Here is a 45,031-nt window from a genome sequence, read left to right on the forward strand (position 1 = left end):
TGCACGCCACCCTCAACACCACCGACGCCAAAGGCGTCCGGCACACCGCGCTGTCCAGCGGCCCGTGGGCCTGGGTGCTGCACACCGGCACTTTCGCCTTCTCCGAAAACGCGAAGTACTTCTCGAAGCGTCCGCTCACCGCGGCGGAGAAAGAGGATTACTACCGCGAAGCCCTGCAGCTGATGCGTAACTTCTCGGTACCGCCCAAGGAACTGCCGGCGACCTACGCCGATTTCGAGAAGTTCTTCGCCGACCAGGTCGAGAACCATCTGGAGGCCACCCAGACCGCGAAGGACTACCTGAAGGTCATCCGGACGATCGCCCCGCCCGCCCAGCTGCCGGGGGCGCTGCACCCGGTGTGGCGGGTGCTGACCGGTCCGTTCGGGCGGATGCAGTACTTCGTCACAGTAGGCACCACACCGGAAACGGCCCGCCGCAAACTCGGTCTCACCTGGAGCGAATCCGACGAACGCAAACTACGGATCCTCGGCTGGTTCCTCGCCCGGCTGGTGCCGCTGTTGCCGGAGCGGCTGCGGTACTTCCCCATCGCCTACGAGGCCCGCAGGCTCGAACGCGACAAGGCGCGGCTGCGCAAGGTCATCGACGTGCGGCCGCTCTGAAGCCAGGGGTGACGACGGCCCCGGATCCCACGGATCCGGGGCTGTTCTTCGTGCCGATACACTGCGCCGGAACGAGGAGGAGCTGATCATGACCGGGACGATTTCGATTCCCAGCTACGAGCAGGTGGTGACGCTGCCCCGCGAACTGGGCCCGCTCACGGTCCCGGAGGCATACCGCGACGAGAACGACCATATGAACGTCACGCACTATTTCGCGTTGTGCGTCTCGGCCGCGACCGGAGTCTTCGAACGGGCCGGGATCACCGACGAATACCGTGCCACCCGGGGTGCCGGGTTCTTCACCGGTGAACACCACATCCGGTACTACTCCGAAAACCGGATCGGCGAACAGATTTCGGTCCACATACGCGGAGTCGACCGTTCGGACAAGGTCGTACACGCCATGGCACTACTGGTCAACGACAGCACCCGGCGGCTCAGTTGCACCCTCGAGCTCATCGCTGTCCACGTCGATCTGCGCAGCCGTACGGCCGCGGCGTTCGCCGCCGATACCGCGGCCGCACTCGACCGGGAACTGGCGCCCACCGCGGTGGACTGGCCGGCCCCGGTCTGTGGCGCCATGCGAGTCCGGCGCTAACGCCGGCTCTGCCCGCCGCCCGGGGCGGTATCGGGTAGCCCGGCACCGGCCTCCGGCCGGACCGTCACCGCCTCGTGCCCGCGGGGCCGGGCAGTGCTGACGAACAGCACCGGCTGGCCCGCGTGCAGGGTGCGATAGCCGTCGGTCTCTATGCACCGATACTCGACGAACACCTGATCGGTTCCGTCGTCGGGTTTGATGTAGCCGAAGCCCTTCTCCGAGTCGAACCAGAAGACCCGCCCGCGTCTCCAGTCCGATCCGTCGATCCCGGCCCCGCTGAAATCCATAGCAGGCATTACCAGGTCTTCTCCCTCGTCTGTGCAGGGTCGACACCACCAAAGCTACGCCCCGGCACCGCGAACGTCACGACCGCTGTCGGGTTCCGGCCCGGACACTACTGTCTTTCCGGTGACCGAATCCTGTTTTCTCTCTCGTACCCGCGCCGGTTACGACGCGATCGCCACCGCCTACGCCGAGCATGCGGCCGGTGAAATGGACAGGCGATTCTGGGATCGAGCGGTACTCACCGCGTTCGCCGAGTCGGTCGGTGATTCGGGTCCGGTCGCCGATATCGGATGCGGCCCGGGCCGGATCGCCGCTCATCTGGCGGCGCAAGGGATCCGGGTGCACGGAATTGACCTGTCCCCGGCGATGGTGGAACTGGCGCGGAACACCTATCCGGAGATCGATTTCGAGGTGGGATCCATGACCGCGCTCGATATCCCCGACGGCTCGCGGGCCGGTGTGGTGGCCTGGTATTCCCTCATCCACATCCCGGCGACCGAACGCGGCGGTGTGCTCGCCGAGTTCCGGCGGGTACTGCGTCCCGGCGGCAAACTGCTGCTGGCCTTCCAGTCGGGTACCGGCATCCTGCATCTGGACGAGGGCTACGGGCATGCCATATCGCTGGACTTCCACCGCATCTCGACCGACGAGCTCGCCGACGCCCTCGCGGCGGCGGGTTTCACCGTCGAGTTGCGGCTCGACCGCAGCGCCGAGACCGGGGAGCGGACCACGCAGGCCTACATGATGGCGACCCGCTCGAGTTGATAGGACCCGCTTTTCTATCCAAACGATGCTCCACAACATCATTTCGATAGACATCAGATTGATCATTTCACCCCGGAAAGCCCACCGACTACGTCTTCGTGCGCTACATCGAAACGATATTTGACGGCATCATTTCGATAGACCACCCTGGTCAGGTGGTGATCAAGAAGAACCCGCTCGGCCCCACAGGCGATACTGTGCGCGCGAACGTCCTGCGGTATCGCAATCGGATGAACCTCGGCTATGCCGATCTGGCCCGCCGGCTCGAGGCCATCGGGCGGCCGATCCCGGTACTCGGCCTGTCCCGGATCGAACGGGGTGAGCGCCGGGTGGACGTGGACGATCTGATCGCACTGGCGGTCGCGCTCGGCGTCTCACCGACCAGTTTGCTGCTCCCGGATACCTCCACGGCCGACGAGTCCGTGGCAGCCACCGGAATCGACGGCACGGCAGCCGATCTGCTCGGCTGGCTCCGCCTGTACACGCCGTCGGCACATATCGGTAGGCCGTCCGGCGAGCGCTTCGTCCGAGACGCCATCAGGTTCATCGCCGAGGCCCGGCCGCGCTGGGATATCGAGAGCCTGACCCTGGAACAGCTTCCGGGCGTGGACCATATGGAGTACGCCGCCGAGATCGCCGAGAAGGCGCGGCTGGCGAATCCGGCAGCGCAGCCCGGCCCCCGCGGGTAGCGGGGGGCCGGGCCCGGCCGAGACCCTATGCGGAGGCGCCGCCACGCATCATCTCGAAAACGGGCACCGGACGTCCGGCCTGCTCACTCGCGCTCCGCGCCCGGCGCCACAATCCCTGTGCCGCACGGGAAAGGGTGGCGTCCACACCGACCTCGGTACTGGCATCGATGATGTGCTGCGCTCCCGCGTCCATCATCGCGAACGCAGCGAGATCACCCCAGCCACCGGCCTTCGCCGCCGCGGCGTACTCGGTCATGAAGAACGGGTACGCCTCGCTGGACCGCACGGCGTACGGCAGGAACTGGTCGATATCGACACCGGAGCGGTCGATCACGGCGAGCGCCTGGTCGAAGGCGAGCATCCACGGATGGAAGACAGTGAGCAGCGCCTGATAGAAGACCTGCGCCAGACCGTCGTCCACCCCGAGGTACTCCTGCGGACTCAGCGGCCGGAGCAGTTCGGCATGCGCGTCGAAGACCTCCCGTGGTCCGCTGTAGAACACATACGAGGCCGGGTGCGCGATATTGTCGCCCGCGGACATGAAACCGCCGGAAAGGAATTCGGCGCCCTGTTCACGCACCCACGCGGCGCCCTTCCGCGCATTGTCCGGGGAGTCGGAGGACAGATTGGCGATCACCTTGCCGGACAGGCTGCCGGCCGCCGGGCCGAGTACGTCGTACATCGCCGCGTAGTGGGTCAGGCTGAGCACGGTCACCTCGTTGGCTTCCAGCGCTTCGGCCACGGTCGCGGCACGTTTCGCGCCCTCGGCCACCATCTCCTCGGCCTTGTCGCCGCTGCGATTCCAGACGGTGACCTCGATACCGGCGGCGAGGAATGCCCGTACCATCGCCCGGCCCATCGGCCCCAGCCCGATAACACTGACGGACCGGATCTTCTCCTGAGACATTCGATGTCCTTCTCGGTTGTGGTTCAGCTGGTTGCGGCGCCGATACCGATGCTGGTCACGCGGGTAGAGTCACACAAGAACGCACCTGCGGATGTGGTTGCTTACCGCCAGGTCCGTAACGAGGTCAGGAGGAGAAGGTGACCGACGTGAGTGATGCGGATCACCAGGTGTGCGGCATGTCGCTGGCCATCGATGTGGTCGGCGGCAAGTGGAAACTGCACCTGATGTGGGTCCTGGGCGCGAGCCCGCAGCGGTTCGGCCAGATCCGCCGGGCGTTGACGGGGGTGAGCGAGAAAGTGCTGACCGAGAATCTGCGCCAACTCGAAGCCGGCGGCGTGGTCCGGCGGGAGGTGTACGCGGAGGTGCCGCCGCGGGTCGAATACTCGCTGACCCCGCTCGGAGAGGAACTCGCAGAGGCGCTGCGCCCGCTCGAGGAATGGGGCGACAGGCACCGCGGCCATCTGGCCGCAGTCGCCTGCTGATCGCCGGAAGTGGAGCCTAGGGGAATCGAACCCCTAACCCCTGCCTTGCAAAGGCAGTGCTCTGCCAATTGAGCTAAGGCCCCGGGCAGCCATGCGGCCTGAGCCGCGAGTCGCCTGCGAAACACTAGCGTTCCGGCACGTACACCGTCAAACAAGGATACCCGGGGGCGCCGATCAGCGCCGCAGGGCGCCGGTCGCCTCGAACTCCGCTTCCCGGCCCTGCATCTGCTCGCGATACCAGTTCTCCCGGTGCCAGAGCATGATCCGCTCGTGCACCCGGCCGAGCGGCGGCACGCGGCGGAGGAATTCCACGGCGGTGACCAGCGGAATTCTGGCGATGGGGATGAGCACCCACGGGAATGCCGCCGGCATCCGGTAGCGGCGCCGGGTGGTGGGCAGCATGTAAAGGGCCGCGTACGCCGAGTTGATCCGATAGTTGTAGTGCGCCCGCAGCCGGGCCGGGCCCCGCTGCTCCGGACGGGGGGCGAAGGCCGCGGGATAGGACTCGATGAGTTCGGCGCCCTGCGCACCGGAGTCGTACGCCCGGGCGACCATCGTCATCGCCATCACCCGTAGCGTGTCGGCCACGGTCTCCGGGTGCCACGTCAGCCGGACACCCAGGAGGTAGCCCATGTACTTCTGGAAATGCAGGAGCGCCCGGAACTCCGCGGGGGTCGTCTGGTAGCCCAGCGCCCAGAGTCCCAGGCCCGGGATCGTGCTGCCGGCGATCAGCGTCAGCAACTGGTAGGTCTGACTGATCGGCAGCCCCCACCGCTCGATCTCCCATTCCGGATGTCGCTGCACGCCCGCACGCACCGAGACATGCATGATCCGTACCTTCAGGGCGGTGGCCCGCCCCGGCGAGCCCGGACTCAGCAGCGCTCCGGGCCGGGAGACGTCCATCCAGAACCGGCAGGTCTCCAGGAAGCGGCGCAGCGCGCTGTCCCCGGCGTAGCCACCGGCCAGCGAAAGCGGTGTCGCGACCGCGGATTCGGTGTACATCTCCAATGTCTCCGCACCCGCGAAGCCGAACAGCATGGTGCCCCAGCGCCGCCAGACCGCGGCGCCGCGTTCGACCAGCTCCGGACGAACCCAATCGGGGACCGTCTCGAACTCGTCGAACAGCTCGCGCATGGCGGCAGGGGCGTCGGGAACCGCGCCGATACCGTCGCGCAGCGCGGTGTCCAGCAGGGAGCGGCCGTGCTCCCGGCCGGCCTCCCCGCGCATCACCTCCGCGACGAACCGTTCCGCGACCGGGTCGCCGGTGAACATATCCGCGCACAACGCCCGCGCCTGCTCGTCGGTCGGAAACAGCGCCGAACCGGTCACCGTCCGGAAGACCCGTTCGACCCGCCTGACCGCGGGAGTGTCCCGCACCTGCCAGTAGCGGAAGGCCGCCGGGCATTGCGCGTCCGTTGCGTCCCCGGCCGGTGTCGCCGCTGGTATCGACATCGCTGATCTCCTCCTCACCGGGGCCGCCCGAGACCTGGTGGCGGACCCGCGACGGGGGCGCGTGGCCCAACCCATACTGAATCGTATGGAAAGACTGTACTTGACAGTACGGAAATCGCCGGAGAATTCCGCACACACGGCGGAGACACGGGCCACGCGCACGGCCGGCGATCTGTCGTGATGGGCGAATACGTCGAGGCCGTCGGCCGCCTCCCCTACCATCGGAGTATGAGACTCAGCGCTGACCTGTCGAACCGATGACGGCGGGTCCGTCCACGGCTTCGCACCCCGATCCCGCCGACGACCGGACGGCGCCACCACGACCCCGATCGAAAAAGGCTCGCGCCCAACAATCCCGGCGCCGGCGCACCGCTCGGCTGTCCTACGACGACTGGGTCGACGGCGCGCTCGAGCTACTGTCCCGCGAAGGCATCGCGGCGATCAGGATCCCGCGGCTGTGCCAGGAACTCGGCGTGACCAAGGGCAGCTTCTACTGGCATTTCGACGATATCGAACAGCTCATGGCGGCAATGGCAGACCGCTGGAGCGCGGTACAGAGCGAGAAGATCCGGGAGCTGGGCGGGTTCGCGGAGATCCCGGTGGAGGAACGGATCGAGAAGATGGCCGCCATGCTCGTGGACCACCGGCACTGGATCGTCGAGACCACGGTGCGGGAATGGTCGCGCAGCAACCCCAAGGTGGCCGATGCGGTACGCACCCTCGACCAGCGGGTGTTCGAGACGGTCCACCGGACGATGCTGGACCTGGGATTCGACGAGAACCAGGCCGGCATCCGGGCGGGCGCGATGGTCTACATCGGACTCGGCCTGATCCACGGCCGGGACAATCTGCCGACGCCGACCACCGAACAGGTGTACTCGGTCATCGAACTGCTGGCCCGGCCGTGATCGCATCCGACCCGGTGGTCACCGGGTCCGGTGGCAACGACCGAGAACGTCGCCCGGGACGGGGTCAGCGTGTGGTGACCTCGTGCCACAGGTCGGCGTCGTCACGCTGGCGCAGCTTGCTGATACCGATGAGAACCGCAGCGACAAGACCGATGGTGAGAACGTATTTCATGCTCTCGAGCCTAGTCCTGTGACACCGGAACAGCTCAATTCCGGACCGGACGGTATCCAGGGGTGGCCCGGAAACGAATCAGCCCTCGAACCGTGAAGGGTTCGAGGGCTTGGTTCTCGTACAAGTGTGGGTCTAGGAGGACTTGAACCTCCGACCTCTTCGTTATCAGCGAAGCGCTCTAACCGCCTGAGCTATAGACCCGCGGGGTTCACCCAACTTCAGTTTCTCACGAGAACTGTAGTTCGACGACCGAGAACAGAGACTACAGGAAACCGTGATTTCAACCAAAACCGCTGGTCAGAGCATTGGCGTCGAAGCTCGACCGATATACGGAACGGCCGGCGCCCAGGTGTGAGCGCCGGCCGTTCCAGGTATGCACGAATTCAGTCCGGGTCGGCCAGCGTGACCTGGATACCGCCGACCATATCGCAGCACTGGTTGTAGATGAACGTGCCGACCGTGGCCAGCGCGGTGAACAGGACGACATTGATGAGCCCGATCACCCCGGCGTAGCCGAAGACCGTACCCGCGTCGATCAGCCCCACCGATCCGCTGTCCGGGGACACCATATCGGTGAAGGTGCTGTTGAGCCGCTCCCAGACGCCCATACCCGCCAGCACCATGTACAGCAGCGCCACGGCGATCATCCACACGAAGAACATGGCCACACTGATCACCAGGGTGATCTTCAGCGTGGACCACGGATCGATCCGGCGCACCTGGACGGTGGCACGCAACGGTTCTCCGCCGAGCACCGCCTGCGGCAGCCCGCGCGGCGCCGCCGGTGCGGGCTGGGCCGCGACCGGCGGTGTATACGGGTTGTGCGGTTGACTGGGCGGCTGTTCCGGGGGTAGCGGGTGCCGGATCTCGGAAAGATCCGGCATATCCTTCACCAGCTCCGGACGCGCGATACTGCGCGTCGGCCCGTCCAGGCCAACGGATTTGGCCATGGCCGCTTCCTTACGTGCCGCCTTGGCCGCCAGGTCGCTGGTGGTGCGGGCATTGGTGACCCCGCCCTGCAAACCCCCGCCGCCCTGCAGACCGCCGCCCTGGAGGCCCACCGACCGCTGGGCGCCGCCCACCGGCATATGGCCGGGCCGTGAGAGGTTCGACTGCGGTTCCCGCTGCGGCAGCTGCGACCAGCCCTCCTGGTACCGGTTCGCCTCGGGGCCGTTGCCGGCCTGCTGATTACCCGCGCCGCCCTGCTGATCGCCCGGCCCGCCACCGGCCTGCGGGCCGGAATTCCGGTCCGCCGGGGCGTTGCGCGAGTCGGACGCGAATTCGCCTTGCTGCTCCTGCTTTTCGGGCTGCGGGCCGGCGGCGGGCGAACCGCCGGACGGGTTACCGCCCGGCTGCCCGCCTGCCTGTTCGTGGTCCGCGGCCTCGCCCGGCCGCTGAGTCGGGCGCGGCGAAATCGGGGACGGGGTGACCCGCTCGGTCACGCCGTTCGTCTGCTGCCGCTCGTCGCTCGGCTGTTTCGGAGTGGTCAATGGGAATCCTCGGATCCGTTCTTTGCCGCCGATATGGGATTACTGCTCGGGAGAACCGCCGCCGTCGATCTGCTCGGGCTCGTCGGCGTTACGTGCGATCGCAAGCAAGGTATCGCCCTCGGCGAGGTTCATCAATCGCACGCCCTTGGTCTGCCTACCGGCCTTGCGCACCTGCCGGGCGGCAGTACGGATAACGCCTCCACTGGAGGTGATGGCATACAACTCGTCGTCGTCGTCGACGATTAGTGCTCCCACCAGGGTGCCACGCCGGGTGTCGTACTGGATCGTCAATACACCTTTTCCGCCACGTCCCTGCGCGGTGTACTCCTCGATAGCGGTCCGCTTGGCATAGCCGCCCGAGGTCGCCACCAGCAGGTATGTCCCGTCGCGGACCACGTTCAACGACAGTAGGGCATCCTCGGCGTTGAACCGCATACCCTGCACCCCGGAGGTTGCGCGTCCCATCGGGCGCAGCGCCTCGTCGGTGGCCGAGAAGCGGATCGACTGCCCCTGCGCCGAGACCAGCAGCAGGTCGTCCTCGGCCGAACACAGTACGGCGCCGACCAATTCGTCGTTGTCGCGCAGGTTCACCGCCACGATCCCGCCGCTGCGGTTGGAGTCGAAGTCGACCAGGCGCGACTTCTTGACCAGGCCCTTCTGCGTGGCCAGCACCAGGTAGGCGGCGTCCTCGTAGGACTTGATCCGGATGACCTGGGCGATCTTCTCGTCCGGCTGGAAGGCCAGCAGATTCGCCACGTGCTGCCCGCGCGCGGTGCGGTTGGCCTCCGGCAATTCGTATGCCTTGGCCCGGTACACGCGGCCCTTGTTGGTGAAGAACAACAACCAGTCGTGGGTGGAGGTCACGAAGAAGTGCCGGACGATATCGTCCTGCTTCAGGCCCGCGCCCTGCACACCCTTGCCGCCGCGCTTCTGGCTGCGGTACAGATCGGTCTTGGTGCGCTTGGCGTACCCGGTCTCGGTGATGGTGACCACCACATCCTCGCGGGCGATCAGATCCTCGTCGGCCACATCGCCGTCGGCGGAGATGATCTGGGTCCGCCGCTCGTCGCCGTAGCGCTCCACGATCTCGGCGAGTTCGTCCTTGACGATCGCGCGCTGCCGTTCCGGCTTCTCCAGAATGTCCTTCAGATCGGCGATCTCGGCCTCGAGCTTGGCCAGCTCGTCGACGATCTTCTGCCGCTCCAGCGCCGAGAGGCGCCGCAACTGCATATCCAGGATCGCGGTGGCCTGGGTCTCGTCGATATCGAGCAGTTGCATCAGGCCGGTCCGCGCGGTCTCGGTATTGGCCGACCGGCGGATCAACGCGATGACCTCGTCCAGCTGATCCAGCGCCTTGACCAGGCCGCGCAGGATATGGGCCCGTTCCTCGGCCTTGCGGAGCAGGTAGCGGGTACGCCGGACGATGACTTCCAGCTGATGGTTCACATACAGCCGGATCATCTGATCCAGCCGCAGGGTGCGCGGGACACCCTCGACGATGGAGAGCATGTTCGCGCCGAAGCTGGTCTGCAACTGGGTGTGCTTGTACAGGTTGTTCAGCACGACCTTGGCGATCGCGTCCCGCTTGACGGTGACCACGATGCGCAGGCCCACCCGGTCCGAGGACTCGTCGTGGATATCGGCGACACCGGCGATCCGGCCGTCCTTGACCTGTTCGGCGATCGCGTTGATGAAGTTGTCGGTGTTGACCTGGTACGGCAGACCGGTGATCACGATCGTGGTGCGGCCGCGGGAATCCTCTTCGATCTCCACCACACCGCGCATCCGGATGGACCCGCGTCCGGTGGTGTAGGCATCGTGGATCCCCTGGGTGCCGACGATCAGGCCGGCGGTCGGGAAGTCCGGACCCTTCACCCGTTCCATACAGGCCGTGAGGGTGGCTTCCTCGTCGGCGTCGTGGTTGTCGAGCACCCAGTAGATGGCCTGGGCGAGCTCGGTCAGGTTGTGCGGCGGGATATTGGTCGCCATGCCGACCGCGATACCGTTGCTGCCGTTCATCAGCATATTCGGTACGCGGCTGGGCAGGACGACCGGTTCCTGGGTCTTGCCGTCGTAGTTCGGGATGAAATCGACCGTGTCGTGGTCGATTTCGCGCAGCAATTCCATCGCCAGCGGCGTGAGCCGGCATTCGGTGTACCGCATGGCGGCAGCACCGTCGTTACCACGGCTACCGAAGTTGCCCTGGCCGTCGACCAGCGGATACCGCATGGCCCAGGGTTGGGCCATACGGACCAAGGTGTCGTAGATGGCCGAGTCGCCGTGCGGGTGGTAGTTGCCCATGGTGTCGGCCACCGGCCGCGCGGACTTCACATAGCTGCGATCGGGCCGGTAGCCGTTGTCGTGCATCGCGTACAGGATCCGGCGGTGCACCGGCTTGAGGCCGTCGCGGACCTCGGGGAGCGCGCGGCCCACGATCACGCTCATCGCGTAATCGATATAGCTGCTCTGCATCTCCTGCTGGATATCGACCGGCTCGATCCGGTCGCCCGCGCTCTCCGGCGGCAGGGTGGTGTCGGTCATGCAATCTCCTAGGTACTGACGGGATACGGCTGGTCACCGCGCGCGTGGGCGCCGCGGGCGGACCGCCCTATACGTCGAGGAAGCGGACGTCCTTGGCATTACGGGTGATGAAGCTGCGGCGCGCCGCCACGTCCTCGCCCATCAGGACACTGAACAGTTCGTCCGCGGCGGCCGCGTCGTCCAGCGTCACTTGACGGAGCACCCGGACCGAGGGGTCCATAGTGGTCTCCCACAGTTCCTTGGGGTTCATCTCGCCGAGACCCTTGTACCGCTGGATACCGTCGTCCTTGTTGATCTTCTTACCGGCCGCCAGACCGGCTTCGAGCAGACCGTCGCGCTCCCGATCGGAGTAGGCGAACTCGGGATCGACCCGATGCCACTTCAGCTTGTACAGGGGCGGCTGCGCCAGGAACACGTGACCGTGCTCGATGAGCGGCCGCATGAAGCGGAACAGCAGCGTCAGCAGCAACGTCGAGATGTGCTGGCCGTCGACATCGGCGTCGGCCATCAGCACGATCTTGTGGTACCGGAGTTTGGCGATATCGAACTCGTCGTGGATACCGGTGCCGAAAGCGGTGATGATCGACTGGACCTCGGCATTCTTGAGGACCTTGTCGATACGTGCCTTCTCGACGTTGATGATCTTTCCGCGCAGCGGCAGGATCGCCTGGTACATGGAGTCCCGGCCGGATTTGGCCGAGCCGCCGGCGGAGTCGCCCTCGACGATGTAGATCTCGGATTTGCTCGGGTCCTTGGACCGGCAGTCGGCCAGCTTGCCCGGTAGGCCACCGATATCGGTCGCGCTCTTGCGCCGGACCAGCTCACGGGCCTTCCGCGCCGCGACCCGGGCCTGCGCCGAGGACACCGCCTTGTTGACGATGGTCTTGGCATCCGCCGGATTGGCCTCGAACCAGTGCGCCAGATGCTCGTTGCAGGCACGCTGCACGAAAGACTTCACCTCGGTATTACCGAGTTTGGTCTTGGTCTGGCCCTCGAACTGCGGTTCGCTGACCTTCACACTGACGATGGCGGCCAGACCCTCACGGATATCGTCGCCGGTGAGGTTTCCGTCCTTCTCCTTGAGGAGCTTCTTCTCCTTGGCGTACCGGTTGACCACCGTGGTCAGCGCGGCGCGGAAGCCCTCCTCATGGGTGCCGCCCTCATGGGTGTTGATGGTGTTGGCGAAGGTGTGCACCGACTCGGAGTAACCGGAGTTCCACTGCATCGCCACCTCGAGCTCGTGCCCGGTGCCCTTACCGTTGAACGAGACCACCGAGTTGTGGATCGGCTGCTTGGTCCGGTTGATGTGCCGGACGAAATCTTCCAGACCGCCCGGGTAGTGGTAGGTGCGGGTCTTCACCTTGGGCTCGGCCGCGGGCTTCTCGCCGTTGTCGTCGTGCTTGGGCGCCTCCGCGGTTTCGCTGACCACTTCGTCGGTGATCTCGATATCACTGACGCGCTCGTCGGTGAGGACGATGGTCAGGCCCTTGTTCAGGAAGGCCATCTCCTGCAGACGCCGCGATACGGTCTCGAAGTTGTAGGTGGTGGTCTCGAAGACCGCGGGATCGGCCCAGAACCGGATGGTGGTTCCGGTGGCCTTGGTCGGCTCGCCCTGGACCAGCTGCCCCGGGACCGCGTCCTTGTAGGTCTGGCTCCAGTGGTAACCGTCGGTGTCCACCTCGGCTTCGAGCCGGCTGGACAGCGCGTTGACCACGGAGATACCGACACCGTGCAGACCGCCGGACACGGCGTAGGAATCGGAGTCGAACTTGCCGCCGGCGTGCAGCTGGGTCATGACGACCTCGATGGTCGGGATGCCCTGGGCGTGCATGGCGACGGGAATACCACGGCCGTCGTCGACGACCTGGACACCGCCGTCGGCGAGGAGAGTGACCTCGACCCTGGTGGCGTGGCCGGCCATCGCCTCGTCGACGGAGTTGTCCACGACCTCCCAGATCAGGTGGTGCAAACCGCGCTCACCCGTGGAGCCGATGTACATGCCCGGGCGCATCCGCACCGCCTCGAGGCCTTCCAGGACCTTGATGGAGGAGGCACCGTAGTCCTGCTTTTCCGATGCGCTCGAGCCTGATGCTTTGGAGTCTTTGGCAGCCACTGGTCGGTAGCTCTCCTTACTTGCTGATCCCCGGGACGGCGGTGGGACAGCGCACGTGGGCCCGGGACCGATCAGAGGGCTGCACGCAACGCGCCGAGGGTATCGCCGCTGATTTACACTTCCATCCTACTTCGCGGCCCAACTTACAGTGCACCTGCGACACCCCTGACGGCTTCCTGGGTGAGAGAAATCGGACCGGCACGGGTCCCCTCGCGGTCCGGCCGTTTCGAAGCACCAGATTCGGCCTGAGAGTTCACTGAGGCCCGGGGCGCCGAACGCGAGGTCGCGTTCCACGTGAAACGGGTTCTAACCGTAGGTATCGCGGGGTCCGCGGCCCCGGACATGACGTTGTCCTTTGCGCCAGCTCGGCGCCGTCGGTCCGGAGATCCGCAGTGAACGCACCACCCCGGGCCCCACCGCCGCGCTGATCTTCGCGAGCAACTGTGCCTGCAGCAGACGTAACTGCGTGGCCCAGGCGGTGGACTCGGCCGCGACACTCAATACACCGTTCTCGAGAGAGACCGGTTTCGCATGAGCGGCTATATCCTCCCCGACCACCCCCGACCAGTGCCCGAACACTGTGCCCTCGGCGACTTTGGTGGACCAGCCGCGGCTGCGCGCGATCGAGGTGGCGAGTTTGGACAGCGGTTGCGGATCGCGGTCGTCGGGACGGGGACCGGACCACCCGCTGCGGCGGCGGGCGCCGGAACGGAGACCGCGGCGCGGGGAGGAGCGTCCCTGGCCGACGGATTTACCGCTGGCGCGCGCCGCCGCCCGAGCCTCCTCCAGCGCCCGGCGGGCCAGGTCGACCCCGCGCAGCTCCGGTTCTGTCGGAGGCGTTGTGCCACCGGGCGTTCCGGGCTGGTCGGTCATCGCTGCTCCCACTCACCGGTGCGAGTTATCCCCAGGTTCGACCGGTTTTCCTCAGGCTGTGCACATCCGGGAATCCCTGCTCGACACCACGCCGACAGGATCGGCACAAAGGTCGCTCCATCGGGAAAATCCGCAGCTCAGGGCTGGTATTTCGAGTGCCGGTGCCGGTTGTCACCGAATGGACCGGGCAGCCGTCCGAGGTGCGGGGCGACGACCTGGTCGAATAAGTTATCCACAGGCTGTGGATAACTGGATTCCGATACCGGACGGGGGGATAACGGCCCGGTGTACCGGCTCACTCTACGAACGGCCCGGCGCGCATGCAAGACGGCGGCGGGCGCGTGTCCGTCACCCCGGCGAATCACCGGCGACCGCCGCGGGCGGGTCACCACCGGCGACCGGGCGCTCCGTCGCGAAACCGGATATCCGATGTTCCGGATCACCGGTGGTCGTCACCCGCAACGTCGCGCCGATCAGCTCGGCGGGCACGTCTTCGGGGACGGCCGCGGTGATCAGCACCTGCTCGGCGGCCGCTGCCACGGTGGCCAGTGCGGTGCGGCGACGCCGGTCGAGTTCGGCGAAGACATCGTCGAGCAACAGGACCGGTTCGGCCCCGTCCGCTCGGAGCAGTTCGAACGCCGCGAGCCGCAGCGCCAGCGCGAACGACCAGGACTCCCCGTGGCTGGCGAAACCCTTGGCCGGGGTTTCGCCGAGCATCAACTCCAGCTCGTCCCGATGCGGACCGACCAGGCAGACGCCTCGTTCGAGCTCCTTGGCCCGCGCGGTGGCGAGTTCACACAGCAGGATCTCCTCCAGCAGGGCCGGGTCACCGGGCTCGGGCGAGCGGCCGGGATCGAGCAGCTCGGCCGGCAGGGCGCCGCTGCGGTACCCGATCGCCGCCGGCCGTGACTCCGGCGCGAGAGCCGCGTACGCGCGGGCCAGATGTGGATGGAGTTCGTGGACCAAGCGCAACCGCTCCGCGAGCAGGACCGACGCATGAGCCGCCAGGTGCCCGTCCCAGACGTCCAGCGTGCCGAGATCCGCCCGCGCGGACCGGCCCGCGGTTTTCAACAGGGCCGAACGCTGCCGCAGCACCCGGTCGTAATCGGCGCGGACGCCGGCCAGGCCGGGGCGCCGCGCGGTGCACAACTCGTCGAGGAAACGACGACGCTCCCCCGGGTCGCCCCGAACCAGCGCCAGATCCTCGGGAGCGAACAATACGGTGTGCAGAATGCCGAGGATCTCCCGCGGCCGGCGCACCGGGGACCGGTTGATCTGTGCCCGGTTGGCCGCGCCGCGGTTGAGTTCGACATCGATCCGCAATTCGCGGCCGAGATGCACTACGTTCGCGCCGATCCGGGCGCGTTCGGCGCCGGCCCGGACGAGTGGTGCGTCGGTGGAGACCCGGTGCGACCCCAGCGTGGACAGGTAGCCCAGCGCTTCGAGTAGGTTGGTCTTGCCGTTACCGTTCGCCCCCAGGAAAACTGTAGGTCCTGTGGATAACTCGATCTCGGCTTGCTCCCAGGATCGGAAATCACGCAAGGTCAGCGCACGGATATGCACCTGTTCACACCATCCGGGGAAAGACAGCCCAGTTATCCACAACTGTGGATAACTGGGGAGAGCGCAGGTCGCGGCGCTGGTTTGCGGAGGTATCGCTACCGACCGCCACCGCAGGCACGGTACACCGACACCGGCGGTACCGGGTGGAGGTGCGCCGGTTCGTCGTTACCGAACCCACGCGCGCTCAGCCCGGAAGCCGGACCGGCATCAACAGGTAGATGTAGTCGCTCTCCACCGCCGGATACGCACCGGAATCGAGCGGCTCGGGTTCCTCCTCGCCGGCGGGCAGCAGCACAGCCGGGCGGCTGGGAGTGGTGAACCCGAAGGTGACGCGCTCGGAACGCAGTGCGGACAAGCCATCGATCAGGTAGCCGGGGTTGAAGGCGATGGTCAGCGGTTCGCCCCGGAAATCGGCGGTGAGCCATTCCTCGGCCCGGCCGGCGTCGTCACCACCCGCCGACAACAGCAGGCCTTCACCGGAGAATTCCAGCCGTACCTGGGCACCGCGCTCGGCCACGAGCGCGACACGCTTGATCGCCTCGGTGAGCGAGGCGACCTCCAGCGTCGCGATCGAGGTGTGCTCCTTGGGGAGCAACTGGCGGAACTTGGGGAATTCGGCATCCAGCAGCCGGGTGGTGGTCCGCCGACCACCGTTGACGATGCCCAGGAGCCCGTCGGCGCCCGCTCCGGACCCCAGCGACAGCTGCACGGGCCGATCGGAGGCACCCAGCGTCTTGGCGGCCTCGGACAGGGTGCGGGCGGGAATGAGGACCGCGGTCTCGATATCGGTGCGTACGGGCTGCCACTGGATGTGCCGCACCGCGAGCCGGAACCGGTCGGTCGCCGCCAGGACCACCTGCGGCCCCTCGATCTCGACCCGGATACCGGTCAGCATGGGCAGCGTGTCGTCGCGGCCGGCCGCGACGGCCACCTGGCCGACCGCCTCACCGAACACCTCGACCGCCAGTTCCCCGCTCGACTGCGGCACCTCCGGCAGTTGGGGATAGTCCTCCACCGGCATGGTCGGCAGCGAGAACTTGGCGCTGCCGCACTGGATCAGCACGCGGGTGCCGTCGACGGAAACGTCCACCGGCTTGTTGGACAGCGCCTTGGTGATGTCGGCCAGCAATTTGCCCGAGACCAGGACGCGCCCGGGACCGGCGACCTCGGCGGCGACCCGCATCTGCGCGGAGACCTCGTAGTCGAACCCGGAGACGGTCAGGCCGTCCTCGTCCGCGACCAGCAGGACTCCGCCGAGTACCGGGACCGGAGGGCGGGACGGCAGACTGCGCGCCACCCAGGCGACCGACTCCGCGAAATCCTCACGCGCGACCCGAAACTTCATGCCTGCAAGGTCCATCGCCCGAGGTGTCCTCTCCCGTTCAGTGTGGATCGACGGCTGTGCTGCCCCCGTGTATCCCGCTGCGCCGACTCCGCCACCGGCGCGGCGGTCGATGCGGCGGCCGGAAATCCGGACCGGCCGCCCCAGGAGTCTGGCACAAGCGGCCGACATCAGACCGTACCCCGTTTCGAGCTACGCGGTCGGCTGCCCCTCCGAGTGGAGGATACGTCCTCCGGCGGTGCCCCGGCCAGGCCGGGCGGGCAGATCGAGTCGTATCGCCACTGCCTGGGCCGATCAGCTGTGTACAGCTGTGGATGAACCAGCGGACGCGACCACTGTGGATCATCCGGGCGTCGGGTGGCCGATATTCGCGCGCTCCCGTGGTGTGGCCGTATCCACAGTCGTCCCACGGTAGCGGTGTGGACAACTCCGCAACCGGTTCCCCTGTGCGGCGGCCGGAACTCGACTTCACTCGCAGCGCGTCGGCTGCTCTTCCCATCGATGTGACAAGGAGGTCGCGTACGCAGCGGCCGCCCGATGGGCGATCGCTCGTGAGTACGAGGTTCCGGCTCTTCGGATGGCGGTGTGTGGTTGGGGACCGGATCGCCGGGCGAACGCCGGCGGGCGGAGCTGGGAGCGCCGCAGTGGGCAGGGAACGATCCCGGCTCGTCGGGCTCTGCACAGATCGAGAGATCTGTGCGTCAGTGGGTAGCCGCTCGTGGATGCGATCGCTGCGCTCCCCTGCGCCTCCCTCGCTGTCCTTGTCTTCTTCCGGCTCTGTGCGGCGGTGCGGTCCGCTCGAGACTTGTCCACACAACCTGTTTTGAAGAGAAATTTTCTAGATGAAGAACAGGAGTAGTAATAGGCCCTGTGGAAACTGTGGATTCCGCTGGTTTCCCCAGGTCACCCCGCGTGTCTGGTTGTGGATGGCCAGGGGATAACTCGAGGATGAATCGAGGGCGGCTGTGGACAGGTTTTGTTGTCCACACTGCGTCCACAGTCCGTCCCCAACTTGGTCCCCAGATTCCGGCCAGTTGTGCACACTGTGTATGGATCCGTGGACAACCTGTGGATTCCTCGAGGATTCCTCGAGGAATCCACAGGTTGTCCCCAGCCCTCTGACCGGAACGTCGCTGTTCAGTAGCTGTGGACGAAATCGCCTGTGGAAACTGTGGATAAACAGCATGTGGACAAGTTGCCCCCAACACCCCTCCGATCCTGTGGATGGGCCGGTGGACAACCTGGGGAATCCACAGGTGTGGATATCACAAACTTCCAGTTCAGAGCCTCCACAGGCTGTTAGCGACACACCTGTGGATGCTTCCGACACGCCGACGTCCGTAGGATCCGGGTAAGGCTGCGGGAGAACGGGTGATTCGTCCGGTCCGCCAAGCGGATTGCGACGGAACAACTTCCGGTTCCGGCCCGCGACCGGAAGCCCCGGTCCGGGTGAGTGGCCGCCGCAAGGGCGTGGTGGAACCTCCGCACGGCGTTCGCGACCTGATCGGCGGATGGCCTGACAGTCCTGATTCCCCGGCTCGCCCGCGCGGACCTACGGGTGGTCGACAGTCCGGCCACCCGGGTGCGGTCGCCCGCACGGGGCCAACGGACCGGCAACGAATGTCCTGAATGTGGGCGCCCTCGATCCGGAAGGGGCGATAACCGGAAATCGCGCGCAACAGGGCCAGGGCCACCCACATGGAGCGGTAACGGCCGCTCAGGCGACGCGGGTAGCGATTCCCGGATAGCTCAGCACGAGGCCCGATGCGTCGTAGATCAACCGGCAGGCGAAATCGAATGCGGGCGCGGAGTACTCGTAGCATTGCCGGCCGCCGTCGTCGGCGGCGCGCCGATACTCCTGTTCCAACCGTTCGACGGAGAGATCGGTCGCGCGGACGTAGACCGCGGGCGCCGCGGCCCGGCCACCCACGGGTAGCACGAGGCGGTGCACGGGCAGCATATTGGTCATCGCCGACGATTCCAGGTCCACGTCGCGGCAGCCGTCCAGCTTCGGCGCCGCCGTACCGTCGATCAGCCACCGTCCGGCACCGTCCGACTCGATCAGCACCGTATGCCAGCCGATCGGCGACCGGGTGGTGATGTGCGCGGCGCGGGTCGCCCAGCCCGAATCCACCGTGATCTCGTAGCGCACGAACCAGGCCTGATCGTCCTCGACGGCGGTGGTGCAGCCGTCCATGCGATAACCGTCGTCATCCTGCCGCAGGTGGACGACCTCGAAGCCCGACCGGGCGTCCCGATGCGACCACGCCGCGGTTGCCGGCAGTTCGGCGAACGACATCCCTGCCCCTCTCCCGAACCCATCGGCTGCACGCGGTTCGGCTCTACGCTCGAGTCACGGGTCGACCCGGCTCTCCGCATGGGCGGCTGGCCCGTCGACTGCCGGCGCGCCAGTGCTGCCGCCCACGCGAATCGGTCACCATCCGACCGGGCGAAGATATCCCCGATCGAACTTTGCGAGAACCACTTCCGGCAGCGACGTGTACGCGCCGATCAGCGGGAGCGCTGTTTGATCCGCGCGGTGAGTTCCTGGACCTGGTCGTACACCCGGCGGCGCTCCGACATCTCCTTGCGGACTTTCTTCTCCGCGTACATGACCGTCGTATGGTCGCGCCCGAACGCCTGACCGATCTTGGGCAGCGACAGATCGGTGAGTTCCCGGCAGAGATACATTGCGATCTGCCGGGCCTGGGCGAGTGGCCGGGCCTTACCCGGGCCGGTGAGCTCGTCCATCGAGGTATTGAAGTACTCGGCCGTGACGCCCATGATCGTGGACGCGGTGATCTCCACATCCTGTGATTCGGGCATCAGATCGCGCAGCACCACCTCGGCCACCGATTGATCCAGCGGTTGCCCGTTCAACGACGCGAAAGCGGTCACCCGGATCAGCGCGCCCTCGAGCTCGCGGATATTGCGTTCCACCCGGCTGGCGATGAGTTCCAGGACATCGTGCGGCACATCGAGGCGGTCCATGCGCGCCTTCTTGCGCAGAATGGCGATCCGCGTTTCCAGTTCGGGCGGCTGCACATCGGTGATCAGACCCCACTCGAAGCGGGTGCGCAGCCGCTCCTCCAGCGTGGCCAGCTGTTTGGGCGGCCGGTCCGAGGACACCACGATCTGCTTGTTCGCGTTGTGCAGGGTATTGAAGGTGTGGAAGAACTCCTCCTGGATCCCCTCTTTACCCTCGATGAACTGGATATCGTCGACCAGCAGGATGTCGGTCTCGCGGTAGCGGCGTTTGAACGCCACTTTCCGGTCGTCCCGCAGGCTGTTGATGAAGTCGTTGGTGAATTCCTCGGTGGAGACGTATTTGACCCGCATCCCGGGGAAGAGCCGCTGGGCGTAGTGGCCGGCGGCATGCAGCAGATGAGTTTTGCCGAGCCCCGAGGCACCCCAGACGAACAGCGGGTTGTAGGCGCGGGCCGGGGCCTCGGCGATGGCGACGGCCGCGGCGTGCGCGAAGCGGTTGGACGCGCCGATGACGAACGTTTCGAAGGTGTACTTCGCGTTCAGGCTGGCCGACGGTTTCGCCGTATCCCCGGCGCCCGAGGATTTCGCGAAGAAGGTGGGCCAGGAATCCCGGACGTTCACCACCTTCTCGTCCTCGAGGTGCACGTCGGGTTCCGGATCGACGCCCGGGTCGCGGACACTTTCGCGCAAACTGTCGCGATCGGTATCGCGGACCTCGTCCCGCGGTGCGAGATCACCGGGGGCGAGGTCGGGCGCGAACAGGGTTTCCTGCGTGGGGCGGGCGGCACGGCGTGACGGCAGGATCGGATCCAGGTCGGGCCCGCCGTCCCGGACCGATGGCGCACCGCGCTCCCGGCCGTTGGTCACCGGGTCGGCGATATCGCCGCGGCTGCCTGCGTAGGGGTCGAGGTACTCCGCGGGCGGATACTCCCGGTCCCGCTCGTATCCGGTGTCCCGCGGGTATTCCGTGGACGGTGTGTATTCGCGCGGGTAGGACCGTGGCGCCGGGTAGGGATCCCGTATCGGGTCCTCGGTGCCGCGGGGTAGCGCCGGATCGGAAGGAAAGCTTCCGCCGTGCGGTACTTCGGGCAGGGTGGGCCGGCGCGGCGCCTCCCCGGGCAGCGGATCGGTCGTGCGCGGCAGTGTGGGATTGCGGGGCAGTTCGCCGGTCAGCGGCAGCTCGGCCTCATGGGAGAAGCCCCGGCCGGGAAAACGCGGCTCGCCGGGGACCTCCGTGCGGTGCGGGAATCCGGGCTCCGGCTGGTATCCGCGACCCGAGTACTCGACTCCCTCGGGGTCACGCAGGGCCTCGTCCGGCCACGAGGCCTCGGCCGGTCCGGTCGCGGGGAAAGAGGGCGGGGCGGGGCGGGAACGGCCGTTGCCGAAATGGTCGGGCCGGGCGGCCGGCTCCGGCCGGCTGGTCATCCGGGCGTGCCGGGCGGGACCGTTGTCGGCGCCGGTGGGCAGAGGCGCGGCTATCCGAACCCCGAGACCTTCCACCTGCGGCCCGAGCCGGCGGCCGAGCGACCGGAGAATCGGTTCACGCAGGTCACGTTCGATGGCTTCCTGAGCGAGCGAGGAGGGGACCGAGAGCAGCGCGAAGCCCTGGACGACCATCAACGGTTTGACCAGCTTGAGCCACGCCTGCTGAGCTCGGGTCACCGCGCCGATGGCGCCGTCGGGCGAACCGGTGGTCAACTCCGCGACCACCTCCGGCCACACGGTGGCCAGTACGTTCTGCTCGTCGTCCATCCAGTGTCCTCCCCGGGAGTCGGTTGCTCGGCGCAGACGTCCGGGGCTCGCGGTGCGTCCACTGTACTGGTTCGTCCCAGTGACACCGCATACGTCCGCACCACCGATCTGCCGTATCCCGTGGATACGGGCCCGGGGACGCTGCCCGGAATCCCCGAACTTCCGGCTGCGGCGTGGCACCTTCGGCCCTACGAATATGCCATTCACAGGGTATTTCCACACAATTATCCACAGGTGGGGACAATCTCGGCGGACTACCACCCGCGGTCCCGCGCTGTGCGCGGGTCGGCGGTGAGCGCCCCACCTGCACCCCTGTGCTTTCCCCACGATCGCATGGTGATCATCACCACCGCGGACCGGGTGGCCGGATCGCCGGGTGCCCGCGTGGAGCGCCACGACGGGGGCGAGTTTGACCCGGTAGAACTGGATAAGTACCCTCGTACAGTCACCCCCCGGCGTGGTGACCGTTCTGTGCTGACCGTTCGCCAGGACCGCGGCGCCGGGTAGACATCGCCAGAATCACCGAAAAGCTTCGGGTGCCGCAGGGCGCCCACCAATTCGAGGAGTGTTGACCGTGGCCAAGGGCAAGCGGACGTTCCAGCCGAACAACCGTCGTCGGGCGCGCGTCCACGGTTTCCGTCTCCGGATGCGGACCCGTGCGGGCCGCGCTATCGTTTCCGCGCGCCGCCGTAAGGGCCGCGGCACCCTCACCGCCTGATTCCCCGTCGAATTCGGTGTCCGATGCCGGGTCCGCCGAACCCCGTAACCCACGCCGCCGGTAGCTACGCCGCAGCGGCGGCTTCGACGAGCCTCGGGCGTCCGGGTGCTTCCTGAGCCGCACCGGCTGCATCACCGTGCCGATTTCTCCCGAACGGTACGGCGCGGCAGGCGCACGGGAAATCGCGATCTGGTCGTCCATGTGCTGGCCGATCAGGGCGACCCGGCATCGCCTGACGCGCCGGTTCGTTCCGGCGGTCCGCGATTCGGGCTGATCGTCAGCAAGGCGGTGGGCAACGCGGTCCTACGACACCGCACGGCCCGCCGCCTGCGTCATATCTGTGCAGAACTGACCGCCGACATCCCCGCCGAGGTGGATATCGTGATCCGCGCACTTCCCGGCGCCGCGACCGCCGGCAGCGGCGAGCTGAGCCGCCAGCTGCGCAGCGGATTGCGCAAGCTCGGTGTCCTATCGGCCGTGACGGCCGGCCGGGGTACGTCACGATGACCGCGCTGGGTGCGTACGCGGCGACCGTCCGCCGGTGGCCCGCGAATATTCTGATCTTCTCGATCGAGCTGTACCGGACCTACGTCTCCCCCACTCGCATGCCGGTCTGCCGGTTCACCCCCACCTGTAGTGAGTACGCGGTGACCGCACTCCGCACCCGGGGGCTGGTGATCGGCCTCGGACTGACGGCCGTGCGACTGGCCAAATGCGCCCCCTGGCACCCTGGTGGGTGGGATCCCGTACCGGAGCGGCGGCGCAACGTCGACCACGACGATCCGCGGACCGAAGCTTGTAAGGGATCACCGCATGCGGTGATCGGTGACACTACCGACGGGAGTGCATAGAGCCGTGCTCGATTTCATCTACTATCCGGTGTCCTGGATCCTCTGGTTCTGGCACCGGATCTTCGGCTTCGCCTTCGGGGCGGACAACGGCCTTTCTTGGGCTCTGTCCGTGGTGTTCCTCGTCTTCACGCTGCGTTTGGTGCTCTACAGGCCGTTCGTGAGACAGGTTCGTACCACCAAGCAGATGCAGGAACTGCAGCCGCAGATCAAAGAGCTGCAGAAGAAATACAAGAACGACCGCCAGAAGATGGCGCTGGAGATGCAGAAGCTCCAGAAGGACCACGGCTTCAACCCGCTCATGGGCTGCCTGCCGATCCTGGCCCAAGTGCCGGTGTTCCTCGGTCTGTTTCATGTGCTGCGCTCGTTCAACCGGACCGGTCACGGCTTCGGTCAGCTCGGTATGGACCCGTACACCAACGCACACACGCCGAACTATGTCTTCAACGCCGACGATGTGCAGTCCTTCCTGAGCGCCCGTATCTTCGGCGCGCCGATCTCGGCGTTCATCACCGCGCCGGCCGACGAGCTGCTGGCCTTCGCCGATTACGGCGGCGTCCCGAGCAAGGTCGGCATCGCCGCGGTCGCCATTCCGCTGATGATCATCGCCGCGATCGCCACGCACTTCAATGCGCGGGCCTCGGTGGCCCGCCAGAGCGCCGAGGCCGCGGCCAACCCGCAGGCCGCGTTGATGAACAAACTGGCGCTGTGGGTGTTCCCGTTCGGTGTACTCGTCGGTGGTCCTTTCCTGCCGATCGCCATCCTGCTCTACTGGGTCTCCAACAACATCTGGACCTACGGCCAGCAGCATCTCGTCTTCGGCCGGATGGCCAAGGAAGAAGAAGCCAAGCGTCAGGCCAAAGCAGCGAAACAGGCCGAGAACGCGCCGAAGCCCGGCGCGAAGCCCGTCGACACCAAGAAGAAGCCGGTGAAAGCCGACAGTGCGGTTGATTCCGATTCGGCGGAGGCCGGCGAGGCGGGAACGAACGGTTCGGCAGCGACGAAGCCGACCGCCAAGTCGGGCGGTAAACAGTCGGGCCAGCGGCGGTCGAGCGGTCAGAAGCGACCGGGTAACCGCGGCCGGCCGAATCAGAAGCGCCGGCGCTGAGCTACTCCCCCAGTCCCCTTGTGATCGTGATCCCGGCCGGGGCAGGCCGGGATCCGGCGAGCAGATAAAGGAAACACATGACTCTCGAGACCGAAGGTGGAGACGCCACCGTATCCACGACCGTTGTGGAGACCGAGTCCGACGACGCGGTGAGCGAGGCCGAGGAGGCGCTCATCGAAGAGGGTGAGATCGCCGCCGACTACCTCGAGCAGCTGCTCGACGTGCTCGACTTCGACGGCGATATCGATCTCGACGTCGAAGGCGACCGCGCGGTGGTCAGTATCGACGGTGGTAAGGATCTGACGAAACTGGTCGGCCACAGCGGCGAGGTGCTCGATGCGCTCCAGGAGCTCACCCGTCTCGCGGTGCAGCAGTCGACCGGTATCCGCAGTCGGCTCATGCTCGATGTGGCGGGCTGGCGTGCCAAGCGTCGCACGGACCTGAGTGCGCTCGGCGCCGCGGCGGCGCAGCGTGTGCTGCAGACCGGTGCCCCCGAAGAACTCGCCCCCATGACTCCGTTCGAGCGAAAGATCGTGCACGACGCGGTCGCCTCGATCGACGGTGTCGCAAGCGAAAGCGAAGGCGTCGAGCCGAACCGTCGAGTGGTTGTCGTACCGGAGTGAGACCGCGGCCCGTGCGGTAGCCGGGTGCTGAGTGGTCGGGTGAGGCCCGGGTCCGTGGACCCGGGCCTCACCCGTCTCGCGGTACCTCCCTCGTCGCTGCGTCGCGACAACTACGGTTGAGGGCCGGTAGAGAATACTCATGACCACGAGTCGACAGGACCACACAGAAGGGTGTTTCACGTGAAACCAGATCTCGGCGATTCGGAGGCCGGACCACCGGAATCGCTGCCGCCGGACGAAGCGGAGATCGTCTTCGGCGCTCGGTTGGAGTTGGCACGTGACTACTGGACTGCACTCGCTACCGCCGGAGTGGAGCGCGGATTGATCGGACCGCGGGAGGTGCCGCGCCTATGGGAGCGACACATCCTCAACTGTGCGGTCGTCGGCGAACTCATCGGCGACGGCGCATCCGTGGTCGATATCGGCAGCGGCGCGGGTCTGCCCGGAATCCCCCTCGCATTGGCCCGTCCGGACCTCCGCATCGTCCTCGTGGAACCGCTGCTCCGCCGCACCGTCTTCTTGAAGGAATTCATAGACGCGGCCGGCCTCGCGATCACCGTGGTCCGCGGCCGGGCCGAACAGCCCGGTGTCATCCAAGAGGCAGGCGGCGCGGATGTCGTCACCTCCCGGGCGGTAGCTCCCCTGGCGCGGCTGGCCGAATGGTCGATTCCACTGCTCCGCGAGCACGGCCATATGCTCGCCCTCAAAGGATCCAGTGTGGCCGAGGAGCTGGAACGCGACCGGGTCGCGGTGGAGCGCACCGGTGCCGGAAATTTCTCCGTCCTGGAATGCGGCGCCGGGATAGTCGCCACCCCCACCATGGTGCTGTCAGCGGAACGGCTGCGCCGCTCGGAGCGCGCGCCGAAGAAGTCGATCAAGCGCGCTGTGCGGGCGGAGCGCCGGGTCGGCCGGAGGTAGGAGCGGACTCGCCACGCTTCTGGCGGCGGGCGAATGTTTCCCGTGAAACATTCGCTTGCCTGCGTCCCGGAGTCCCGGAGTCCCGGAGTCCCGGAGTCCCGGAGTCCCGGAGTCCCGGAGTTATCTTCGATGCGCTTGGCGGGTCCTGCGGGCCGCGCTCGTCGATCCCGGTTGGCGTGGTTGTGGTTCGATCGTCGACTTGCGGCTCGCCTCTACCGGCAGCCGGACCCTGAGAACTGCCGACTGGGACCGGAGGATTTTGTAACCGTCTCGCCTGCCGCCCCCATTGATCCGCTACGCCTCCCCCGAGTTTCGGTGCTCGTCCAGCCGGTTGTAGTCGGGCTGTGGTGTGCGGCTCGCATTCTGTTATCGGCCGATGTGGGGCAGGCGGCCGCGATTGATCTTCCGTTGGTCCAGCAGCCGGGCTTGCCCGGTGCGGTCGAACGCGCCGGTGCGGGTTTCACGTGAAACGGGGTCGGTGTGCCGGCTCCACTCGTTGCAGCACGCGGGCGACTTCCTCGTCTCGCGCAGTCGCCCACTCGAGGTCGGTGGGCGAAATTCGAGGGGCGTCGTCCGATTGATGCGCGGACCTTCCAGGTGCACGAACACTCAGGATCGTCGGGTCGATCCATGCGAGTTGTGTCTCCGCTTGTCCGCACGCGAGATGAGAGGTCGGGGTGAGTTGGGGCAGCGGGCCTCGCTCTGGCTGCGCCGCGACAGTCACCTCAGCCCATGGGTGATCCAGGGCCGCTTCAGTGCGTCCCGCGGACTGCCCCCCTGCTCGGCTCGCGTCGCTGCCTGGTTCGGCTCACACTGCTGCCCCGTCCCGCTCGGCCTTGCGGGCCGGCATGAGGGGATGCGTCGGTATCGAAATAGGCCGCTCGGCGTCAACAAGTTGGATGCGGTGGATTCGCTGCCGCCGGTCGGTTCGCTGGGTGTGCCGGTGAGTTTCGGGTGCACATTGTGCAGGAACCGCAGCAGCAGATCGAGACCGATGCGATGCGGCCTTGGGACGCGGGCAGGCCGGTTCCGTTGTGGTGCGATGAAAGTGGTCGGGGCGGGCCGGTCCCATGGTCGAAGGGGAACATCGGATGCGTGTCTCCGATCCGCTCCGGATGCCGCGGGGAACCTGCTCAACCGTTGGATCGGTGTGAAGCCGAACGGCACCTACAGGGCATTCGACGGTCGGGTTGATGTGCTGCCGAAATCTGGCGCTCCGCGGTCGGCGATCCGAGCCGCCGCGCTCGAGGTGAGTGGTTGGTGCGGGTGTGATGTCGTCGCGGATTGTTGGAGGTAGATCGTGGCGCAGGCGGCGACGCGGTATCTCCCGGCCATACGACTCAGTGGTCTGGAGGTGCGGGCGGTTTTTCCCGGCCATCGGTGATGCGCGGGTCGGCCGTAAACCGCATCGGACAGGGCGGCACTGTGGGCATTCGGAGATCGGGGGTCGACGGTCGGCCGAGTTCCTGTCCCGTTGGAATGCCAAATGGGTGATGAAACTGCTCGGTGGTGGGCGTGGCCGTTTCGTTCGGTGTTTTGTTCGGATAGATCCGGAGTGATCTTGCTGCACAGGGTGTACCGCGGTACCGGGGTAGCTACCTACGCCACGGTGAAGCATATGGTTTCGGCTGTGGATCCTGTCCAGACCATGCGCCGCTTCGGGGAGCCGCTATTCCGGTGACAGCCCGAGACTTCCCTCCCCTATCGGTCCGGCGGCGGGGTATCCGATGAGCTGCGGCTCGCCCCGGTGGAGCAGAACACTGGTGAAGTACGGTCGACCCTCGTATGCGGTGTGCTCTTCGACGGCGCCCGCCAGTCCCCGGGGCAGGCCGCGCTGTTCCCGGTGGGCGCGGCGGTGGAAGGCCGGGCCGCGCGCGTCCTGCTGACGCTCGTCGTCGCCGCCGGACTCACGGCGGTGGCCGCAAGTGATGCGCGCAGGGTGCGGCCGGTGCCGCTGCGAATGCGGGTGACGCTGAGGCCGCACACGCGCGGGTGAGCCGAGCCGACGAACCGTGCCTTGGCGAGTGACGCTGGTCGAGGGGACTCCGGTCGAATTGACGCCGGACAGGCCAACCTGGTGAGTGGTGTCGGACGGGATAGGCCGCTCCGGCTGCCACTGGTCGAGCCAGGCCGGTCGCGGTCACGAGGTGCGGACACCACGGACGCGGACACCACCCGATGGTGAGCTACGCCCGTTACTGGGTGCCGAGGAACAGGGGCACAGAGCGCAGGTGCGCGCTCCGCGGACTGGCCGGGGGTGTGGCGCCACCTACCCACCGAACCGTCACTGTGACAACTCGGTTGGCAACCGACACTCGCAGTAGAGAATTCACTCAACGCGCTGACCGCCGAGACGGGTCCTTCGTGGCCTTCTGATCGCCCCCGCAGGGTTCGGAAGTGCGTGACGTAAAAGGCTGCGCGGGTGGTTGATGAAGGGGAGTCGGTGGCTGTCCCCGGAACCCGGTTCCCCGCAGGGCTTCAGAGATCGATGTGTCACGTGGCCGATGTTTCCCGTGAAACATCGCGATCGAGCTCGTCGGCGACCGTCGTTATGCCTTGGAATCCGGAAATTGTGTGTGTCATGGGCGCGTCGCCGCGATTCAGCTTTCTAATCGCGCCTGCGGCTGGCAAGCTATTGAGCGTCGGGCGTGAGCGTCGGTGCCACGTAGGAATCTTGGTGTTGCAGCGGCGAAAGCTCCGCTCGGTCGACTGGCGACTGAGCGTCAGCGTCGGAGGAGGTAGCTTCGCGTGATCAGGCATCGCAGCGAAGCTGTCCGGTCCTCACGCAGATGCCGAGGTCGTCGTCGTGGAGCATGATTCGAACCAGTACGGCTTGTTTCGACGACACGGCGCCGGCGTCCGTCAGGCCACGTGACTTGCAGTTCTCGCGTTAGGAGCGGTCTATGTCGAACGGTTCAGCGAATGTTTCACGGGAAACATCGCGCGTACCGGGAATGCTGGACAACAGCAATATCGGCCCGGAAGCCTTCGGGAGTACGCCGTACGGGCATATCTCCCCCACCGAGACGCCGATTGCTGCCGAAGCGCACCGCGCGAGCCAGCTAATGCACCCAGGAAAGGTGACAGTGCCGAAACCGCATGAGCAACGCATCATCACCGTGGCCAACCAAAAGGGCGGGGTGGGTAAGACCACGACGACGGTGAATCTGGCCGCAGCTCTGGCACACCATGGGATGAAGGTGCTCGTAATCGATCTCGATCCGCAGGGCAACGCCAGTACTGCGCTGGGGGTCGAGCATCATTCGGGTATCCCGTCCACATACGAACTGCTGATCGGTGAGATCAAGGTTCAGGATGCGATCCAGCAGAGCCCGCACAGCGATAATCTCCTCTGCATTCCGGCGACGATCGATCTGGCCGGGGCCGAGATCGAACTGGTCTCCATGGTGGCCCGCGAAGCTCGGCTCAAGGGAGCCATTCAGGAAGCCAATATCGCCGGCTACGACATCGACTACGTCCTGATAGATTGCCCGCCTTCGCTCGGTCTGCTCACCATCAATGCGATGGTCGCGGCGCGTGAGGTCCTGATTCCGATCCAGTGCGAGTACTACGCGCTGGAGGGTGTGGGTCAGTTGATCCGGAATATCGGCCTGGTGCAGTCGCATCTCAACCCAGACCTCCACGTATCGACTGTGGTGCTCACGATGTACGACGGGCGCACCAAGCTGGCGGACCAGGTCGCCGAGGAGGTGCGCAGCCACTTCGGCGATGTGGTGCTGCGCTCGGTGATCCCGCGCAGTGTCAAGGTCTCCGAGGCGCCCGGGTACGGGATGACGGTTCTGGATTATGATCCGGGCTCCCGCGGTGCCTTGAGCTATCTGGACGCCGGCCGGGAGCTCGCCGCACGTGGTGCGGTGAAGTACGCCGCGGCGGCGGATGGCGCGGAGTGAATGGATCGAGTGTGATCGGGCGTGGTTGTGGACGCGGGCAAGGGAAAGGGTAGGCCGGTGAGTCAGTCGAAAAAGGGTGGGCTGGGACGCGGTCTGGCGGCATTGATCCCGACGGGACCGGCGCCGGTCGCGGCGGGTCTGGGGACCGAGGCGGCCAATGCGGTGATCGGACTGGATCCCGGGCCCCGCCCAGCATCCACCTATCTTCATCAGGTGCCGGAACCCGTGGAGGTCCCGGAGCTGGCCTCGGCCGGTGACGCGGTGTATCGAGAGATAGCACCGGACAAGATCGAGGCGAACCCCAAGCAGCCGCGTCAGTATTTCGACGACGAGGCCCTCGCGGAACTCGTCCACTCGGTCCGGGAATTCGGGCTGATGCAGCCGATCGTGGTTCGGGAAATCGAATCGGGCAGTGGCCGCTATCAGCTCATCATGGGTGAGCGGCGCTGGCGGGCATGCCAGCAGGCCGGTCTGGAAACCATCCCGGCCATCGTTCGTGAGACCAACGACGATGCCATGCTCCGGGACGCGCTGCTGGAGAATATCCACCGCGTTCAACTGAACCCACTCGAAGAGGCAGCGGCCTATCAGCAGCTGCTCGAAGAGTTCGGGGTCACCCAGGAGGAACTGGCAACCCGGCTCGGCCGGTCCCGGCCGGTGGTGACCAATATGATCCGGCTGCTGAAACTACCGATTCCGGTGCAGCGCCGGGTCGCGGCCGGCGTGCTCTCCGCCGGGCATGCGCGCGCGTTGCTCGGTCTGGAGGGTGGCGCCGATGCACAGGAAGTGCTTGCGGCCCGGATCGTAGCCGAGGGGCTGTCGGTGCGTTCCACCGAGGAAGCGGTGAAGCTGGCGAACCGGGAGGAGGAGCCGCCCAAACCTCCGGCGCCGAAGCGGCCGCCGATCCACTCCCCTGGACTACAGGATGTGGCCGACCGCTTGTCGACATCGTTCGATACCAAGGTTTCGGTGAGTCTCGGAAAACGGAAGGGCAAGATCGTGGTCGAGTTCGGATCGGTGGACGATCTGGAACGAATTGTCGAGCTGATGATGCAGACAGCACTCGAAAACTGAAATTTCCGCCGTGTCGCCCGCGCAACCTCTCCCTCGAAGCTGAAACGTCACTGTGACAGCGTCTGGTCGTGGGGTCAGAGCGCGGCTACGGGAATCAATCGAAGATCACGGTGACGCGAAATGAGGCGGGTTCGCTTGATCGCATATTCTGGCTGTCGAGAAAACTATGATGCGGCGTGAGCGTAGACGAATCGGATAGCTGGAGGCTGAGCAGAGCGGTGTCGACCAGCGTCACAGGACTAACCCTGGAGAGCATCAGCCGGCTACCGGCTCATGCCCGCCGCTGTGTGTTCTGGGAAATGGATCCCGCGGTGGCCGCGGACTCGTGCGGATTCAGCGATCCGGTGTTCGAGAAGGAAGCCTGGATCTCGACGGTCATGCTCGAATGGGGTTCCTGCGGCCAATTGGCTACCGTCGACGACAAAACCGTCGGTTGTGCCCTCTACGCGCCGCCCCGGGTCGTTCCGCGTGCCGGCCTCTTCCCCACCTCCCCCGTGAGCCCCGACGCGATACTGCTCACCACCCTCGGTACGGAGTATCCCGACCTGGATGGCGATATCGCCTACCGTCTGGTGCAGGGCGTGGTCACCGACCTGGTCCGGCGAGGTGTGCGCGCACTGGAAGCGTTCGGTATCCGCGGGACCCCGTCGAGCACCGCCCTGTCCGACCGGCCCACCGGGACCATGCGCCTGATGGAACGGATCGGCGCCCCCGATCGCGGTACGCGCGGATCCAGCATGGACTGCAGCCCCCAGAACTGCATGATCGAATCCGACTTCCTGGAGGAGGTCGGATTCGAGGTGGTGGCGCCGCACCATCGCTTTCCACGGTTGCGGCTCGAACTCGACTCCGACCACGGCTGGAAGGAAGATGTCGAGCACGCTCTCGACCAGCTACTGGCCGCCGCGTCGATGACCGTGCCGACCCGGGTCCTCACGTTGTAGAACCGCCGGCCGGGGAACTCGCTATCCGCTGTCGGCGGCGGCGAGTTCTTCGGCCAGCAGTTCGGCGAAAGTGTATGTGCCGGTGGGCTGATCGTCCTGCCCGAGCAGGTAGAGGCGCTTCACCGAGATCAGGATCGCTTCCGCGATGACATCGCGCATCCGGGGACTGGCCAGCACCGAGGCATCGTACTGGTTGGTGACATAGCCGAGATCGACCTGAACGGTCGGCATCTTGGTCAGACGCAGCAGGTCCCAGGTACGCGGATGAGTGCGGCAGTCCTGCAGCGAGGTACGGGCCACCACCTCGCGCTGGATGAACCCGGCCAGGACCTGCCCGATCATGGAGACCGACCCGTGCGAATTACCGAAGTAGAACCCGGCGACACCGTTGGCCATGGGACTGGAATTGGACGCGCACCGCAGCGAGATCATCAGATCCGCGTCGAAGGCGTTGGAGGTTTCCGCGCGTTCCACATCGGTCGGATTGCTCCCCCACGGGCGGGACAGGAAGGTTTCCATCCCGGTGGCCGCCATCCGGCCCTCCAGCCGGCTGGCCAGATCCCACAGGACCTCCGATTCGTACACGTCGCCGAATTCGGTGGGCACGGCCCGGCCACGGTCGTCTCCACCCAGGCCCGGATCGATGACGATGCGTTTACCGGTGAGCTGCGGCCCGGCCCGGTGCACCACTTCCTCCTCGGCGATCCGGTGCGGATTACCGCCGGTGACCCGGGCACCGAGCAGTTCCAGCGAACGCAGCGTGTCGGGACCGCAGATACCGTCGGCCGACAGGCCGATCTCGCGCTGGAACGAGGTCAACCCCTCGTGGGTGTGCGGACCGAAGAACCCGTCCACCCGGTGCACATAGAACCCGAGATCCTGCAGCCGGCGCTGTAGCGTCGCCACATCGTCGCCGTAGAGCGGTGCGGAGAGCTGGTAGATGAGGGTGCGGGCGCCCAGCCGATACGACGCCTCTTTCAATGCCCGATAGGTGGCCGGACCGACGACGCCGTCGACCAGCAATCCGCGGTGCTGCTGAAACGCACGCACCGCGGAATCGAGCTGGTAATCGAAGGTGGCTTCGGTGTCTTTCCAGTATTCGCCCGCGCTATCGGTGTCCACGCCGTTGTGCGCGTGCAGGAACCCCAGACTTGCCAGGGTGCTCCGAACCTCTGCTACGGCTGGACCGGTGTCGCCGTGACGAAGTCGGTGCATGCGTGAGGGCCCTTCCTTCCGTCAATCCCGGGTACCCACTCATGCGACGGCCTACACCCTCGCACGACGGAGCGTGGTCGATTCTGTCAGACCCGGACCGGAATTCGACAATCTTGGTCAGGGCATACTACGGCGCGTCGCCGCGTCACGGCCGCTTGTTGGCGTATTCGAGACGTCAGATCATGTCTTCGAGTTCCCGCAGGAGAGCGGCCTTGCCCTTGGCTCCGACGATCTGTTTCACCGGCTTGCCACCGGCAAAAAGGATCATAGTCGGGATACTCATCACCTGATAATCGCGGGCGGTCTCGGGGTTGGCGTCGATGTCCAGTTTGGCCACCGTGAGTTTCTCGCCGTGCGAACCCGCGATCTCCTCCAGCACCGGGGCGACCATCTTGCACGGCCCGCACCAGGTGGCCCAGAAATCGACCAGCACCGGCTTCTCGCTCAGCAGCACGTCGTCGGCGAACGACTTGTCGGTGACGGTGACCGTGTTGGTGCTTTCGGACATGGGTGTTCTCCTTGATCTCCCAGGCGCGACGCGCCCGCGGGTCAGTTCGCTACGGCGACGTCGACCGGCTGGTCGGCGTGCCGCAGCGTATTGCTGGTGATATCGCCCTTTTCGGCGAGCCAGCGTTCGGCGTCGATGGCGGCGCGGCAGCCTGTGCCGGCGGCGGTGATCGCCTGCATATAGGTGTGGTCGACCAGGTCGCCGGCGGCGAAGACGCCCTCGACGGTGGTCTGGGTGCCCGGCTCACGCACCTGCACGTATCCCTCGGCGTTCAGATCGACCTGGCCGCGGACGAGTTCACTGCGCGGATCATGGCCGATCGCCACGAACAGGCCGGTGGCGGCGAGTTCGGAAGTTTCGCCGGTGCGGGTGTCACGCAGGGTCAGTGAGGTGACGCTGGTCTTGCCGTGTACCCGGACGACTTCGGCGTTGAGATGGAAGCGGATCTTCTCGTTGGACTTGGCGCGTTCGAGCATGATGCGCGAGGCGCGGAACTCTTCGCGCCGGTGCACCACGGTGACGCTGGCGGCGAATTTGGTGAGGAAGATCGCCTCTTCCATCGCCGAGTCGCCGCCGCCGACCACCACGATGTCCTGGCCCTTGAAGAAGAAGCCGTCGCAGGTGGCGCACGCGCTCACGCCGCGGCCGAGCAGATCCTGCTCGCCGGGGACGTCGAGGTAGCGGGCGGCCGAACCCATGGCGAGGATCACCGCGTGCGCTTCGTACACATCGTCGCCCACGGTGATCTTCTTCACCGGGCCGCTCAGGTCGATCGCGTCCACATCTTCGGTGCGGATATCGGCACCGAAGCGTTTGGCCTGCTCACGCATCTGTTCCATGAGATCGGGGCCCATGATGCCGTCGCGGAAACCGGGGAAGTTCTCCACCTCGGTGGTGGTCATCAGCGCGCCGCCGAATTGGGTGCCCTCGAACACCAGCGGCTGGAGTTCGGCGCGGGCGGCGTACACGGCGGCGGTGTAACCGGCCGGTCCGGAGCCGACGATGATCAGGTCGCGAACTGGCGTGCTCATGGGACCCTTCCAGAAAAGCTAGCGGGGACGATTCGGTCAACAACAGGGTAGACGCGCTTTGTTCCCGGTCCCCCGCGCCCGGCTGGTGCCGTCGGGCACGGGCCGACCGCAGGTCCCGGGCGGCCCGCAGCGCAGGCCGGGGAGATGCCTAGCCGATATCGGTTGTGGCGAGGACATCGGGGTTACCGGGGGCGCAGCCGGGACCGACCACCACGGCGGTGATCTGCGCTCCGTTGCGGCCCCCGACCAGGATGAGGACCGCTTCGCGGCCGTGGAAATCCATATCGGCCGACCCCAGCACCGGACGATCTATTCCGGCGGCCTGTACGCAGGCCGTGAGTGCGGCGGGATCGGCGAGGTGACCGCCGGCGTCGTTGCGGCCGAGCGCGCGCAGCGCCACCGCGGTATCGAGCCCGGAGTCCGGTTCGATGCTCGCGGAGGGCGGTGGGGCCGCCGTGGGGGCGGTCTCCCTGTCGGAACCACCGGCGGCGACGAACGCGGCACCGATGGCGACCACGATTACTGCCGCGGCGGCGAGCCCCGCCGCGAGCCGACGCCGCCTGCGGCGGGCGTCCAGGGAGACGGGCGCGGCGAGGCCCGCGGGCTCGAAAGGTGCTCCGGGACCGGTCTCGTCGTGTGCTGGGAGCGTGGAACCGAATGCCGGTGGCGGGATATCGGAAGGGTCCGGTGGTGAATCGTTCGGTGGATCGGCGAGCCCGGTCCACGCGGTATCGGTTCCGGAGTCGCCTCCCGGCCGGCCCAGCGATTCGGCCAGTGCGTCCAGGCGGGCGGCGATATCACCGGGGATCGGACGGGTGATCCGCTCGGAGGTGCCCAGGGCCGCCAGCGACCCGCGGAGCTCGTCCAGCGAGTCGAGATAGCGTTTCGCGTCCGGGTCGCGCTGTACCGCGGGCCACAGGTGAGCACTGAGCTCCGGATCGATATTTCCGGCGTGCAGATCGGCGAGCAACTCCGCCGGGAAAGGAGGTTGCGGAATGGGGCTCATGACCTGCACACCTCCAATGCTGCTGCGTCCATCTGACTCGGATACCGATTCCTGCGGCCGGTTTTCTGTACTCCCTCGGGTACATACCGTTCGGGAGGAAAAATGTGTCACTGGTACTGACGCGAGGGCACTACATCTGGTTCCTCTCCACGTGCAGAGAATCCAGTTCGGTCTTCAGGCGCTGCCGGGCCCGCGCGCATCTGCTCTTGACTGTGCCCACCGGAACACCGAGCAGTTCCGCGGCGTCCGCGACGCTGTACCCTTCCACGTCGACCGCGACGACCGCGGCCCGCTGGTCCGGTGGAAGCCGGAAAAGCGCGCGTTCGAGCACCAGCGAGATATCGACCCGGCTGTAATCGTCGGTGTCGTCGGAGATCTCGGGCCATACCTCCGGCGCCAGGAACAGCGTGGGCCGCGCGCGGTTGCGGCGGATCCGGTCGAGGCAGGCGTTCACCACGATGCGGTGCAGCCAGGTGCGCACCCCGGATTCCGCCCGGAAGGAAGCCGCGTTGCGGTGTGCGGACAGCAGCGCCTCCTGCAGGGCGTCGGCCGCGTCCTCCGGGGTGTAGCAGACGCGTACCGCGGTCTGCCACAGATGATCGTTGTGCCTGCGGATCAGTTCGGCGAAAGCATGCGGTGCACCGTTCGCGTGGGCCCGCAGCAGATCTGTATCGGTTGTCGTATCCAGGTGGGATCCCCCTGTTCCCACCGCAGCGGCTCGTGTCCCGGCACGACCCCCCGCGTTCACTTCGGACGCCAATAGCCAACCCCTTGGACAGCGCTCACGGCAGCGACGACAGCCGGTGATCCGGTACCGACAATCACTGCGGTGGGCAGCGTGCGGAATCGAACCCCTGATCCCGCCGGGCTCCCTGCTGAGAGCGCGGAGCGCGATCATATCCCGGCAATTGATTCGGCGGCAACCGATCTCGGCCCGCACACGTGCACGTGCGGGCCGCTCGGAACGCATCGATCAGCGTTCGGCTTCGAACCCGAGTTCGGCGATGGAGCTCTGGAACTGCGCCCCCGAATTACCCAGTCCGGTAACCCAGATGAGGACGTAGCGCGCCGATTGATCGGTCTGGATCGGAACCTCGGTCACCCCGTCGCCCAGGACGGCCGTGCCGACGAGCTGGGTCTGATCGAGGGTGGCCGCCTCGGTGGGCGAGGTGCGGATCTCGACACTGGTTCCCGGAGTGGACGAGGTTATCGAGACCTTGGTCAGCGTCGCGGGACTGGGCAGCGTGGCCAGCAGTCCGACGCCCTTCTTCAGCGCCGGAAACTGCTGGAAGTACTGGTCGGTGCGCCAGGAGGTCGCGGGATCACCGTCCGTGGTGGTGGCGGCGCCGGACGGATCGTCGGGGGTGCCCTCCGGGGAGAACACGACCACTCCGCTGGCCGGCACCGGCACCCCGTCGGCCGCGGCGGGAGCCGACGACGGACCCGCCGATGTCTCCGAGGCATCCGGCGCGCGACTGGTGGTGAGACCGATGACCTTCTGCTCGTTGAGCGGCTCGCTGGAATCACCCGGGGCGAAAACGCTGACCAGCCACCAGATGACGATGCCGACGACCAGGGCGGTGAGGATGCCCAGGGCCACCATGATCCACATCATCCGCTGCGATTTCTCGCGTTCGGCGGCGAGCAGTTCCGGATCGGCCAGCGATTCGTCGGCCGGTGCCGGGGCCCGCTGCCCGAGTCGCAGCACCGGAATGAAATCGGTCTTCTGGTCCACCACCGACGCCTGCTCCAGCACATGCTGGATGGTCGCGGCGGTCCGGACACCCTTGTCGGGTTCCAGCGACCGTACCGCCACCGCGGAGATCTCGAACGGGACCTCGGGCCGGATCTGGCGGGGTTCCACCGGAGTGCCGTCGGGGCCGAAATCGGCCGGAGGCAGGCCGCCGACCGTCGCGGCGTTACCGATCGTTCCGCCCTGGCGCAGCGGCCAGCGGGCGGTCATGAGGGCGTACAGCATGGCGCCCAGACCACGAACATCGCTCTGCGGATCCGCGTCACCCAGGGTGCCGGGAAAGGCCAGCACCGCATCGCCGGACGCACTGATGCGGATCCGGTCCGGATGGTCGATGGACAGGGCTCCGCCGCTGCGGTGGGCCATTTCGGTGGCCGAGGCGAGGACGCGGATGGCGCGCGCGGCACCGATCGGCGACGGGACGGTTTCGGCCATCTCGCGCAGTGAACGGCCCGGGGTCCATTCGGCGACCACGATGCCGCCGGAACTACCGCGCACCACGTCCAGCACCCGGGCCAGACCCGGAGAGTTGATCCGGCCCAGTCTCAGGGTCCGGGACAAGATCGCCTGCGGACCGTCCTGGCCGGAATTACCGGCGGCCTTCTGATCGGCGTCGACGAAGGTCAGCGCGACCTCACGGTCGAGTTTGATATCGAGTGCCTGCCAGAACCGCAGCCCACGCGCCCCGCCGTGCCCGGCCAGCAGCCGGTAACGGCCACCGGCGACCGAGGCACCGGGAATGAGCTCGGGCCCGCGCTGAACCCGGCTGGACCGGGTCATCGGCGGAACCGGGATCATGCCGGTGTCGTAGACCGGGTCGGTGGCCGAGACCGTCGCACCGGTCTGGTGCAGCTGCTCTTCCGACAGGTGTTCGCCGGGTTCTTCCGGTTCGTATCCGTCATCCGATCCGCCCGTGAAGCGCGCGGTTTCGTCGTCGTGGGGGTAGGGCCCCGATTCTGCCCGCTGCTCCGCCGGGTACGCCGGATCGTGCGCGGACGGTCCACCGACCCCGCGCTGGGTGTGCGGGTCGCCCGGTTCCGTCTGCCCCGGGGGAACATCGGTGGACATGCGACCGCTCGCCGGATTCGAGGAAGAATCGGCGGCTGGGCGCTCGCCCACCGCGTCGTCGCTCACCCTCGGACCTCCTTCGCCCTGGTATGCCGCAACTTCAGCGGTCCTGCCTCTTGTGCTCGTCTGCCGAACAGGGTACGGGAACTGGCCCGCGCCGGTGCGCTCAACCGAGTCCGGCCGGATCACCGGCAGCACCATGGTGCTCTGCGCGTCCATGGCCGAGTCGAAGCCGGAGTACGCCAGGTACGGATCCGGCCGGTGCAGAACGCGGGTGGCGTATTCCTCCTCGGCGGGTCCGAGGTCGATCTCGGGGGCCGGCGGGGTGATGCCGAGGCGGCGCGAGACGGCCACCGTGATCGCGACGACCTCGGGGATACCGGCCAGGCGCATCAGCCCGAATGCCACCGCGAACATGACGATCGCGGTGATACCCACCCGGATGAACGATCCGGGACCGCCGAGTGATTCGGTCAGCCGGTCCAGTCCCATGACCCGGTCCGCGATGAGCATGACCGCACCGCCGGCCAGCGAAGCCAGTAGCACCCGGCTGACCGTCCGCCCGACATTGGCCATCCGCAGATCGCCCAGGCTGCGGTGCAGCAGGTAGCCGCCGATCACCGCGCCGGTGGTGAAGCCGAGGCCGGTCGCGACGCCGAGCACGATCACCACCTGCTGACTGCTCTCGGCGATGAATGGGGCCAGCGCCGAGAACAGGATCTTGATGGTGGTGATCCCGAGGATGATCCAGGTGGGTGTCCAGGCCTGTTCGCGGGCGTAGAACACGCGCAGATGAATCAGCACCAGCGAGTAGGGGATCAGGGTGAACGCCGAGAAGCTCACCGCGGTACCGAGCCGGGAGGCGTCCTCGGCGAACCGGGCGTAGCCGAACAGCGCGTCGCCGACCTGCGGCCCGGCGATCGTCAGGAAGGTGACGATGGGGATCAGCGCGATCATGGTCAGCCGGGTGGCGGCCGAGAGATCGTCGACCACCGCGGGGGTGTCGTCGTTGGCGGCGTTGCGGCTCAGCCGGGGCATGATCGCGGTGAGCAGGGTTACGCCGATGACGCCGTAGGGCAGCTGGAGCAGCAGCCAGGCGTTCTGGTAGATCGCCGGGCCCGCCTCGTCGGCCTGCGAGGAGATATTGTTCGCGAAGATGCCGCCGATCTGGCTGATCAGCACGTACAGGATGATGGCGGCCGCCATCGTGCCGAACTGTTTGAGGCGGTTGTCCATCCCCCACAGCGGACGCAGGTCGATGCCCTGGCGGCGGATGGCGGGTAGCAGGCTGACGGCCTGCACGATGACGCCGAGAGTTACGCCGCAACCCAGCACGAGCAGCTTCGGGTCGCTCATCCGCACCGGGTCCAGAGTGATCTCCCCTGGCGTCAGCGCGTACAGGCCCAATACGACCAGGACCACCACATTGTTGAGTACCGGCGCCCAGGCGCCCGGTTTGAACGCGCCCCGGGTGTTCAGGACGGCGGTGAACAAGGCGGACAACCCGTAGAACAACACGGCGGGCACGAGCAGGAAGGTGAGTGCCGTGGTGAGGGCGGTGTTGACCTTGCCGTCGGCCGAGACGAAGACATGGGTGGCCAGAATCGGCGCGGCCGCGGTGGCCAGCAGCGCGGCGGTGCCGAGGATGACCGAGGCCGCGGTGACCAGGCGCCGGATGAAGGCGGCGCCGCCGTCGGAGTCCTCCTGCTCGGCCCGGACCAGCGTCGGGACCACGATCGCCGTCAGCACCGCACCCAGCACCAGTTCGGCGATCATGTTCGGAATGAGGCTGGCCGAGGTGAACGAGCTGGCGATGGCCGGGCCCAGTACCGCCAGCAACAGCAGCTGTTTACCGAAACCGGTGATACGGCTGATCAGGGTGGCGATCGCGATCGACCCGGAATCCTTCAGGAGCTTGGCCTGACTGTTGTCGGCCTTGTCCGGGGACGCGCCTGCGGCGGGTTTCTCCGCGACGGCGACCGCGGCCATCCGGCCCGTGTCCGGCCGGTTGTGCGCGGGAACCGCGGTAGCGGAAGCCGGCGCGGGTTCCCGGCCCGGCGGTACCCGGCGGAACGGCTGGGAGGCCGGCCCCTGGCGTGGCGCGGGCGCCGGCTGCTGCGGCGCGGGCCGGTTACGCACCCGGGGCTGCGAGTCCGGTGCCTGCGGCCTGGCCTGGGGAGGCATCGGCGGCCGATCCGGGGCGCCGGTGCGACCCGGTGGCGGACCACCGGCGGGTGGTGGCTGCATCGGCCGCATCCGTTGCGCGGGGAACGGTTCGGAGGACGGGCCCGCGGCGGGGGCACCGTCGGGTCGGGGGCGTTGGGGAGGACGGCCGTCGTCGGGTCGTCCCTGGGCCGGCGGGCGGGCACCGGGTGCCGGCGGCCGGCCCGGACCGGGCATGGGTGACCGGCCCGGGGGCGGCTGCGGGCGGCCACCTCGCATCGGCGGTACGGCGGCCTGCGCGGGCCCCGGGGGTGTGGACCGTTGCTCGGGGGTAACGGCCGGGCGGGCACCCGATCGTGGCGCGGACCGCTGGTCGGGTGGGACGGCCGGACGGGCACCCGACGGTGGCGCGGACCGTTGCTCGGGCGGGACCGCCGGACGGGCACCCGACGGTGGTCCGGAGCGCTGGTCGGGGGGTACGGCCGGGCGGGACCTCGGCGGCGGATTCGTGGGCCGCCCGGGCGGCTGGTTCCGGGGCACGCGTGGATCCGGCTGCTGCGGCCGGTTGGGGGCATAGCGGTCCTCCCCCGGATGCGGTCCGGGGCGAGGCCCCGGTCCCGGACGCGGGCCGGGCGGGACGGATCGATCCGCCGGAGGGCCGGGACGCTCGGGCCGGCGCATCTGCGGTGGCGGCTCCCGGAACGCGCCGGGGCGGTCGCGGTCCAGTTCCGGATCGCCGGGATGTCCGGTCATATCCGTCTCCGAGCCGGGAGACCGAGGTGCTCGCTCCCACGGTGCGCTGGGGGACCGGCGGGCTCGTGGACCGTCGGGTTGTCGACCGGGCTGCTGCCGATGAGCGGAGGATTCATCGTCGCTCATCATGCCTCCTGTATCGCCCGGAACCCGCGCGGCGGTTGTCCCCTGTGTCGCGTCGAACACATTGTCTCGGCGTTCGCGCGCGACGAACGGGCCGTAATGCGTCCGACTACGCACCGGCACCCGGGTGAACCCGGGCAGCCGGTGCGCACCCCTCCATCTTCCATGGGTCGTGGGTCCGGGTCACCCTCTCCCGGCCGTGTGCAGCGCACCTGGCCGGGAGAGCGCCGGAGCCGGCCGATGAACATGCAGCGGCCGCGCAGCACGCGGCACACGAGATCCTCGGGAAACTGCCCCGGTCTCCGTCCCGTCGGCGGGGGAATCGCCCGCTACACCCGTTCCCGGCCGCGGGCCGTCCGGCGCCTCGCCTCCCGGGCCGCCTCGCTCACCTGTGGTCCGGAGCTGCCCCGTCCACGCCGACGCGCCCGGCCCAACCGGACGACCCGCTGCCGCAACCCGGGATCGATACCTTTGTCGGCGGGATCGCGTTTGCCGTGGAAACGCCGCCACAACCGGCGCCCGGCCAGCAGGAACAGCAGGGCGGCCGCGCATGCGGTGATGATCGCCAGAATCTGGCCGTAGGCGTTGGATCGCACCGAGATCGAGGTGGCGTAGCCCAGCGGCACCCCCTCCGGGGTGCTCAGCGAGATCGGCACCACGAGTTTGCGGCTGTCACTGACCTCGGTCGGGATCTGGAACGACCGGGTACCACGCGGCGGCAGCAACTGCTCACCGATATCGGTGATCTTGGTTTCCGCCGGTGCGTCGATCCGGAACCTGATCCGCACCGAAACGGGCAGATCGTTGCGGGCGACCAGCAGGAGCGGACTCGACTCGGAGGCCAGTGTGTACACCCCGCCGGGCGGCAGCACCGATACCGACCGGAAGATCTCGTCGACCGTCGATGTCGCCTTCTCGATCCGTCGCGCAGCGAAGACCTCGGCCTGCGCGGTGGGACCACCGCGCCGATCGGACAGCGACAGCGCGCGCACCAGATCGTCGCGCAGCGGATCGAGATAGGCGCGCGGGGTCGGCGCCGCCTCGGGCACCTCCACCATTGCCTGCAGCAGCTGCGAGATGCGATGCGACTGGTCGCGGGCGGGGGTCGCGAAATGGACCGGCACCGCCTCCGCGGCCGCCTCCGGTAGCGGGGCCAGCTGATACGGGACAGGATCGGGCGCCTGACCGACGAGATCGTCGAACGGCCGGGGATCGACCAGTTTGTTCTCGACCAGCAGGTCGAGCTGGCGCAGCAGCGCGGCGGCCTCGTCCCGGTTCGCGCCCCACTGCTGCGGCGGCACGATCAACTGCGATCGCGGCCGGCCCGGATCGGTCTGCAGTGCCCGCCAGGACACCGCCCCGAGCGCATCCTGCAGCCGCGCGGTCCGGGAATCGTTGGTCACCGCGTATCGCGCCGCTTCCGGTACATAGGCCGGGGTGGGCGGATTGGATCCGACGCCCGCCAGCGCGGCCGCGGGCCAGATGTCGAAGGTCGCCACGCGCAGCGCCGGATCGGCCGTCGAGGAACCGCCACCGCCCGGCTGCGCCGGTGCGGCGCCCGCCGGGGTCTGTGCCGGCGTGCCGGGATCCGGCTGCGCAGCGTCGTCGGCGGTGTCACCGGCGGGTACCGCATCGGGGGTGTCGCCGGACTCGGGAGCCGGCGCGGGCGGTGGAACCGCGCCCGGTACACCGGGCAGCCGTACCAGATCGGGGACCGACGCGTACGGGTCGCCGGCACCGCCCTCGGGCGCCACCGCGTTGGCGGCCAGCACCGCGGTCCCGAAGCCCTGGTTCTTCAGGAGCTGCGCCGCGCCCTGGTCCAGACTGCTGGAGTCGGGCAGGCTCACACCGCGAACGGATCGGGTGTTCAGGATGGAATCGACGATCGTCGCCGGCGCATCCAGCGCCCGCGCGGTGAGCGCGGGGTCGGCGGCCGCCGCGAGCGCCGCGATATCGACCTGGGCGAAGGGCAGCGCCACCGTGCACATCGACGACGCCAGATTCCGCAACCGATCCAGCCAGGCTTTCGCGGATTCGGTCCCCGAACCCGGACGCGTCGCGCCGTCCGGATCGGACGGACTGGCCAGCACTCGGTAATCGCTGGTCATGGCCTGCACGGTGAGCAGCAGATCGGGATCGATCGCCAGGCAGACCGCCGAAGACGGCCCGTCGGCCGCCCGATCGTCACCGAAAACCGACTCCAAGGCGCCCACCAGCTCGTCCAACCGGCCGCCGCGGCTCACCGACGCGGCCAGCTCGTCGTCGGTCAGCTCGACCTCACGATCCAGGTCGCCGGTCTGCCCCGCCACCATGCGGGGGCGATCGGCCAGCGGCCACAGGAGGGTGGTCTGCACCGGCGGTGCGGCGGGCGCGGGCAGCGGCGGAGCGCTCCCGTCCGCGGCCGCCGGCAACCCCAGCACCGGCAACAGGAACCGCGCATCGTCCAATCGTGCCTGGCCACCGTAGTCGGGAGTCCCGTTCACGTTCAGCAGCAGCGGGTACACACCCGGTTCGGTGATGTTCAGCGAAGTCCCCGACGCGTCCCGCAGCGGGACGGACATGGTGAACTGCTGGCGCTGTCCGGGTTCCAGCCGCACCGCGACATCCTGGAAAGGCGTCGGAAGCTCGTAGTTCACCTGATCCAGCTTCAGCGCCGTACGCAACTCGCTGGGGTCCGATACCGGCCGCGCCCGCTGCACCCGCACGGCCACCTCGTCGACCCCGCGGTCACCGATATTGGTGACCGTGCCCGCCACCGTGAGCACCGGCTCACTCTGCGCGGTGACGGTGCCCGGACTCACCGAATCGAGGGACAACTTCAAGAACTGCGGCATCGAGGTGTCCTCGGCCGACCCCGTGGGCTGGGCCTGAGCCGGGGATCCGAGCAGCGCGGGCAGCGCCGCCGAACCGAGGATGGTCAGGATCACGAGCATGATCCGACTCAGTCCACGCGTCATCGCTTGCCGGTCTCCATCCGGTCGATCAGGCGGTTCGCCACCTCGGCCAGCCTCCGCTCATCCGCGTAGGCCAGCCTCGAGTTCAATTCGCTCAGCGGTACCCAGTCCACCTGGGTGACCTCGACATCCGCGTCGGACAATTCGCCACCGACCGAACGCAGCAGAAAATGATGCACCGTTTTGTGTACCCGCCGACCCTCGGTGACGAACCAGTAATCGATACTGCCCAATTCGGCGACCACGACACCCTGGATACCGGTCTCCTCGGCGACCTCCCGGATCGCCGTTTGTTCCGAGGATTCGCCCTCTTCGATATGTCCTTTGGGCAGCGACCATAGCAGTCGGCCACGCCGGTCGGTACGGCCGATCAAAGCGGCACAGCGCGCCTCCGGCGGACCGTCCAGCCCTTCGACCACCAAACCCCCGGCCGAAGTCTCCCGCACGGTACGCATACGAGGTTTCGCCGCACCACCGGCCGAACCACGACGCCGCGGCTGGCGGCGTCTACTGTTCGCACGATCGGCCGGAGACACTACGCAATACTAGAGCAGTGTTTATCGGCGCCGCCTCCGGCGTCGCGGGGTCGAGGCCCCCTCGGTCCCGTCGTTCAGCGCCCGAGACTCGCGCTTCGCGCATGGCACTTCGGGCGCTGAACGGCGGGACGGGCCTCGACCTTTGTGGGCCTCGCCGAACTCGGCGCCGAGAGGGTGCGGCCTTCCACGGATGAATCAACATGCGACCCGGACATCGAATGCCCACGCAACCCGCAT

General features: G+C 67.3%; 35 protein-coding genes and 2 tRNA genes (1 of these 37 running past the window's edge). 16 read left to right on the forward strand and 21 right to left on the reverse strand.

Annotated elements, in window-relative coordinates; genetic code table 11:
* On the forward strand, positions 1–620 hold the 3' portion of the coding sequence (locus NF4_RS02795) for an oxygenase MpaB family protein (RefSeq protein ID WP_063125690.1). The gene continues 286 nt to the left of window position 1, outside the view; only the last 620 of its 906 coding nucleotides appear in the window; the start codon falls outside the window, past its left edge; the stop codon is at positions 618–620.
* A gap of 88 nt (positions 621–708) precedes the next feature.
* Entirely contained in the window at positions 709–1,218 is a 510-nt protein-coding gene (locus tag NF4_RS02800; protein ID WP_063125691.1) for an acyl-CoA thioesterase, read from the forward strand.
* On the opposite strand, the gene NF4_RS02805 is transcribed toward NF4_RS02800, so the two are convergent.
* Positions 1,215–1,514: a cold-shock protein gene (locus NF4_RS02805; RefSeq protein ID WP_269749575.1), complete on the reverse strand. Its 300-nt coding sequence runs from the start codon at positions 1,512–1,514 to the stop codon at positions 1,215–1,217. The two genes, NF4_RS02800 and NF4_RS02805, sit on opposite strands and share 4 nt — an antisense overlap.
* A 112-nt stretch (positions 1,515–1,626) precedes the next feature.
* Between NF4_RS02805 and NF4_RS02810 the strand changes: the two genes are divergently transcribed.
* Positions 1,627–2,268: a class I SAM-dependent methyltransferase gene (locus tag NF4_RS02810; RefSeq protein ID WP_063125693.1), complete on the forward strand. Its 642-nt coding sequence runs from the start codon at positions 1,627–1,629 to the stop codon at positions 2,266–2,268.
* Positions 2,269–2,423: 155 nt separating this feature from the next.
* Positions 2,424–2,957 carry a helix-turn-helix domain-containing protein gene (locus tag NF4_RS02815; RefSeq protein WP_063125694.1) on the forward strand — a complete coding sequence of 178 codons (534 nt, stop codon included), beginning with the start codon at positions 2,424–2,426 and terminating at the stop codon, positions 2,955–2,957.
* 25 nt (positions 2,958–2,982) lie between these two features.
* On the opposite strand, the gene NF4_RS02820 is transcribed toward NF4_RS02815, so the two are convergent.
* Positions 2,983–3,891 carry an NAD(P)-dependent oxidoreductase gene (locus NF4_RS02820; RefSeq protein WP_269749577.1) on the reverse strand — a complete coding sequence of 303 codons (909 nt, stop codon included), beginning with the start codon at positions 3,889–3,891 and terminating at the stop codon, positions 2,983–2,985.
* Between the two features lie 149 nt (positions 3,892–4,040).
* Here NF4_RS02820 and NF4_RS02825 point away from each other — a divergent pair, with 149 nt between their 5' ends.
* A complete protein-coding gene (locus tag NF4_RS02825; RefSeq protein WP_157119916.1) occupies positions 4,041–4,346 on the forward strand; it encodes a winged helix-turn-helix transcriptional regulator in 306 nt (101 codons plus the stop codon).
* A 10-nt stretch (positions 4,347–4,356) separates the two neighbouring features.
* Here the strand turns inward: NF4_RS02825 and NF4_RS02830 are convergent.
* A tRNA-Ala gene (locus NF4_RS02830) sits at positions 4,357–4,429 on the reverse strand.
* Positions 4,430–4,520: 91 nt separating this feature from the next.
* Entirely contained in the window at positions 4,521–5,798 is a 1,278-nt protein-coding gene (locus NF4_RS02835) for an oxygenase MpaB family protein (protein ID WP_063125697.1), read from the reverse strand.
* Between the two features lie 257 nt (positions 5,799–6,055).
* On the opposite strand from NF4_RS02835, the gene NF4_RS02840 reads away from it, so the two are divergent.
* A complete protein-coding gene (locus NF4_RS02840) occupies positions 6,056–6,706 on the forward strand; it encodes a TetR/AcrR family transcriptional regulator (RefSeq protein ID WP_063814481.1) in 651 nt (216 codons plus the stop codon).
* Between the two features lie 299 nt (positions 6,707–7,005).
* Here NF4_RS02840 and NF4_RS02845 read toward each other — a convergent pair.
* From NF4_RS02845 to dnaA, 9 genes are all read right to left on the reverse strand, one after another.
* Positions 7,006–7,079: transfer RNA gene (locus NF4_RS02845), tRNA-Ile, on the reverse strand.
* A 182-nt stretch (positions 7,080–7,261) separates the two neighbouring features.
* The gene (locus NF4_RS02850) at positions 7,262–8,368 is read right to left on the reverse strand and encodes a DUF3566 domain-containing protein (protein ID WP_063125698.1); all 1,107 of its coding nucleotides are present in this window, start codon (positions 8,366–8,368) and stop codon (positions 7,262–7,264) included.
* Between the two features lie 39 nt (positions 8,369–8,407).
* The gene (gene gyrA, locus NF4_RS02855) at positions 8,408–10,909 is read right to left on the reverse strand and encodes a DNA gyrase subunit A (protein ID WP_063125699.1); all 2,502 of its coding nucleotides are present in this window, start codon (positions 10,907–10,909) and stop codon (positions 8,408–8,410) included.
* Positions 10,910–10,976: 67 nt separating this feature from the next.
* Positions 10,977–13,022 (reverse strand): DNA topoisomerase (ATP-hydrolyzing) subunit B, encoded by a 2,046-nt coding sequence (gyrB, locus tag NF4_RS02860; RefSeq protein ID WP_063125700.1) that lies wholly within the window; start codon positions 13,020–13,022, stop codon positions 10,977–10,979.
* Between the two features lie 306 nt (positions 13,023–13,328).
* On the reverse strand, positions 13,329–13,895 hold the full coding sequence (locus NF4_RS02865) for a DUF721 family protein (RefSeq protein WP_063125701.1): 567 nt from the start codon (positions 13,893–13,895) through the stop codon (positions 13,329–13,331).
* A 348-nt stretch (positions 13,896–14,243) separates the two neighbouring features.
* A complete protein-coding gene (recF, locus tag NF4_RS02870) occupies positions 14,244–15,458 on the reverse strand; it encodes a DNA replication/repair protein RecF (protein WP_084532805.1) in 1,215 nt (404 codons plus the stop codon).
* 184 nt (positions 15,459–15,642) lie between these two features.
* On the reverse strand, positions 15,643–16,818 hold the full coding sequence (dnaN, locus tag NF4_RS02875) for a DNA polymerase III subunit beta (RefSeq protein ID WP_063125702.1): 1,176 nt from the start codon (positions 16,816–16,818) through the stop codon (positions 15,643–15,645).
* A gap of 1,699 nt (positions 16,819–18,517) precedes the next feature.
* Entirely contained in the window at positions 18,518–19,099 is a 582-nt protein-coding gene (locus tag NF4_RS02880) for a putative glycolipid-binding domain-containing protein (protein WP_063125703.1), read from the reverse strand.
* 212 nt (positions 19,100–19,311) lie between these two features.
* Positions 19,312–21,540 carry a chromosomal replication initiator protein DnaA gene (gene dnaA / locus NF4_RS02885; RefSeq protein ID WP_063125704.1) on the reverse strand — a complete coding sequence of 743 codons (2,229 nt, stop codon included), beginning with the start codon at positions 21,538–21,540 and terminating at the stop codon, positions 19,312–19,314.
* Positions 21,541–22,114: 574 nt separating this feature from the next.
* Here dnaA and rpmH point away from each other — a divergent pair.
* From rpmH to NF4_RS02935, 10 genes are all read left to right on the forward strand, one after another.
* Complete coding sequence (gene rpmH, locus NF4_RS36230; RefSeq protein ID WP_058854877.1) at positions 22,115–22,258, forward strand: 50S ribosomal protein L34; 144 nt, start codon at positions 22,115–22,117, stop codon at positions 22,256–22,258.
* Positions 22,259–22,363: 105 nt separating this feature from the next.
* Complete coding sequence (gene rnpA / locus NF4_RS02890) at positions 22,364–22,765, forward strand: ribonuclease P protein component (RefSeq protein WP_063125705.1); 402 nt, start codon at positions 22,364–22,366, stop codon at positions 22,763–22,765.
* Entirely contained in the window at positions 22,762–23,109 is a 348-nt protein-coding gene (gene yidD / locus NF4_RS02895; RefSeq protein WP_063125706.1) for a membrane protein insertion efficiency factor YidD, read from the forward strand. The genes rnpA and yidD overlap by 4 nt, the downstream gene beginning before the upstream one ends.
* A gap of 4 nt (positions 23,110–23,113) precedes the next feature.
* Entirely contained in the window at positions 23,114–24,214 is a 1,101-nt protein-coding gene (gene yidC, locus NF4_RS02900) for a membrane protein insertase YidC (RefSeq protein ID WP_063125707.1), read from the forward strand.
* 77 nt (positions 24,215–24,291) lie between these two features.
* On the forward strand, positions 24,292–24,837 hold the full coding sequence (locus tag NF4_RS02905; RefSeq protein WP_063125708.1) for a Jag family protein: 546 nt from the start codon (positions 24,292–24,294) through the stop codon (positions 24,835–24,837).
* A gap of 171 nt (positions 24,838–25,008) precedes the next feature.
* On the forward strand, positions 25,009–25,755 hold the full coding sequence (gene rsmG, locus NF4_RS02910; protein WP_084532806.1) for a 16S rRNA (guanine(527)-N(7))-methyltransferase RsmG: 747 nt from the start codon (positions 25,009–25,011) through the stop codon (positions 25,753–25,755).
* 1,747 nt (positions 25,756–27,502) lie between these two features.
* Positions 27,503–27,751 (forward strand): hypothetical protein, encoded by a 249-nt coding sequence (locus tag NF4_RS02920; RefSeq protein WP_063125710.1) that lies wholly within the window; start codon positions 27,503–27,505, stop codon positions 27,749–27,751.
* Positions 27,752–28,709: 958 nt separating this feature from the next.
* The gene (locus NF4_RS02925) at positions 28,710–29,666 is read left to right on the forward strand and encodes a ParA family protein (protein WP_198165190.1); all 957 of its coding nucleotides are present in this window, start codon (positions 28,710–28,712) and stop codon (positions 29,664–29,666) included.
* A 57-nt stretch (positions 29,667–29,723) separates the two neighbouring features.
* Entirely contained in the window at positions 29,724–30,740 is a 1,017-nt protein-coding gene (locus NF4_RS02930; protein WP_063125764.1) for a ParB/RepB/Spo0J family partition protein, read from the forward strand.
* Between the two features lie 218 nt (positions 30,741–30,958).
* A complete protein-coding gene (locus NF4_RS02935; RefSeq protein ID WP_063125712.1) occupies positions 30,959–31,684 on the forward strand; it encodes a hypothetical protein in 726 nt (241 codons plus the stop codon).
* Positions 31,685–31,705: 21 nt separating this feature from the next.
* Here NF4_RS02935 and NF4_RS02940 read toward each other — a convergent pair whose 3' ends face one another.
* The 8 genes from NF4_RS02940 to NF4_RS02975 form a co-directional block, all read right to left on the reverse strand.
* Entirely contained in the window at positions 31,706–32,899 is a 1,194-nt protein-coding gene (locus tag NF4_RS02940) for an N-acetylmuramoyl-L-alanine amidase (protein WP_030524459.1), read from the reverse strand.
* A gap of 175 nt (positions 32,900–33,074) precedes the next feature.
* Positions 33,075–33,407 carry a thioredoxin gene (gene trxA, locus NF4_RS02945; protein ID WP_063125713.1) on the reverse strand — a complete coding sequence of 111 codons (333 nt, stop codon included), beginning with the start codon at positions 33,405–33,407 and terminating at the stop codon, positions 33,075–33,077.
* Positions 33,408–33,448: 41 nt separating this feature from the next.
* Positions 33,449–34,438 carry a thioredoxin-disulfide reductase gene (gene trxB, locus NF4_RS02950; protein ID WP_063125714.1) on the reverse strand — a complete coding sequence of 330 codons (990 nt, stop codon included), beginning with the start codon at positions 34,436–34,438 and terminating at the stop codon, positions 33,449–33,451.
* Positions 34,439–34,586: 148 nt separating this feature from the next.
* Entirely contained in the window at positions 34,587–35,444 is an 858-nt protein-coding gene (locus NF4_RS02955) for an RsmA family anti-sigma factor (RefSeq protein WP_157119901.1), read from the reverse strand.
* A gap of 130 nt (positions 35,445–35,574) precedes the next feature.
* On the reverse strand, positions 35,575–36,153 hold the full coding sequence (sigM, locus tag NF4_RS02960) for an RNA polymerase sigma factor SigM (protein ID WP_063125716.1): 579 nt from the start codon (positions 36,151–36,153) through the stop codon (positions 35,575–35,577).
* A gap of 264 nt (positions 36,154–36,417) precedes the next feature.
* Positions 36,418–40,254 (reverse strand): murein biosynthesis integral membrane protein MurJ, encoded by a 3,837-nt coding sequence (locus NF4_RS02965; RefSeq protein WP_063125717.1) that lies wholly within the window; start codon positions 40,252–40,254, stop codon positions 36,418–36,420.
* A gap of 1,379 nt (positions 40,255–41,633) precedes the next feature.
* Positions 41,634–44,261, reverse strand: a complete 2,628-nt coding sequence (locus NF4_RS02970; RefSeq protein WP_063814482.1) for a DUF6049 family protein — start codon at positions 44,259–44,261, stop codon at positions 41,634–41,636.
* On the reverse strand, positions 44,258–44,794 hold the full coding sequence (locus NF4_RS02975; protein WP_063125718.1) for an NUDIX hydrolase: 537 nt from the start codon (positions 44,792–44,794) through the stop codon (positions 44,258–44,260). Before NF4_RS02975 ends, NF4_RS02970 begins: the two co-directional genes overlap by 4 nt.
* Between the last annotated feature and the right edge of the window lie 237 nt (positions 44,795–45,031).

It is taken from the genome of Nocardia fusca NBRC 14340 (assembly GCF_001618425.1).
Lineage (GTDB): Bacteria > Actinomycetota > Actinomycetes > Mycobacteriales > Mycobacteriaceae > Nocardia > Nocardia fusca.

Coding starts and splice junctions, on each gene's coding strand:
- NF4_RS02800 (WP_063125691.1), top strand. CDS start 709: ATGACCGGGACGATTTCGATTCCCAGCTACGAGCAGGTGGTGACGCTG.
- dnaN (WP_063125702.1), bottom strand. CDS start 16,818: ATGGACCTTGCAGGCATGAAGTTTCGGGTCGCGCGTGAGGATTTCGCG.
- NF4_RS02825 (WP_157119916.1), top strand. CDS start 4,041: ATGTCGCTGGCCATCGATGTGGTCGGCGGCAAGTGGAAACTGCACCTG.
- NF4_RS02835 (WP_063125697.1), bottom strand. CDS start 5,798: ATGTCGATACCAGCGGCGACACCGGCCGGGGACGCAACGGACGCGCAA.
- yidD (WP_063125706.1), top strand. CDS start 22,762: ATGACCGCGCTGGGTGCGTACGCGGCGACCGTCCGCCGGTGGCCCGCG.
- NF4_RS02970 (WP_063814482.1), bottom strand. CDS start 44,261: ATGACGCGTGGACTGAGTCGGATCATGCTCGTGATCCTGACCATCCTC.
- NF4_RS02880 (WP_063125703.1), bottom strand. CDS start 19,099: ATGTCGTTCGCCGAACTGCCGGCAACCGCGGCGTGGTCGCATCGGGAC.
- trxA (WP_063125713.1), bottom strand. CDS start 33,407: ATGTCCGAAAGCACCAACACGGTCACCGTCACCGACAAGTCGTTCGCC.
- NF4_RS02955 (WP_157119901.1), bottom strand. CDS start 35,444: ATGAGCCCCATTCCGCAACCTCCTTTCCCGGCGGAGTTGCTCGCCGAT.
- NF4_RS02865 (WP_063125701.1), bottom strand. CDS start 13,895: ATGACCGACCAGCCCGGAACGCCCGGTGGCACAACGCCTCCGACAGAA.
- dnaA (WP_063125704.1), bottom strand. CDS start 21,540: ATGGACGACGAGCAGAACGTACTGGCCACCGTGTGGCCGGAGGTGGTC.
- NF4_RS02840 (WP_063814481.1), top strand. CDS start 6,056: ATGACGGCGGGTCCGTCCACGGCTTCGCACCCCGATCCCGCCGACGAC.
- trxB (WP_063125714.1), bottom strand. CDS start 34,438: ATGAGCACGCCAGTTCGCGACCTGATCATCGTCGGCTCCGGACCGGCC.
- NF4_RS02925 (WP_198165190.1), top strand. CDS start 28,710: ATGCTGGACAACAGCAATATCGGCCCGGAAGCCTTCGGGAGTACGCCG.
- NF4_RS02905 (WP_063125708.1), top strand. CDS start 24,292: ATGACTCTCGAGACCGAAGGTGGAGACGCCACCGTATCCACGACCGTT.
- NF4_RS02940 (WP_030524459.1), bottom strand. CDS start 32,899: ATGCACCGACTTCGTCACGGCGACACCGGTCCAGCCGTAGCAGAGGTT.
- NF4_RS02805 (WP_269749575.1), bottom strand. CDS start 1,514: ATGCCTGCTATGGATTTCAGCGGGGCCGGGATCGACGGATCGGACTGG.
- NF4_RS02965 (WP_063125717.1), bottom strand. CDS start 40,254: ATGGCCGCGGTCGCCGTCGCGGAGAAACCCGCCGCAGGCGCGTCCCCG.
- gyrA (WP_063125699.1), bottom strand. CDS start 10,909: ATGACCGACACCACCCTGCCGCCGGAGAGCGCGGGCGACCGGATCGAG.